The sequence below is a fragment of the Paracholeplasma morum genome, from assembly GCF_016907055.1.
GTDB lineage: Bacteria > Bacillota_I > Bacilli_A > Acholeplasmatales > UBA5453 > Paracholeplasma > Paracholeplasma morum.
On the sequence record NZ_JAFBBG010000006.1, the window covers coordinates 1 to 57,671 of the forward strand.

Here is a 57,671-nt window from a genome sequence, read left to right on the forward strand (position 1 = left end):
GTTTTCATTGTAGGGCAAGTACTCATTTGTTTTAATGAAATGTTGTCTCACATTATAAAGGGCTTGATTATAAAGACTTCTTGAAGCACGCATTAAAGATAACAAAAACTGGTGTTGATTTGGATTTAGAGTGAGTCTTGTTTTAAGGGCTTTATAAGGCATAAATGGGGTTCTCCTTTCCTACTCAAATTATACCATAAACAGCCTATAAAATATATATTTTATATAAATATTTAATTATATAAAAAGTGATGAAAAGAGGTGATTAAAATGGGGTTACATCAAAATTTTTATCGAAAAAACTGTGTGGTTGTTAGATGATAGAACAATAAAAGATGAACTTTCCTAGTCAATAAAAAAAGGTTCCAAAAGAATCTTTATCCAAATGGATAAGTCGATATGGAACCTATATCGTTAAGTAAAATTAATTACTTTTTGTCAATAACTGACTGATTAATGTATTCGATGAAGGCTTCTAAAGACAGATTCGTTTGTGACTCACTGCCATATTGACGGTAAGTGACAGATTTATTAGCAACTTCATTGTCTCCAATAACAAGTTGATAAGGAATCTTCTTGGTTTGAGCTTCTCTAATCTTATAACCCAGTTTTTCATTTCTTAAATCAAGTTCTACACGGATGCCCATCTTTTGTAAGTGGTTTTTCACTTCTACTGCATAGTCTTGATGATAGTTTAAGTTAACTGGAATGACTTTAATTTGGGTTGGTGCAAGCCAAAGTGGGAATGCGCCTTTATATTCTTCAGTTAAGTAAGCGACAAAACGTTCCATAGTTGATACGATACCTCTGTGGATTACAACTGGTACTTGGTCATTCTTACCATCTTCGCCTACATAAGTAAGTTCAAATCTTCTTGGCAATAAGAAGTCAATTTGGATAGTAGATAAGGTTTCTTCATTGCCTAGTGCAGTTTTGACTTGAACGTCTAGTTTTGGTCCGTAGAATGCAGCTTCACCGATTGCTTCAAAGTATGGCATACCGAAGTCGTCCATAACGTCTTTAAGCGCCTGTTGAGCTTCATTCCACATTTGATCATCGTCAAAGTATTTTTCTTTATTTTCTGGATCACGGTAAGAAAGTCTTAGTTTGTAATCGGTAATGTTAAAATCTTTATATACATCAAATAGTAAGTCTAAAGTACGTTTGAACTCATCTTTGATTTGGTCTTGTCTGACAAAGATATGTGCATCGTTTAGAGTCATTTCTCTTACGCGTTGTAAACCAGAAAGTGCTCCGGATTTTTCATATCTGTGCATCATGCCAAGTTCGGCAATTCGGATTGGAAGTTCTTTATATGAGTGAATTTCATTTTTGAATATTAACATGTGGTGTGGGCAGTTCATCGGTCTAAGTACTAGAGATTCACCATCCCCCATGTCCATAGGTGGGAACATTGAATCTTGATAGTGATCCCAGTGACCACTTGTTTTATATAAATCAACGTTAGCCATAATTGGTGTGTAGACATGTTCATACCCTAAACTGATTTCTTTATCTGTAATGTATCTTTCGATGATTCTTCTTAGGGTTGCACCATTCTTTAACCAGAACGCCAATCCTGAACCAGCTTCTTTGGTTAACATGAATAATCCAAGTTCTTTTCCAAGTTTGCGGTGGTCTCTTTGTTTACGTTCTTCTAAGATTTGAAGGTGGCTATCTAAGGCTTCCTTGGAGAAGAATGAGACCCCATAAACACGTTGGAGCATTTTATTGTCTGAGTTACCTCTCCAATAGGCACCTGCTAAGCTTAATAGCTTGAAATGTTTAATTTCTTTGGTGTTAGATACATGTCCACCACGGCATAAATCGATGAAATCACCTTGTTGATAAACACTGATTTTTTCATCTTTTAGGCCTTCAATTAATTCGAGTTTATATGGGTCATGCGCAAAGATTTTCTTAGCTTCTTCATAAGAAACTTCTCTGCCTTTAATGTCGTCACCATGTTTAGATAATTCAACCATTTTTTGTTCAATCATCGGTAACATCTCATCCGTAAATTTAACATCCCCTAAATCAATGTCATAGTAAAACCCTTCTTCAATCGATGGGCCAACACCAAAACATGCTTGTGGGTAAATGGATTTAACCGCTTGTGCGAGTAAATGTGCCGTTGAATGGTTCAAAATTGAGAAGGCTTCAGCATCTTCTTTTGTGATAAGTTTAAAAGATCCATCTTCAAAAATAGGCGTATCAAGCTCAATGATTCTGCCTTCATACATCGCAGCAATCGCCTTTTTCATTAAACTAATTGAAATGTCTTTAGCAATTTCTCTTGGAGATTTGCCTTTTTCCACTTCTAATACTTTTAAATCTGGTAATGTCAATTTCATATAAATCCTCCTAAATGATAAAAAAAAGTCCATAGCTAATATAAGCTAAGGACGACATAATCGCGGTACCACCTTAGTTCTAGGTTGCCCTAGCACTCAATCACTTTAACGCAGTGTATACGGCATCTGTTTTCACAGGCAGCTTCTAGGGAGTAACTTCTATTGTTTGTAGCTTTCACCATCCTACATCGCTTTTTTGATAGAAATCTTGGCCTATTCTTCGCTTTTCATTCTTTATTATAACACTATAAACTAAACTGTCAAGTTAATTTCTATCGTAACGTTCTTGTGATAATTCAATTTCTTGAGTCAGTTCTTTAATTCTTGTTAAAATACGCATTGACTTCACTTTATCGACATCATCCTTAGTGTCTGATAAGAGCGTATGTAAGGCGGATAACTTATAGTTGGATGAGACTAATAATGGTAAGCCCATTTGCAGTCTATACTGTAAGATTGGTCCAAACACTTCATCTCTAAACCAAGCAGTCATATACTCCCCACCGACATCGTCTAATACAAGTAGGTCACACGTTTTTAAATGCTTAATTTTTTCTTCTAACGTACGGTCACCAATGGCAGCTTTCATACTTCTAACCAAATCAGGGAAATAAGTGAATACAATTTGTGCATCTTTGTCAATCAATTGATTACAGATGGCAGATAGTAAGAAGGTTTTTCCAGTTCTGTATTTTCCATATAAGTAAAGTCCTTTGATGAACACGCCTTTTTGGAATGTTTCACAAAAGGTTTTGGCAACCTCATAGACTTTCTTGCGTTCGTCGTTATAAGTCATAAAATCCTCTAACTTCGCATCAATTAAGTAATCATTATGATAGAATGTATCAATTTGATTCAATTTATCTTTCTTGATTTGATAGTTTCTATAGGCCTCAGACACACGATACGTAATGTGAATATAAGGTTCTTTTTCAAGATACGGTTCAAACTTCTCATTGAAATCTTTTGGATCAAATGCTTTTTTCAATTCGATATACTGAAGCACAGTTAAAAGTTCATGGTCTTCAACAACCAAGTCTTTTGTTTCAGGAAATGCTTTAATTTCGTCACGCATGCTTTTATAATTAGGCATAAACTTACTCCTCTAATAACGCTTCAAACTCATCCATCCATTCAGGCACAAATCGTTCAACTATTTGTTTAGAATAGGTAGGTTTGCGTTTAGGTTCTTCTTTCATGATATACTCATACGCTAAGGTTTCTGTAGTGATGCCTTTTTGTAAGAGGGTGTTTAATACTTTTTCCAAATAGGTTAGATTTGGCAAGTCTTCTTTAATGCGTAAACAAATGATAATGACTGCGTTAATTACACCAATATCTACAGCATTTCTCTCAACAAACTGTCTTATTGTTTGTAAAGCGAACGATAAATTAGTCATTTTCGGTGCGTAGGTTTGAATGATTTCTTGTGGTGTAAACTCACTTAAAATTGGACGGTCTAGTGACTCTTGTTTAATCTCAATCTCAAGAGCGCTTTGATTTTTCTCAAAATATTGTGTCGCATATAACCCAATACGTTCATAGAATAAACTTGCGTGTGATTCGTCATAAGCTTCTGATAACACATCAATGAGTTGATCACTATTCAGCCCATAGACAAAATGAATGGATGCGATTTGTGAGATGATTCGTTTAGTAAACAAACGCTTCTTTTGAAGTCTAACCGGTAATAGTTTATAAAAACTTTCAAAGTCAAAATCTGTATTTATGATGACGCCTTTCCCATTTTTTCGATCTAGGATAAAGGCATTGGTATCTAATTTAGATGGGAAATTAACTTGATATACTTGGTCAAATGTCTTCGTGACATTCGTGTAACCTTCACGACTTACTTCTTTAAAAGCGTAGCGGTTAAAAAGAATCTTAAAGTTTTCGTTTCCGATTTCGCTTCTTAGAAAACTGCCCAAAATGCCATCTAGAAAAAACTGTCTAGGACTTAAAGGCAATGATAACCGATACATGTATAAATCATCTTTGATGTATGTACTTAGTAGGCCTATCGCTTCTAATTTATTGATTGCTTCAATAAGTTCTTTTTCTTTAAGGTTTAATAAGTCCATTAAAAAGCGTACTTGATAAATATCGGATTGATAGGTCTTACAATCCAAGAAATGAATGAATGTTTGGTATATACCATACGCATCCGAACCTATGATCGGTTGATAAAGTAATGTAACAGTAGAAAGGTCATCCATAGATAGTGCGCCACTACCGATGACCCAAAATGATTTAGATTTCATGTGTGCACCCCATTCTTATATAAAACTTTTTTCCGATAGTGATTTTTCTAGGCGTTGATAAAGCTCATAAATGACGCTTTTACCTCTACCAAAATCAAACATGTTCTTGATATTTAAAGTAAAATCGATCGCGGTTTGCTTGCGTTGTAAAGATACAATTTTTACATCTAAAACACTATCTTTCTTAATGAAGACGAACTCTCCATAAGTATCATCTTGATGAGTGAGTTCAAACCCAAAGTTTCTAACAATCGTTACTATGGCGTTAGAAGCTTCTTTGTAGTCATTTTGATACCAACGTGTTTGAAGTTTAGGATCTTTATGACTGTCTTGTGTACGATAAATTGGCATAATTACACTTCCTTTAGTATGATTTTCAGTATGTCATTCACTTGGTTATACGTATCTGTAATCGTGTAGCGGTTGTCTACAACAAAAGTTGCTTTCTTAACTTTTTCTTCTAAAGAACTTTGAGATAGAATACGGTTTTTGGCTTCTTGTTTTGTGTATTGGTTTCTACTCATAAGTCTATTTAGCTGTGTTTCATAATCGACATAAACCAATAAAACATAATCAAAGAGGTCTTGTTTATTGGTTTCATACACCAATGGAACATCAATGACTACAATCTGTTCATGCTTATGTTTTTTAAGTTCTGTAAAAATGGCCTCGTAAACCTTTTGGTGCATAATATCATCAAGGTGCTTTTTAGCCTCTTTGTCAGAAAATATGATGTCAGCAAGCTTTTTTTTATCTAATGAACCTGCCACAAAAGCGCTTGGAAAAAAAGCATTAATCTCTTTTAAAACCGCTTCTTTTAGTAAAAGTTCATGGGTAATCACATCTGAATCAATCAGTGTATATCCTAAACTTTTTAGGTACTGACTGACAAGGGATTTCCCGCTGGCAATCCCACCTGTAATACAAAGTGTTTTCATAGTATCACCTTAATTTTGACATGTTTCACAATAAAAACTTGATCGGCCATTCACAACCATCTTTTTAATGACATCTCCACAAATATAGCACTGTTCATTTTTACGTTGATGAACCATTAGTGTTTGTTGAAATCTGCCAGTTACCCCTAAGGATGATACATAAGTACGAATGGTCGTTCCACCCGCTTCGATGGCGGTTTGTAAAATACCAATGCCACGTTCAATCATCCAGTGGGCTTCATGTTTCAAGACTTGATTGGCTAATCGGTCCGGTCTAACATGTGCACTGAATAATATTTCATCTGCATAGATGTTTCCAATACCTGCAATGATTTTTTGATCAAGTAAGACAGATTTAATCGGTCTATTTATCTTTTGTAGGGTTAAGTAAAATGCATTCGGATCCATTTGGAAAGGTTCTTTACCAAGCCCATTTAGGGGTTTGGTTGTGAAGGTTTCCGATGTTTCTCTTAAGTCAAATGTCCCAAACTTACGTGTGTCGTGGTATCTTAAGGTTTGTTTGTTAGACAGATGAAAAATAATGTGTTCATGTTTTGAGATTGGCTCATCGTATTTAAGGAAATAGCGACCTTCCATACGGAGGTGACTAATTAAATCCACGTCTTCAAAGTTGAATATTAGATACTTACCTAATCGGTCAATATCCAAAAACGTTTGTCCAATGAGCTTACTCGCTACTTCAGGTGTCATCATTTTGTCATAGAAAATGTCTATTTTCTCAATTGTCAGTCCCAGTAATTGTCTTTTTAGGGTTTCTTTGACCGTTTCGACTTCAGGAAGTTCTGGCATATTACTTTAACATAAACCAGTTTTCGCCTGTATCACAAGACGTCTCTAGTTTAACTTTCAGTTTAACTGCTTTACTCATAACCTCTGGGACCATTTGATTCATGAGTGTCATTTCTGTTTCAGGTACTTCAAGAATGAGTTCGTCATGGACTTGAAGTAATAATCTTGATTTAAGTTTGTTGGTTTCGATATAACGATGTAAATCTATCATCGCAATCTTGATAATATCGGCCGCTGAACCTTGAATAGGGGCGTTCATCGCGGTACGTTTGCCAAATTCTCTAACGGCATAAATTGGACTCTTAATCTCTTCGATGTAACGTCTTCGGTTGAATAAGGTTTTCACATAGCCTAAAGAACTTGCTTCTGTGATGACTGAATCCATATAAGTTTTGATTTCAGGATAGAAATCTAAGTACTTGTCGATGTAAGCTTGAGCTTCTCTTGGGGTAACCCCAATGTCTTCTGACAGACTCCAAGCGCCAATCCCATAAATGATTCCAAAGTTTACAGCTTTGGCTTTACGTCTGTCTTCTTTTGAGGCAGACCCAAATACTTCTAGTGCGGTTTGACTATGAACGTCTTTATTCGAATTAAAGTTTTCAATGAGGTTTTTGACTTCTCCCATATGGGCTAGTACTCTTAATTCAATTTGTGAGTAGTCGGCACCCAGTAACTGGTAGTCATTTTTAGAAGGAACAAACAGTTTTCTGATTTCTCTGCCTTCTTCTGTTCTAATTGGGATATTTTGTAAGTTAGGTTCAATTGAGCTCAATCTTCCGGTTGCAGTTAAGGCTTGAGCATAAATGGTATGAACTTTAGAGTCAGAGAATATAGATTTCTCTAAGCCTTCAATGTAAGTTGAATATAGTTTAGAGAGTTGACGGTACTCCAAAATAAGTTCAACGACTGGGTGTTTATCTTTTAATGTGTTAAGGACTTCAACATTGGTCGATAAACTCTTTGTTTTGGTCTTTTTAGACGGTTCTAGGTTCAAATCGACAAACAATACCTCCGCTAGTTGTTTAGGGCTAGAAATGTTGAATTCTTTGCCTGATGATTCATAGATTTTTTTCTCTAGTTCGGTTATACGACTCTTAAGTGATTCTTTTTGACGGTTAAGTTCTTCTTGATCGACTTTAACGCCTGTATATTCCATATCAGCTAAAACAATCGATAAAGGCATTTCAATATCATAAAATAGTGATAATTGATCGTATGCTTTTAGTTCATCTAATAAAGATGCTCTTAAGTCAAAGATGGCTTTCGCTTTTTTTGCGATATGTGTTTGATAGATGTCTTCACTAGGAATGCCTTTTTTAGCACCTCTGCCATAAATATTGTCATCATAGTCAATTTGATTATAGTTAAATGCCATACAAATGACTTTGAAATCATCTTTGGCGATTTTTTGATTAATTAAATACGCCGCTAACAGTAGGTCAAACTTAACGCCTCTTAAGTCATAACCTAACCATTTCAATGCGACTCTAAATGCTTTTGAGTCATAGGTATATTTTTCAGTGAATGGATCAGATAAGTAAAGTTGGAAATCAATTGAAGCCAAAGCATCATCTTTATGAATATAATAATGATTGGTTCCATCTGATAAACCGAATCCTAATATGTCTGAATTATGATAGTTATAATCGCTAAACTCAATATGGATGGCCAAATTAGGTTTGAGTATGTTAGAGATTTCATCGTGGTCTTTTAACACTTTATAGGTAAACGTGTCTACCGCTGTGTCTTTTTTATCAATACGTTTAATGAATTGGTGGAGATCCATTTCGTTATAAAAACCGATAAGGTCTTCTGTTCTAACTGGTTTTTTAATGGTGTCTTCTAATGTGAAACCAAGAGGGACATATAAATCAATCGTCGCAAGTTCTTTAGACATTATCGCGAGTTGTTCATGTTCAATAAGGCGTTCGCCTAGTTTACCCTTAATTTCTGTTTTATGTGCCAATAGGTTTTCAAGTGTTTCATACTCTTTAAGTAGTTTAATGGCCGTCTTCTCACCTACGCCAGGAACACCTGGAATATTGTCAGATGGATCGCCCATTAAAGCTTTTAAATCAATCATTTGGGTATGATGAAGTTCATATTTGTCATAGAATGTTTTTGGATTCATCGATTCAATATCCGTAACGCCTTTTTTAAGAAGGTGTACGGTGACTTTATCGTTGATGAGTTGAAGTAAGTCTTTATCGGATGAATAGATTGAAACTTCATACCCATTCTCAGAGGCAAGTCTTGAAAGGGTTCCAATGATGTCATCGGCTTCATAACCTGCTAAGGATTCATCTTTAAGATTTAAATATTTTAAATAAGAATGAATGAGTGGGATTTGTTGTGCCATTTCTTCTGGCATTGGGGGTCTTCCTGCCTTATAGGCATCGTAAGAAAGGTGACGTTTAGTCTTTTCTTTCGTATCAAAAGCGATTAAAGCGTGTGTATAAGGTTGATCGATAATTTTATCTATCATATTTACAAAGCCAAAAAGTGCGTTTGTGTATACGCCTTGGCTATTTTTCATTAAGTTAGCAGTTCCTAGATAGGCTGTTGCATAATAGGCTCTAAAAAACAAAGAGTTCCCATCAATTAAAATGAGTTTTTCCATAAAATTACACTCCTTCACATGTATTTTAACACACAAAACTGCAATAGTTTTCCACCATATTTGTGGATAACTAAGGAAAAAGGCCAGTTAACCTTAGAATCTGAACTGGCCTTTATTTTTACCTTTACCTTTTTTTACTTTTTGTTGAGGCATAAGTTTATTTGGGTTTGATTGAATGCTAGATAAATCTTTTTCATTCATCTTGCTCATTTGTTTAGCCATGGCTTTTTGTTGATCAAGCGCTTGTCTTAAACGGTTTAGATCTGAGACTTCCATCCCAGCACCTTTCGCGATTCGTGAACGTCTTCTGCTTGAATCGTCCACCAGTTTCGGATTACGTCTTTCTTCTTCGGTCATTGAATGAATTAAGACGCTCATTTTTTCAAACTGTTTGTCATCGACATTATTGATGGCTTCTTTATATTTGCCCATTCCTGGGATAAATCCTAAGATTTTAGAAATGCTACCCATGCGTTTAATCATCTTAAACTGTTTGAGTAAATCGTTATAGTTGTAAGTACCACTCATGAGTTTTTCCATCATTCCCATGGCTTCATCTTCATCGATGTTTTGGGTTGCGGATTCAATTAAGGTAAGCATATCTCCCATACCCAAAATACGGCTTGCCATACGTTCAGGGTGGAAGACTTCAAAGGCATCCATCTTTTCACCGTTTGAGGCAAACTTAATCGGAATTTGTGAGATTTCTCTAATGGATAAGGCGGCACCCCCACGGGTATCCCCATCCAGTTTGGTTATGATGGCACCGGTTGTATTTAGCTGTTCATGGAAGCTTTGAGCAACACTCGCTGCGACTTGGCCAGTCATCGCATCCACAGTTAGTAAGATTTCATCTGGTTTGGCAATTTCTTTGACATCGATGAGTTCTTGCATCATTTCTTTATCGATATTGAGTCTACCTGCAGTATCGATAATAACGACATCGAACTGATTGGCTTGAGCATGTTTTAACCCGTTTTTAACAATAGTTTGAGCCTTGATTAAACCTTCTTCATAAACAAATATATCCAATTGTTTACCTAGTGTTACCAATTGGTCAATCGCGGCTGGACGGTATATGTCAGCAGCAATAAACATCACTTTTTTCTTCTCAGTTTTACGAATGAAAGCACCCATTTTACCAATGGCAGTGGTTTTCCCTGACCCTTGTAACCCAACGGTCATAATAACGGTCATTCCATTGACTTTATATGAAATACCTTCTGTTTCATCTCCCATAATACGTTTGAGTTCGTCAAATACGATTTTAACGACTTGTTGCCCAGGATTTAACCCAGATAGTATTTTTTGACCCAGTGCTTTTTCTTTAACATTGTTGGTAAATTGTCTAATTACTTTTAAGTTAACATCGGCTTCTAATAAGGAGAGTCTAACTTCTCTCATCATCTCATCGATGTCTGTTTCATTAAGTTTTCCTTTGCCTGTGATACGGCGCATAGCCATCTGCAGGCGACTGCTTAAGCTGTCAAATGCCATTAATTATCATCCATTTCTCTAAGTTTAAGTATCCATGATTCATCGTGTGATTCTAGATAGTTCTCAATCAGTTTCATTCTGAGTTGTTTTTTCTCTAATAGTTTTAAGGTTATTTCATAGTTTTCTAAGTGTTCGCTTGCTTTCTTCAGTTGATCAAACACTGCATTTCTACTGACTTGATAGTCTTCTGCAATTTCAGCAAAAGAGTAGTCATTCACATAGTATGCGACAAAGTAATCTCTTTGTTTTTCGGTTAGGAGGCACCCATATAGTTGGAACAATTGGTTTAATCGTTCATTCTTATCAAGTGTATCCATGTTAGTCTCCGAAGAAATCTCTGAATAACCCATATATGTAATCTTCGATATCAAAGAGTACTAAGTCTTCTATTTTTTCACCTAAACCAACGTATTTGATTGGTAGTTTATATAAATGTCTAATCGCTAGTACAATTCCACCTTTAGCAGACCCGTCAAGCTTAGTTAAAATAACCCCAGTAACCTGAGTAGATTCATTAAATACTTCTGCTTGTTTTAATCCGTTTTGACCTGTGGTTGCATCAATAACTAGTAATGTTTCTTTTGGTCCACCAGAAACTTCTCTTTCAATGACTCTTCGCATTTTTGAAAGTTCAGCCATTAAGTTGGTTTTGTTTTGAAGGCGTCCTGCTGTATCACATAACACCACATCATAGTGTTCCTTTTTAGCTTTAACCAGTGCATCATATATAACACTAGAAGGATCTGTTCCTGGGGCTTTACCAAAAAAATCCACCCCTGCACGTTTTGCCCAAACATTAAGTTGTTCAATCGCACCAGCTCTAAAGGTGTCACCGGCAACAACCAATACTTTCTTCTTATCGTTTTTGAGTTGATAAGCCAATTTACCAATGGAAGTTGTCTTACCTACCCCATTAACCCCAACAAATAAATAAACGTTTAGTTCGCCTGGTTCATAGTTTAAATCAGCGATCACAATTTCATCTTGTAAGTAAACATTAAAAAGCTCGTCTACGATAGTTTCTTCAAGATCCTTAGGTTCAACGATTTGTTTGGTTTTAATAACTTTTCTTAAGGTATCCATAAAGTCTAAGACGGTTTCTACCCCAATATCAGCTTGGATAAATATTTCTTCCAACTCCATGAAAAAATCTTCATCTATGGTTGGGTTAGATTGTAATAGTTTTCTTAGGCTACCAAGGGTTTCTCTAGACTTGTGTAGACCTAAAGTGTATTTTTCGTTTTTCTTTTTAGAAAATAAATTTTTAAAAAATCCCATACGCTCAACTCCTAAAAAATATTATAACATAAAGGGGCTATTTTAATACTACTGAAGTCAAAAAAAGGGCAAATCCTATTGCCCTGTTTCATTTTACTTCAAATTGTTTAAGAAATTGAAAAGATTCTCATAATTTGGATGTTCACTCATTTCGTCTAGATACTCTAAGTAAACAATTTCTCTTTTCTCATTTAGTACGAATACACTTCTTGCAAGCAATCTTAGTTCTTCGATTAATACCCCATATTTCATCGCGAAATCTAGGTTTCTGTGGTCAGATAATGTGATGATATTGTCTAACCCTTCTGCCCCACACCATCTCTTTTGAGCAAATGGTAAGTCGTTTGAAATGGTTAGGACAACCATATCTTTATATGAAGCAAGTTGTTCATTAATGGTTCTCGTTTGAAGTGAACATACCCCAGTATCCAAAGATGGTACCACGTTTAAAACAACGTATTTTTGTTTGAATGAATCTAAAGAAACCATTTCTAAGTTTGTGTTTAGTGCGCTAAAGTTCGGTGCAACTTCGTGTGTTTTTTTAACTGTACCTAATACAGTAATTGGTGAGTGTTTAAATGTTTTCATGAAAAGCCTCCTATATAACTTAATTATAGTTTTACACGTATGAAAAATCAAAAGATACGTCTTATCTACACAATTAGGTATTGTCTAGATAGAAAAAACACCGACTATTATTCTAGTTCGGTGCCTTTAACTTCAATATTTTCTGTGTGTTTACATTTAGGGAAATTAGAACATCCAATGAATTCGCCTTTTTTCCATTGACGAATTACAAGCGGTGCCCCGCAAAGTGGACAGTCTTTACCGGCAAGGGTAGGTTGTGCTTTGATCATTTCTGAATCGGCTTTATCAACCATCTTAATGAATTTGTGATAAAACTCTTGTAAGAACTCATCGCTCTTGTATTCTCCCATGGATATTTCATCCAATACTTCTTCCATCTTCTTAGTATAACTTGTATTAATTACACTAGAGAAGAATAAATCCAATTGTTCTGAGGTTAGTTTGCCTTGGTCGGTTGGAACAAGTGCTTTTTGTTTTTTCTCAACATATTTTCTTGCTAATAATGTACGGTTGGTTTCAGCATACGTGGAAGGTCTACCAATACCAAACTCTTCTAAATCTTTAATAAGGGTCGCTTCTGTGTATCTGGCTTTTGGCTTAGTATAAAGAAGTTCATGATCAAGAGATACTGCGGTAATCTCTGTATTAGGTTCAATTTCAATGAACGTATCTAGTTTTTCTTTGTAGTCAGGGGTTGCTTTATGATATCCAAGGAAATGGAGTTTAGATCCACCATAAGTGAAAGTCTCACCATGGTTAGATAGAACAATTTGTTGTTCATCATAAATGGCATCGGCCATCAATGATTGAATCGTACGCTTGTAGATTAATTCATAGACTTTATATTGCGCATCTGACAAGTATGATTTAAGTGATTCAGGTGTTCTTTCTATGGATGTTGGTCTAATGGCTTCATGCGCGTCTTGAGCGTTTTCTTTTTGTTTAAATTTGACTTTACCGACGTATTCTTTGCCATATTCTTTCTCAATAAACTTCATTGTATCATTGACAAATTGCACGTTTAAACGGTTTGAGTCGGTTCTCATATAGGTGATTAACCCTGTGATCTCTTTATTGATTTCGATACCTTCATATAAGTCTTGAGCGTGTTTCATCACTTGTGAGGCGGACATTCCAAGGCGGTTAATGCCATCTTGTTGGAAAGTTGAAGTTACATATGGTAGCCCTGCTGGACGTGTTCTCTTACGATAAATCACTTCATCGACAGTAAAAGGCCCATCGATGTGGGATAAGATTTCATTAAGTTTTGCCTCACTTGAAATGCCTTTATTCTTATTTAATGAGTGTTCTGCAATAAATTTAGGAAACACAGCCTTTAATAAATAATAAGGTTCCGGAATAAAAGCTTCTATTTCTTTTTCTAAATCTACAATCATTTTGAGTGCAACACTTTGAACTCTACCTGCAGATTTGGACTTTATTTTTCTTTGAAGCAGTGGCGATAACTTAAAGCCAATGATACGGTCCAAAATACGTCTTGTTTCTTGTGATTTCACAAGGTTCATATTGATGGTAGTTGGGTTCTGAATTGCCTCAGTAACCGCTTGTTTGGTAACTTCATTAAAAGTGATTCGGTTTTTATCTTCTAAATCCAGTCCTAATACATCTGCTAAGTGCCATGCAATAGCTTCCCCTTCTCTATCCGGGTCGGTTGCAAGCAATACTTTGTTGCCTTTGGTCTTTTTGATTAATTCCTTAACGATTGTTTGGTGTTTTTTGTCTACTTTATAGGTAGCTTTAAATCCGTTTTCTACATCTACCCCTAAACCACCTTTACCTTGCTTACTAAGTTCTCTAATGTGACCTACTGAAGCATCGACAATATAAGAGTCTCCTAAATATTGTTGGATGGTACGTGTTTTAGCTGGTGATTCTACAATGATAACAGTTTTCATTTAATCCACTTCTTTCACTTTCTATAATTATATATATCGAGTTTTCGCATGTCAAGTTAAAAGTCACGAAGGCTTTTAATATATATTCTTATATAATATATATGTTTTTTTCCCCATTTTTCCTTTATTTATATAAGGCGTATTTTCACAATAAAAAACCTCTTGAATTCAGGTTATGATGCCTAAATGATTTCAAGAGGTTTTTTTATTTTGTGAGTTTGTTATTTAGTAATAGTGATTTAATCGGTTCGTAACTCTTACGATGAATTGGCGTAATGCCGTGTTTATGAATAGCTTCAATGTGTGATTTGGTCGGATACCCCATGTGTTTTTTAAACCCATACTGAGGGTAGTATTCGTCCATCATAATCATGTAATCATCTCGGGTCACTTTCGCGATGATGGATGCGGCTGCAATCGAAGCACTCTTTTGATCGCCTTTTATGATAGATAAGGTAGGAATCATTAACTCTTCTTCAAGCATCATTGCATCTGCAAGAATGTAGTCTGGTTTGATTTCAAGACTTTTAATTGCTGATATCATTGCTTCTTTTGAAGCCCTATATATATTAATAAGATCAATTTCTTGAGGAGAGACAACGGCAATCCCAATTGCTAAGGATTTTTTCTTAATCTCAGGAATTAACGCACGTCTTTTTTTATCGGTTAATTTCTTAGAATCGTCAACACCAATAATTCGTTCACCTTTTTTTAAGATGACTGCACAGGCGACTACTGGACCAGCCAGTGGGCCCCTGCCAGCTTCATCGGTACCAGCAATATAAGTAACCCCTTGTTGATAAAGGGATTCTTCATACTCATATAGATTGAAATCTGTCAAAAGTAACCCCTCCAAATTGACCTTCTCTCAAATCTTTAAGCAATAGATCATAGACTAAATCGTAGTTAACCTCGTTGCCTTTCATTAAGGCCCCACGTTTTCTACCGATTGCATCCAGTGTTTGAACGAAATCATCCACATCTGTTAAATTGTATCTTGCTTTATAAGCTTCAAGGTAATAAGTCTTTAAGAAATTGTGAGCGTATAAACAAACCGCATCTGAAGGTAAAATCGTATCTTTAATTGCACCACTTAATGCTAAGTGATAGCCTGTTTTTTCATCATCAAATTTAGGCCACAATACCCCTGGGGTATCTAGTAGTTCAAAGTCATTGCTGATTTTAACCCACTGTTGAGATTTGGTAACGCCAGGTAGGTTGCCCGTCTTAGTTGCTTTACGTTTGGATAATGTATTAATTAAAGTGGATTTCCCCACATTAGGAATTCCAATAATCATCGTCCTAATCGCTCGAGGTAAAATGCCTTTACTGCGCTCTTTTTCGATTTTATCTTTCAGAATCAAATCGGTAGTTTGGCGAAGTTTTTGAATGTTTTTCCCCGTAATCGCGTCAATCTTTAATCCAACCAATCCTTTGTTTGCATAAAAGCTCAACCATTTATCCAGTTCTTTTTGATCTGCTAAACTTGACTTATTAAATAGGATTAGAGCTGGTTTCTTTTCGATAATTTCTAGAATTTTAGGATTCATTGACGATTCTGGAAGTCTTGCATCAACTAAAATGAATACGATATCAACTAGTTTTAAATTGGCCTTAATTTCTCTTAAGGCTTTGACCATGTGTCCTGGAAACCACTGTACTTGTTTCATTTGACACCTCCGAAATCTGGATAGAACCTAAAAATTACTTTTGCCAATATGTCTTCTTCATGGATAAACCCAATGGTTCTTGAATCATGTGAGTTAGCAGTGTTATCTCCTAGTACAAAGTAATACCCTTCAGGGATAATTTGTTCTTCCATCGATGTAATGATTTCTAATAATGCAGTCGCATAGTTGTTAGGAACATTTTGAACGACTGTGCCATTGATAATTAAGTCATTTGCCCCGTTAATTGTGATGGTGTCACCAGGTAGCCCAACAACTCGCTTAACATAATGGGTGTTATCCCCGCCTTCATAATTTTCCTCGTTCATATAAATTACGGCGATGTCATTGCGATGTGGGGTATAGTCAAACTGAAATACGATTAAGCGGTCGCTATCATTCAGGGTTGGATGCATAGAAGATTGATTGACTTCTGCTGTGACAAAATAATAGGTGGTGACGTGAAAAATAATTAGGACACTAATAGCGATAAAAGTAAATAAATCAGCAAACTTAAAACGGCTATATGAGGTCTTTAAATTGGCTTTTTCTTTATCTAGTAACGTAACACAAGTTATGGATGCTAAAAGTAATAGTCCACTTAGAATCACCAATAAAATCTTTTGATTTTGTGAGGAGAAGGTTCTTTCACCTCTTACAAGATATACTAAACTAAGGCCAGTGACGATTGCGCTAACAATCGCTAAAGATAACCACTTAAAAAGCCTTTTTTGTTTTAGGCTTTTAAGTGCTAATTCTTGATTTTCTCCTGTTTCTAATGCGGTAATAATATCTTTTATTTTCATAACATATTTTCCAATTCTGCCATTGTCACTAACACCTGGCGAGGTTTTGTTCCCTCATTCTTAGAGACAACATTCATTTCTTCTAATAATTCTACAATACGTTGTGCACGATTAAAACCAATTGAGAATTCTTTTTGAATACTGTTAATCGATGCACTGTTTTCTCTTACGACATACTGTGCGACTGGATATAATAAATCATCCGAAGCTTGTGTGTCTTTCTTAACACTATACGTTCTTAATGATTCATGATCAAATAAGTAATCAGGTCCCATTTGAGCGCGAATAAAATCTGTAATCTTTTCGATTTCAGAATCTCTTACAAAAGCGCCTTGAAGACGCACAGGTCTTTCTGTTTCTTTTAGAAGCATATCCCCTTTACCGAGAAGTGTTTCTGCACCGGCACCATCTAAAATAACGTTGGAATCCACGAATGAAGCCACTCTAAAGGCGATTCTGGTTGGGATATTCGCTTTAATGGTCCCTTTGACAACGTCGGTTGTTGGTCTTTGGGTTGCTACTAATACGTGAATACCAGCAGCTCTTGCTTTTTGAGTCAGACGTTGGATAGCTTCTTCAACATCATTAGCAGAAACCATCATTAAGTCAGCTAATTCATCAATCACAATAATGATGAAAGGCATCTTTGTCAGTTCAGGATCTAGCTTGGCTTTCTCATTGAATCCATTGATGTCTTTTACACGATTGGTAGAAAAAGTCATGAAACGTCTGTCCATTTCTTCTACTGCCCAAGAGAGGGCTGTAGAAGCCATTTTAGGATCGTTGATGACTGGCGTCACTAGGTGAGGCAAGTCGTTATAAAGAGTTAGTTCAACCATCTTAGGATCAATTAAGATGAACTTAACGTCATCAGGACTATTCTTCATAAGTAGAGAGACGATGATTGTATTAACACAGACGCTCTTACCACTGTTGGTTGCACCGGCGATTAATCCGTGAGGCATCTTGGCGATATCAGCGTAAATGTTTTTACCATCAATATCCACACCTAAAGCAATCTTAAGTGGATGGGATTTGTCTTCCAAAAATTCCTTATCATCAATTACATTACCAAAAGCAACCATTTCAGGGACAACGTTAGGAATTTCTAATCCCACATATGGTTTACCTGGAATTGGTGCTTCAATACGTAAAGATTTAGCTGCAAGGTTCATCATAAGATTATCTTTGATTCTACCCACTTCTTTAACGTTTACCCCTGGTTCGAGTTCAATCTCATGACGGGTTACGGTAGGCCCTTTGGTAATGTTTTTAACTTTACCTGGAACATTAAACTGCATTAAGGTTTCATTGACAACCTCTTCTTGTTTAATCAACCATTCTGGTCTGGCATTTTGATCACGATTGACTTTAGAGAACATCGATACAGATGGGTATATATAAGGTTTTTCTTTCTTGAATACAATCGTTGGTTTACTAGGTTCTTTGATGAACTCTTTTTTAACTGTTTCAATTTCAGCTTGAGGTTTTGGTCTTTCAAATACAAACTCATCATCCGTAAATGGGTTAGGTTCTTTTTCAAAACGATTAAAGAGATTATCTGTTTTCCTAAACGTTTCGACTTTAGGTTGCTCAACCACTTCAGTTACAGGTTCTTCAAAATTAAAATCGGAAACAACCACTTTCTCAGGTCTAAAAGTTTCCACAGATTTAGGTAAGTCTTGGAAGGACTCAACCGCTTTCTTTTTAACAAACGGTACTTCAAGTTCAACTTCTTTAGTTCTTGGATCTTCGTATTTACGTTTGGTTTCAACAATCGCATCTTCACCAAAGATTCGTTTGCGATCTTGGTTCTTAACGATAATAGACTTAAACTCAGCGTATTCACCCAAATTAGTCATTGGGTTATTTCTAAACGCATCATAACGTTTACGAATGTCTCCTGTGTTGCGAGCAATAAATGGTGCTACAGTCTCGTCTTTAACAGATAGACCAAAAATAGGCGAGATAAATTCAGTCGTTTTGAATTTCTTTAACCCGTCTTTTTTCAAGCCTTCTATCTTAACAAATTGTGGAATTTGAAAGTCTGTTTGATCTTTTCTTTGAATAATTTCAATTGGTTTTCGATTAAATAGACTCATGGTCTTCACCCTCTACTATTGATGATTCTTCACGAATCTCATCATATATGCTCTCAACGCCAGCGTCGATTGTTTTTTCGACTGCAAAGACGTTCTTGCTGTAAATCTTATATGTTTCCTCTCCAACAATCCCAATAATCGCTAAACAAATGCGGTTGATGAATTGTTGAGTGATTTGGTCTACTGTAATTTTTTTAATCCAATAGGCTGGTCTTGCAAAGTTAATGACATTAAATATATCGCTAATACGTTTTCTAATTTTATATTTTTTCTCTGTTTGAACAATGGCAGATTCCTCAACCGTTGCCTTAACAGAATAGATTTGCATTAAGTTTGCGAGCGTTCTTCTTCTTAAGAGTTTCAAGATTCTTGAATCATTCATAATCTTATCTACTCTATCAGTAATATAATGTCCAAGCAATAAAGTCTCATCGATTGTAAGTTCCAATAATGGGTATTTACTATTCGGATAGAACTTGGTTGCAATGTCTTTTGCTAGGTCAGTTGAAATCATTTTTAGGTGTAAAAACAACCCATTTTCATCGCGTGCCTTTTTGTCTTTAAATAAGGATTGGGCATCTTTTATTAAGAGTTTAATCTCTTCTTCGTCTATATCTGGTTCAACCGCTTTACGGTAAAAGCGTTTGGATTGCATTGTCTTTAATAGTGTATATAAGTACAAAAGAACGAGTACCAGAAATCCAAATACTATTCCTGATAAGAACACAAATAAATAACCAATGTCAAACTTAAATTCAAAGAAACTATTTATGTTCAAACAATCGCCACCTTTCTTTGTTCATTATACCATTAAATGAAATTAAATATAAAGGCTTATCTTTGATAACAACAGCGTTCTATTTCATTTTTATAATAATTATGCGATAATAGATTTGGTGATTAAATGAAAAAGTACTTAATTGCGTGCGACTTAGACGGCACGTTACTCAATGAAAAAAGTGAGTTATCAAAAGAAACCATTGCTTACATGAAAGAGTTAAAAGCTTTAGGTCATAAGATAGTGATTGCAACCGGGAGACCTTTTAGAGGGTGCTATAACTATTACACTGAACTTGGATTAGATACCCCAATTATTACTGATAATGGTGGTGCCATTGAAAATCCAGTGGATCCTTCCTTCAAGAAGATTGCGGTGAGAATTCCAAAGCGCATTGTCGATAAACTGTTTTCATACGCTTTAGAACATATCGTGACAGCTTTCTACAGTGTTGATAATGGCTTATATGTGTATAAACCTACTGAACGTTTAAATTGGTTGTACCATCAAAATGAAGATACTTTCTTCGTTGAAGGTGAGTTTACGAAACCAGGGTTACCTGAACCTTCAGGGATGATGTTTATCGTCAGTGCGAAGTTCAAAGAAGCCTTTCAAACATTTATTGAAAACAACACAGAAGGCTTATTGATGTACCGCGATTGGGGTTCAGATGCCAAAAATGCAATATTTGAAGTTTACCAAAAACGAACCTCAAAATCTGAAGCACTAGAACTGGTAAGACAACACTTTGGTATCGATCCAGAGTCAGTGATTGCTTTTGGTGATGGCGCGAATGACATTGATATGTTAGAACTGGTTAACCACGGGGTTGCAATGAAAAACGGTCAAGAGGAAGTAAAAAGAATCGCGGACGATATTACCCCTTTAACCAATGCAGAAAACGGCGTTATCGAATACTTAAAAACATTCTTAAAGAGCGAATAATCGCTCTTTTTTGTAAGAAAAAACACCTTGAAATAAGTTCAAAGTGTCTTTAATGTAATTATTTGATTTTTTCTAAGTGCCAGATGTCTCTGTTGTATTCTTCCATCGTTCTATCGGTTGAGAAGAATCCGGATTTAGCTGTGTTAATGATGGATTTCTTCAACCACTCAGAACGGTTTTGATACATCTTATTCGCCTTAGCTTGTGCCATAACGTATGAACGGAAATCTTTTAATACGAAATACGTATCGCGTTCTAATAGATTTCTTCTGATTTCTTCAAACTCGTGGTTAGGTACATTGTCGAAGAAACCGTTTGTTAATTGGTCTAAAATGCGTTTGATGTGCGGATCTTTTTCGTATAAATCATATGGGTTATACGAATGTGATGCCATTAATGAAGTGACTTCTTCTGCATTCATACCGAAAATGACGATGTTATCATTGCCTACTAATTCAGCAATTTCTACGTTCGCTCCATCTAGGGTACCAATGGTGATTGCACCATTCATCATGAACTTCATGTTACCTGTTCCTGATGCTTCTTTTGAAGCAGTTGAGATTTGTTCAGATAAGTCAGCAGCTGGCATAATTGTTTCTGCATAAGTAACATTATAATCTTCAACGAAGACAACTTTTAAGAACTTATTCGTATCTGGATCATTATTTACTTTATCAGCAATTGTATTAATTAGTTTGATAACTTTCTTCGCAAAATAATACGTCGGAGCGGCTTTAGCACCAAAGATAAAACTATGTGGGTGGAAGTGGTTTCTAACTTCTGGATTTGTTTTGAGTTCATTATAGATATGCATGATATGTAATGCATTCATTAATTGACGTTTGTATTCATGTAGACGCTTAACTTGGATATCAAAGATCGAAGTTGGGTCTAGTTCAACGCCTTGTTCTTTGAAAATCTTCTTAGCCAAAGCTTGTTTTCTAGCTAGTTTCATTTCATCATAACGTTTTTGAATACTCTTGTCATCTACAAACTTCAATAAACCCTCAAGTTTTGTAGTATCTTTAATCCAACCTTCTCCGATTGTGTCCTTTAAGATAGAAACAAGCTCTGGATTGGATTGTAATACCCATCTACGATGTGTAATACCGTTTGTTTTGTTGTTAAACTTGTTTGGATAGTAATCGTTAAATGTCTTCATTTCGATACCTTTTAAGATATCTGTGTGAAGTTGAGCAACCCCGTTAACTGAGAATGACCCAACAATCGCTAGATTGGCCATATGAATCATTCCATTTTTAATGATGCACATTTCTTCTACTTGTTTAGCGTAATCACCAAACTTAGCTTTCAACTCTAGTTCAAAACGACGGTTAATTTCTTCCGTAATGGTGTAAATTCTTGGTAATAAAGGTTGTAATAAGCGAATTGGCCATTTTTCAAGGGCTTCAGATAAAATGGTATGGTTAGTATAGGCAACACAATGTCTAGTGATTTCCCATGCTTTTTCCCATTCCATGTTTTCTTCATCCACTAAAATACGCATTAATTCAGGAATGATTAAGGTTGGGTGAGTATCGTTAATGTGGAATACTGCCTTTTCACTTAAGTTTTCTAGTGTTCCGTATAACTTCTTATGTTTTCTAATAATCGCATTAACCCCAGCGGATGAGAATAAGTATTGTTGTTTAAGACGTAAGATTTTTCCTTCGTCTGTTTCATCGTTTGGATAAAGCATTTCTGAGATTTGTCTTAATTTCTTATGGTATTCGAATGTCCCACCTTGGTTTTCATAACGATCACTAGGTTCAGCACTCCATAGTCTTAATGTGTTAACAACTTCATTCTTATAACCGATGATAGGCACATCATATGGAACTGCCTTAACGTATTCAGCATTTTTATGATAAACCGTTAGCTTGCCTTTTTCATCGACATGAAGTTCGATATGTCCATAAAATGGAATATCTATCGCTTCTTCATCTCTTCTAACTTCCCACACGTGAATGTCTTTTAACCATCTGTCTGGGTATTCAACTTGGTAGCCATTTTCAATCTTTTGTTTAAAGAACCCATAACGGTATCGGATACAGTTTCCATGTACTGGTAGTGCAAGTGCAGCCACACTGTCCATGAAACATGCGGCTAGACGGCCTAAACCACCATTTCCTAATCCGGCATCGGTTTCTTTATGTTCAATTTCATTAATGTCTAATCCTAAATTGGTGAATGCCTCTTTAACAACATCATAAACGCCAGCGTTCATTAAGTTATTTGTGATCATTCTTCCCATTAAGAATTCCATCGAAAAGTAATATACTTGACGCTTGTCAGCCTCAATTTTATTGGTATTTTTCCAATCTGTGGAAATATGTTCTTTTAATAATGTTCCTAACGCAAGATATTGTTGATAAGCATTAGAATCTTTAAAATCAATGGCATACGTATTTTCGAGTTGTGTCACGAATGCTTGTTCAAATGTTTTAGCATTTGTAAAAATATTTGTCATTGGTATTCTCCTTCATGTTTGTTCATACAAATTATAACATAAAGGCACCCGTTAATTGGGCGCCTTATGATTGCAAACGATTACATTTTATCTCTTGAATTTCAAAATAACAGCGGTTAATGGCCCCAGTGTGATTTTAATGTGATGTGGCCTGTTGTGTCTAGGTTCATCAAACGCTTCTAATAAAAGTCCATTATATTGGTCAGAACCGCCATATTTGACAAAGTCACTGTTCATGATTTCTACATATGATCCCTTTTCTGGGACCCCTATTTCAAAGTTGTGATAAACAACTGGTGTCATGTTTAAAACCACGACAAGATGTTCATGTTTGTCTTTGGAATACCTTATAAAACTATAGATGCTTTGTTCGGCATTGGTTGAATCAATCCATTCGAATCCTTCTTTATCGTGATCGGTTTCGTATAGTGCACGTTCTGTTTTATAAAGGCCAAATAGATCTCTAACGAAGTGATTGGCTTTATCATGTGATTGGAATTCAAATAAATTCCAGTCTAATTGGCGATGAACGCTCCACTCTTGAAAATGTGCAAATTCTTGACCCATAAATAAGAGTTTCTTACCTGGATGTGTAATGTATAATCCCATTAATAAGCGGTAGTTAGCGAACTTCTGCCAATAATCACCAGGCATTCTAGTTAATAGTGTGCCTTTTCCATGTACGACTTCATCATGTGAAAAAGGTAAGACAAACTGTTCTGAGAATGCATAAGTCAAACCAAACGTAATATCATGGTGATGCCATTTACGATGGATTGGTTCACGTTTAAAATACCTTAATACGTCATTCATGAACCCCATGTTCCATTTATAATTAAAGCCGATTCCACCCATATCCACAGGTCTGGTGACCCCTTCAAATGCAGTTGAATCCTCTGCCATGAATAACACGCGGTCATCTTTCTTAAATAATACTTCTGAGGCTAGTCTTAAGAAGCCTTTGGCGCCTTCATCGACGCCGTTTCTTGAATCTCCTAAGAAATAGAGTAAGTTAGACACGGCATCTACTCTAAAGCCATCTACATGGAAATACTCCATCCAATATAGCGCGTTCGATAATAAGAAACTTCTTGTATGGCCTTTAGCCAAGTCTAAGTTCGCTGTGCCCCAAACCTCATTCTCACGTTTCCAGGTTTCATTGTGTTCATATAGTGGTGTACCATCAAAGAAGTATAATCCATGAGGGTCTTTACAAATATGACCTGGAACCCAGTCCATAATGACACCAAATCCTGCTTGGTGAAGACGATCAATCATGTACATTAAATCTTTAGGAACGCCATAGCGTGAGGTTGCAGCATAATAGCCAGTGCCTTGATACCCCCATGAATCATCTAGTGGATGTTCATAAATTGGCATCAATTCTACATGGGTGAAGTTTTGTTCAGTTAAGTGTTTGATCAATTGGTCAACAATCTCGTTATACTTAATAAACTGCCCATATCTTGTACGCCATGATCCCATATGTAGTTCATAAATTAAGAGTGGTTTTTCATACACCTTTTCTTTTGTAAACATCCATACGTCATCATGCCATTCATACCCTTCCAAGTCATATACTTTGGAGGCAGTTCCTGGTCTGTTTTCTGCAAATCTTGCATAAGGGTCTGCTTTATAAAGCTTACCTTGTGGGGTATAGATCACATATTTGTATTTTGCCCATTCTAGATTCCATGGAATTTCGATAGACCAAATACCCATTTCATCAATCTTGGATAATACATGTGCTTCTTCTTGCCAGTTGTTAAAATCACCAACCACGGAAACCATTCTCGCGTTTGGTGCGTAAACTGTAAATCTTGTTTTAGTAACGAAGCCTTTATCATCTTTGACTAAAAAAGACCCGAAAATACGATAAGCATCATAGAGCTTACCTTCATTGTAAAAATACGCATCTTCTGGTGTAATCTTAAACATCCATATTCCCCATTTCTATAAAGTATTGATCAATCTGCTCTATATCAAAGCCTTGTCGATATAAGGCTTGTTTGATTTTATCTTTTTGAACTTTTAGTGGTTCATCTTCATATTTCTTATAAAGCTTTAAGAATGCCTTCTTAATATGATTTTCTTGAATAAATATTTTAGTTTTTAAATACTTATCGATCAAAGGGTTGATCTCTTCATAAGTGTATCCCTTTGTGAGAAATTGTCTTGAAAGGGTTTCTTTTGCCTTCGAATAGTTCGGTTTCTTTGACAGCAAAACCGCCTTCTTAATCTTTTCTTCGAGTGAGGCATCGGAGGTTTTAGGCAGAGATTCAATGATTGCTAAAGGGATACCCTTTTGCCGTAATATGTCTTTGATACGGCTATATCCGTACCTGTTTTGGTATGTATCTATAATCATTTTAGCATATTCACGGTCATCTAGGTATTTCATTTTAGTAAAACTACTAATCAGTTCATGAATCAAAGCCTCATCAGCCATTAACCCTTCTAGGTAAGTCTTAAACGTTTTGACTGACTTAGGTCTTTTTAAATACAGTAGTGCTTTTCGTTTTATGATTGCTTTATCATTAAATTCTAAGATTTTAGATAAATCCTTATCGTTAATCTCTTTACCTTTATTAATATGAAACTCAAGTAGCGTTTCATCTTCGAGTTTGTATTTATGATCACCTAAAGTGATTTCATACCCATATCGTATGCGTTTAACTTGATCAACTTTCATAATTCACCATATAAGATAAAGCGTATTGTAGCTGTAGATCATAAAGGTAATTTTGCTCTAACAATTGATACTGATCAATCAGATTTAAGATGGTTTGATAATCGAGTTTTCCTGTTACTAATAGGTCATTTTGCTCCTGATATGCTCTAACTTTTACCTCAAATGCTTCATCAAAGGTTGATAGGGTAAATGAAGGTAAACTGGTTTCTAAAAGGTTGATTAAGGAAACTAAGGCTTCTTCTGATTCAAGACTCATTCCTAATTCTATAGGTTTTACATACATTGGATAGTTAAATAAGAAGAGTTCATGTTTTGCTACTTCATAATCAGGCAAAATCCCACCACTGACTGAATTCAGTTTTGGTGATAACCAGTACCCTTGTGTCATATTCAGGAGCTTATTCTCTCCAGATTTTTCAACAGAATAGGATACTTGATAAACGTCTTTACCAAAGCTCTTATTTCCAATTAGAGGATATGAGCCATTTTCTTTCATTGCAATAGCTAAAACTTCACTGGCTGAAGCACTATTTTCATTCATTAATACCACAATTGGATAAGTTTTAGGCACAGCATTTTCTATTGGAAAATACCTGTCATAATGATCATCATACACGCGGTGCATGGACAAGAATGCATCTTCACCAATCATAAAGTTGTTTAAAATACTCACTACCGAGTCCAAATACCCACCGCCATTATCTCTTACGTCAATAATCAATCCTTCGATTGCTTCAGACTCCAGTGCGGCTAAATAAGTGTTAAATAAATCATCTGCATTGCCAGAAAAGCGGTTAATATCTATCAATCCGATGCCATCATAATTCTTATATGATACCGAGTTTAGTGGGATTTCTTTAATGGTCACTGTCGTTACAATGGTTTGGTCTCCCCTTAGGATTGAAAGGGTAAAAAGGTCATTAAGTGACCCTATTAATAAGTTTTGTTTATCGTTAAATGACAATCCTTCTAAAGGTTGATCATTCACTTTTGTAATAATGTCGAATGGGTAAACGGTCTTTAAATTGGCTAAAGGGTTTATTTCAGTGACTAGTAACCCTGATTCAGTATCAATGATTGTAACACCAATCCCATGATAGAACTCACCAAATTCAATAGAACGAGTATTTGCCTCATAAATATAGGTATAAGGATCATTAAGACGTTCAATCATATCTTTTGTAGAGGTGACGTCCGAGAGTTTGAAATCTAAGTCTTTGTAATAATACCTATCTAAAATTGAATAAATCTCATATTCTGCTGGTCTTTTAATGAAGTCAGGGGTAATCTCACTACACCCACTTAAAAAACCTATCAATAGGCTAATAACCAACAATAAGGTTTTCTTAGTCTTTACTAAAACCACGACCTACCGCCTCTTTCGTGTCTGTCATAAATGTAAATGCTTCTGGGGCTACGATGTCAAATTCACTTCGCATACGGTAGACTTCTCTTTGATTCATTGTACAAATAATCAACTTACTCTTGTTGCCTGAGTATCCACCCTCTGAATCGATTAGGGTACATCCTCTGTCTACGGTATCATATATTGCCTTTTTAACAAGGTCAGGCTTATGGGTTATGATGAACATCGTCTGACTTGCTCTACCTTTGATGGAAACATTATCCACAATCAATGAGGTCAAAAAGACAGATGCGACCGCATAAATGAACAATTCCACATTCTTAAATACAATAAAAGATAATACAACAATCAATCCATCTGTGAAATAAAATATCATTTGATACGGAAAATGAAATTTCTTGTGGAAAATATTTTGAACAATATCCATTCCACCAGTGGTTCCACCATTTCTAAATACAATCCCTAGTCCGAATCCGACTAGTATTGACCCAGATAGTGCAGCGATGATTAACTTCGAGTCAGTGACCTGATTCATAATCAATGTTTCTTCGATTTTAAACAATTGAATTATTGATAATATCACTGGTGAAGCTACCGAACCAAACACTGTTCTAATAAAGAATTTTTTACCTAAAATGATTAACCCAAGCATTAATAAACTCAAGTTTAGAATATAGATGATTATGGTTGGGTTAATATGGGTTTGAAATATAACAGCTAATCCCATAACCCCTCCGATAACTAAGTCTTCTGGAAGTAAGAAAAAGTAAAACCCAAGTGTCATTAAAATCACACCTAAGACGATGTTTAAGAATTCAGATACTAGTTTTTTATTCATAAGATTATCCTTTCTTTAAATATGCATTAATGAATGCATCAATATCGCCATCCATTACTTGAGTGGTTTGACTAGATTCATACTGAGTTCGATGATCTTTAACCATTTGATACGGATGGAAAACATAGGATCTAATTTGAGAACCCCATCCTATATCTTTTTGTTCACCTTTGATGTCCGAAAGCAGTTGCATCTGTTTTTGGATTTCTAAAGCTGCAAGTTTTGAGGTTAAAAGCTGCATAGCAGTCTCTTTATTCTTCAACTGACTGCGTTCATTTTGACAGGTAACCACTGTATTAGTAGGTAGATGAGTAATTCTCACTGCACTGTCTGTGGTATTGACGCTTTGTCCACCAGCACCACTGCTTCTATATACATCGATTTTCAAGTCTTCATCATTTATTTTAACATCGATTCGTTGATCAATTTCTGGAATGACTTCACAAGAAACAAACGATGTATGTCTTCTAGCGTTTGAATCAAACGGAGAAATTCTCACTAAGCGATGTACCCCGTGCTCACTCTTTAAATAGCCGTAAGCATGTCTACCTTTAATTTTCATCGTTACACTTTTGATTCCAGCTTCTTCACCGGATTGATAATCCAGCACTTCTACTTTAAAGTTCTTTCTTACCGCATAACGCTGATACATTCTAAATAGCATTTCGCACCAATCCTGTGACTCTGTACCACCTGCACCGGGATGCAATTCAATTATCGCTGGTAAGTCATCGTACGGGCCGTCTAATAAGATTAAAGTCTCAAATTCTTTCAGTTCTTTATCTAATAAGTGAACTTCTTCAGAGATCATTAACCAGTCTTCGGTTTGTTCATCTGTTACAGAAGCTAATTCTTTTAGTGTTTCTTGTTGTTCAAGCAAACGTAGATAGGTATCTAGTTCTTCTTTCTGATTGTTCGTTTTTTGAATAATGCTTTGAGCTTTTTTTACATCATCCCAAAAATCAGGTTCACTCATTTGTTTGGTTTGCTCAATGAGTGATTCTTTTAATGATTCTATGTCTAAGGCTTTTTCTAAGTCCTCCAAACGCGTTTCAAATGATGCGATGTGTTTGTTTAATTCGTATCTTTCCATGATGCCTCCATAATACAATCCATAAACTTTATTCTAGTCTATCGGTATAAATAACCTTAAAAAAGGTGAGTTTCTATAACTCTATTTCCTTATAAAAAGTATATCATAAAAGACACTTCAAAAAAATAAAAGCATGCCATAAGGCATACTTTTTTTTCTTATCTCTTCCAATTAGGCATATTGCGTTGGTATTTATTCATTTTAACCTTCGCTGGCTTCTTTCTAAGTTCTCCACCTTCATTGGTTTTCGCATTTTTTACGACTTCTTCGCGTTCATTGTTTTGACGGATTTGGGCTCTTAAGACAAAGGTTGCAATGTCTTTTTGAATCGCATTCGTCATCTCTGTAAACTTTCTAAAGCCTTCGTTTTGATAGATTTGAAGTGGGTTACCTTGACCATAGGATTGTAACGATACAGCCTGTCTTAACTCACTCATTTCATCAATGTGTTTAGTCCAGTGAGTATCAATCACACGTAAGGCTACGACCTTCAAGAACTCTTTAAAGATTTCTTCAGGGAACATGGATTTCTTACGGTTAATTTCATCCATTGCAAGCGACTTAACATAAGGAATTAAAGTAGTTTCATCTAACTTCTCTAGTTGTTCTTTTTGTAAGGTTCCTCTATTGAATGTTTGACCATCTAGTTGTGAAATGATGGCTTCATCGTCTATATCATATTTATTTCTACCCACATTGACGATGTGTGAATTTAGGACAGATTCTAAGTGTCCATCAATGGCTTTAAGTACAAATGGCTCAATGTCATCATTAGTTAAAACGAATGTACGTTCAGCATACATGATTTCTCTTTGTTTACGTAATACGTCATCGTATTTCAAGACATTTTTACGAGCATCATAGTTCTGACCTTCAATACGTTTTTGTGCACTGCTTACGAACTTGCTAAACATTTTACTTTCAAGTGGTTGAGTTTCACCAGTTTTCTTGTCCATGTTTAATTTCGAAATCATTTGAATTCTTTGTTTAAAAGTCTCGCCACCGAAACGCATTAACAGTTCATCTTCAGCAGACAAATAGAATCTTGAGTACCCTGGGTCACCTTGGCGTCCAGAGCGTCCTCTTAACTGATTGTCAATACGTCTAGATTCATGTCTTTCAGATCCAATTACGGCTAAACCACCTAGTTCTACGACGCCTTCACCAAGTTTAATGTCGGTACCACGACCGGCCATATTTGTCGCAATCGTAACAGAGTATTTTTGACCAGCTCTGGCGATGATATCTGCTTCTCTTTCGTGTTGTTTAGCATTAAGAACGTCATGTTTAATACCTCTTTTTGTCAAGAGTCTCGATAATAATTCAGACGTTTCTACGGCAATCGTACCAAGAAGGATTGGTTGTCCCTTCTTATGTCTTTCTTCAACATCTTTGATCAATGCTTCGTATTTTTCTTCTAAAGTGACAAATAAATAGTCTGGCGCGTCGTTTCTGACAACCGGTTCATTGGTTGGGACTTCAACGACGTACATGTTATAAATTTCTCTAAATTCTTCTTCTTCGGTTTTAGCTGTCCCAGTCATCCCTGATAGTTTCTTATACATTCTAAAGAAGTTTTGGTAAGTAATAGTTGCTACTGTAATCGTTTCTTTTTTGATTTCAACATTTTCTTTGGCTTCTAATGCTTGGTGAAGTCCTTCCGAAAACTGTCTACCTGGTAATACACGACCTGTAAACTGGTCAATGATCAATACTGCATCCTCTACAACCATGTAATCCTTATCTCTGAACATGATGTAGTTTGCTCTTAAGGCATTGTTAATATGATGCAATAAAGCAACATTATCTAAGTCGTATAGGTTTGCGATTCTAAAGCTTTGTTCAGCCTTAGAAATACCTGATTCTGAAAGTTCAATCGATTTAGATTCGATATCAATATAGTAATCTTCATCTTTTAATGACTTAGTGAATCGGTCTGCAGCTTGATATAAGTTATGATTTTGTTTGGCGCCACCAGAAATGATTAAAGGGGTTCTCGCTTCATCAATTAAAATGGAGTCAACTTCGTCAATGATTGCGTAATTTAAACCACGTTTTTGTGTCATATCTTTTTCATATAACACCATGTGGTCTCTTAAGTAGTCAAACCCTAATTCTGAGTTTGTTGAATAAAGAATGTCACACGCATAAGCTTCCTTCTTTTGATCGGAAGTCAATTCACGTATGTTTAAGCCTACCGTAAGTCCTAAAAAGCGGTAAATCTCACCGATTGGCCCATCTGATTCACGTCTGGCTAAGTATTCGTTGACTGTAACAATATGAACGCCTTCTCCTGACAAAGCATTTAAGTAAGCAGGCATGACAGCGGTAAGGGTTTTACCTTCACCAGTTTTCATTTCTGCGATATTACCACCATGGATTGCAATTGCCCCTAGTAGCTGAACATAATATGGGTATAAGCCCGTAACACGTCTAGAAGCTTCTCTAACAACGGCATAAGCTTCAACTAATAAGCTATCTAGTGACTCGCCATTTTTTACGCGATTTTTGAACTCTTCAGTCTTACCTCTTAACTCATCATCGCTTAAAGCTGCCATATTTGATGCTAGTGCATCAATTTTATCCGCTAAAGGTCTTGCTTTTTTAAGTTCTTTTAGACCTGAATCAAACCATTTTTTAAACATTAGATCACATCTTTCTTTTTATATTATCTCTATTAAATAATACAACATTAAGGGCTTCAATACAAGAAAAGCCCATGATTTAACATAAAATATAAATCAAAGTTCATTTAAATGTCATTATTAATAGTGTAACTGTCTCAATTTATGTTCGGTAAAGCTATTCTTCATACTTATCCAATAGCACGTCAAGAGAAAAATAAAAGGGACTAAATGTTATTAAGCACTTTAGTCCTCTATTATAAACCTCTTATTATAAATTAAATTCTACATCTTTACGTTTAGATGGCTCTGCTTCAAAAAAATCTCTCTTTGTATATTTCTTCCAATTCGCAATTACCGAATTAGGAAATACAACTAATTTTTGATTATAGGTTGAGACATTCGCATTATAAACGCGTCTAGCAGCTTGAAGGTTATCTTCAACTTCAACACTAGCTTCTTGTAACTTCAAATAGTTTTGACTTGCTTTTAAATCTGGGTATTGTTCCAAAACGATATTCAGTTTATTTAAAGCAGATGACAAGTCATTTGAATAAGATTGTTTTTCGGAAATTGGTGCGTTTTGCACAGGTTTTCTTAAAGAAACAATCGATTCAAGTGTGCTCGCTTCATATTTTGCATAGCCTTTTGTTACATCCAAAAGCTTTACAAGAACATCATATCTTTGTTCTAAAGCAACATCAACACCAGATTCAGCTTCCTCAACTTTGACGATGAGTTTGTTGAATAAGTTAGTGGTTGCAATTACCCAAAGAAAACAAATTAAAGCTAATCCTAACAGTGAACCTAATACTGTTAGGATAATCATTTCACTAGTCATATAATCCTCCAGTGCTGATTGAAATAAATAAGAAACGAAATCAATCAACTTTTACTTTCTTTATTTTATAATAATTCTTTAAAGAAAGCAACTTTATCTAGTCTTTCCCATGGTAAGTCAATATCGCTTCTACCCATGTGTCCATAGTTGGCAGTTTGTTCGTAGATCGGACGTTTCAAATCAAGAGACTCAATAATGCCTTTGGGCGTCAATCTAAAGTGTTTTCTAACTGTTTCAATGATTAGGTCATCACTAACCTTTGCAGTATTGAAGGTATCAATTCGAATAGACACTGGTTGTGCAACGCCAATTGCGTATGCTAATTGAACTTCACATTTGGATGCAACCCCACTTGCAACAATATTTTTAGCAATGTATCTTGCCATGTACGAAGCACTTCTATCCACTTTAGATGGGTCTTTTCCTGAAAAGGCGCCCCCACCATGTCTAGAATAACCACCATATGTATCCACAATGATTTTACGACCTGTTAGTCCTGAGTCTCCTTTTGGACCACCCACGACAAATTTACCAGTAGGGTTAATATAGTATTTAGTGTTTTCATCGACTAAATGTCTAGGGATTACAGCATCGATGACATGTTTTTTGATTGCATCTCTTACCGTCTCAATGGGAATATCAGCGTGTTGTGAAGACACAACAACTGAATCCACTCTTAAAGGTCTATCGAACTCATCGTATTCAACAGATACTTGGGATTTACCATCTGGTCTTAAGAAGTCGACTAAATTAGAGTTTCTAACATCATCTAATCTTCTAACAAGTTGATGCGCCAATTCAATTGGTAGTGGCATGAAGTTTTCAGTTTCATCACATGCAAAACCAAACATCAAGCCTTGGTCGCCAGCACCTTGTTCATGCCCATCATATTCATCTACCCCCATGGCAATATCTGGAGATTGCGAATTGATTGAGACCAATACTGCTAGATTTTCTGCATCAAAGCCGAATTTTCCACGGTTATAGCCGATTTTAGCAACCGTATTTCTGACAATCTCTTGGATGTCAACATAGGTTGTGGTGGTAATTTCACCCATGACCAGTACTAAGCCGGTCGTTACTGTCGTTTCGCAAGCTACTCTTGCGTCTTTATCATGTGTTAGAATCGCGTCTAGAATCGCATCCGATAAACGGTCGCAAATCTTATCAGGATGTCCTGATGTTACGGATTCTGATGTAAATAATTTCTTTTCCATATTTCCTCCTTAATATATAAAAAAACTCTTTCCAACGAAAAGAGTTTATTGATCTCTCATTGTTGGGATGTCCCCTCGTCGTTAGCACCTTGCTTTGCAGGTTGCTGCTACATCATAGGTCACTGGCCTCCGTAGCTCTGAATAAGATAGTATTCATTTTTTATTTGCATATTCATTATAACAAAATATCTAGCTAAAGCAAGTAAAAAGACTAGTAATCATTAAAGATTTTTTCAAATTCTGATTTAAATTTTAAAAACCTTTCGACCAAGCTATATTCGAAATAGTGTAAGAAACTTTTTTCAAAGAGGCTGATAACGGCTTGGTTAGGATAAGGTCTTTTATAGGATTTACTGCTTCTCATTGTTACATACAAATCACAAAGCAATATCACTTGAGACTGAACGGATGGTTGGATTAAATTCATTCGTTTAACAAATGCCTGGTCTGCTACCCCTTCAACATGAGCTCTTGAAATATCCTCTGCCTTTTGAGCCAATTGAAGCCTTTTAGCAATCTTAGTTCCCAACAGGGTCGATTCATTTAGCGCTTCATATTGTTGTTCATTAGATAGATTATAGACAATGTCTTCCACTTCATGGTACCTCAAATGAATGGTTGAGTACTGTCTAATTTGATCAACTTCCTCTAAAGGTAATCCATAATAAATCGCCAGTTTTTCACTCATTCTAAAAACTAAATCTACATGTTGACGGTCCAAAAATGCATTTTTAGAAGAAAGAACCACTTTGAATAAATCACTAACGATAGAGGTAAAATTCTCTTGAACCTCTCTACGCTTAATTAGTTCTTTCTTACGTTCTTCTTGCATATAGGACCCCATTCCTACAATGGCATAGATAACAATCATGAAGATTGAAAACATAATGATTCTTAAAAAGAAATCTTGAGAAGCTTTTGTTGGTAAGAATACATCTAAGAACTCTAAGATTGTTAACCCTTTGTAGGTTGAAGTAATGTTGTAAGTTAAAACAAAATGAATGAACGTAATTCCGGCCAACATGCCTTGAAATGTCCACATGATGAGTTTCTTACTTTGATAAAGTGAAATAACCACGACAGAGTAATAAATCAATATATAAGCTACGGTCTCAAAGTTATCGAATAACCTTGCGTATATCAGTATTGATGAAACAAACATATATAGTGCTTCGACATACATCGCGACTTCTTGCTTGGTTTTATCGTGTCTCTCACCGTATATCAGTCTTTTGATCACATTATTCAGAAAGAATGTGAATGGGAACGATATAAGTGGAAAAAGCCAATCACTTGGCTGTTTATTTACGCTTGCTATAAATAATAATATGATTGAATAAACGATGTTAGAAAGAAAGATAATGTTTTTAATAACTATATTTCTTCGATGTAACACCATGACATCATCTGTAATATCGATACCTGATTCGAATCCAAACAAGCTAGCAAAAAAGTTTTTAGTAAATTTAGTTAAATTGTCTTTCTTTTTCACGCTTGTCCTCCAAAATTCTTTTAGTCAAACAATGAAATGGCTTTATGAGGCTCCTCGTGGGCAATATCTTCATTGATTACTTGAGCAACGCGTGTTGAAGCTGCCGCTGCTATTGCGCCAACAATATCATCAAGGAATGTATGAACGATTCCCTCTTTTTTACCATCTTCGTTTAATCTAGAAACGATACCGTGCTTATTAACATCAATATCACCAAAGTTTGTCATGCCGATAACACCATAAAGTCTAGCAACATCAAGGCCTAAAACTTCATCGACTCCAAATAACCCTAGGTCTTGTTCAATGATGTCTTGAATTGGACCTCTAAATAGTTTTTGTTCAGCCATTCTATCAAGTTCAACAGCTAGTAAAACATGGTGGAAAATATCTCTTAAAGATAAAATCTTCAAGACCGACTCCCTACAAGTTTCAAAACGAATATTGGACGTATAACGCGCTTGTTGTTGGTATGCAATTTTCGCAATCTCATCAATTTCAACGCCTCTACTCTTTAATGCTTCGACACAAAGACGTGCCATTTCTTCTCTACTGAAAAGTACTTTTTTCTTCATTGGTTAAATATATCTCCCTTTTTTAAAATTTTTTGTCCATTTAAAAAGTCAGTTGTTGCCATAATTTTTTTGTTTTCTGGTTGAATCTTTGTAATAGATACAGCCCCATCAGCGGTGCAGACAATTAGTTCTTTTCTGTCGCTAATGATTTCGCCCGGCTTTCCAGTTACAATTATATCACTTTTTTTCATTTCATACACCTTAATCCGTACATTATTAATGAAAATTGAGCCTGCCGGTTGAGGTAAAAGTGATCTTAAATGGTTGATTATGCTATCTGAATTCATGTTAAAATCTAAAGTTTCTTCTTCTGGTTTAATATTGTATGCAAAAGAAACCAGTGATTCATCTTGCTTAATACGATTATTTGTCCCTTTGATTACACTATCTAGTTCTTCTTCTAGAAGTTCTTTTGCAAGCATACTCAGTTTATTCATTAAGGTTTCTGTAGTATCTTCGGGGAAAATTTCCGTTTCTTTTTTAGCAATCATATCGCCAGCATCCATTTTTTGAGCCATGTACATTAAAGTAACGCCAGTCACAGTATCTCCGTTTTTGATGGCATATTGTACTGGTGCGCCTCCACGGTACTTAGGCAGTAGACTTCCATGTAGATTTAATGAGATTGCTGAATCCAAAATAACATTTGGAATCATTTGCCCATATGCTGCAGTAATGATTAAATCAGGTTTAACATCCAATATGGTTTGATAATCCTGTCTCATTTTAATCGGTTGAAAAACAGGAATATTGTGCTCGAGAGCATACTTTTTAACTGGACTGTGTTCAATCTCACCTTTACGTCCAATCTTTTTATCAGGTTGTGTCACAACCAGTTTTACCCCGTAGGTTACGTGCAAATAAGCCAAAGACGGCACTGCATAACTTGGGGTTCCCATGAATACTATGTTCATAGCATTACCTCCTCTATAAGAAATCCTCGTAAGGATTGATGTCAATAAATAAGTGTTTATATTTTAGTTTAAGATTTCTTAATACTGGCGTTAAATCTAAACGCTTCGGTGCTTTAATCGTTAAGTTAGAATAAAATAAGCCATTTGCATAATGGATGAATGAATCACTTGGACCTAAGACTGTATACTGTGAATGTGTCTTAATGATATCCCTTTTTATTCTGTTTAGGGTTTCGTCTAGTTCATCTTCATTCTTATGTCCAAACCTAATTTGAACCATGTTCGTAAAAGGGGGGAAATGCCCCAGACGTCTGTTTTCAAGTTCCTGAGTATAAAACACTTCGTAAGGCTCACTTAGGGATTCAAATACAAAATGATTCGGACTATACGTCTGTATTAGGCTAAGGCCATCCTGATAGCGTCCACTTCTGCCAATCATTTGTTTCAAGAGGTTATAGGTGTGTTCATTTGCCAAATAACTTGGTAGTTTAAGCCCAAGTTCAGCTAACATCACTGCACTTAGTGATACATCAAAATCATGCCCTTTGGCAATGAGTTGTGTCCCAATCAAAACATCATACTCTTTTTCTTTAAATAGGAAGAGCATCTCTTCTGCCTTCGTTTTATTAGCGACATCACTATCCAAACGAATGACTTTCTTTTGATTGAATGTTTCTTTAAATGACTGTTCTACTTGTTCAATGCCAGTTCCAACCGGTTTGATTTTATTGGAATTACAGGAAGGACAAGTGTTTCTGACTGGATAGTTTTTTCCACAGTGATGACATATTAGTTTGTTTTTTTGCTTGTGATAGACTAGGTTTGTCAAGCATGTATCACAGATTGGTACAAACCCACATTCTCTACACATCATAAAATTCGCATAGCCTCGTCTATTAACAAGAATCATCGCTTGTTCTTTAGGTTTAAGCCCGTTGATTCCTTTTTTTAGATCATTAGAAAACATCGATAAATTACCATTTAATAGTTCTTGTTTCATGTCAACAATTCGGATAGTTCTCAATGTGTTTCTGATTGATTTTTCTAATCCAAGATAAGTCATTTTCCCCATCTGTGAATCATAGTATTGAACAATTGTTGGGGTAGCAGTTGATAAAATTAGGGGTAAATTCATTTGTCTAGATAACACTTGGGCAATTTCATTTGAATCATATCTTGGTTGATTAGCTTCGATATAATTTGAATCATGACATTCATCGATTATGATTGCTCCAAGCTCTTTAAACGGCAAGAATAGTGCTTGTTTTGTCCCGATGATTACATTCGCATCGTTCTCTTTGATTGCACGCCAAGTGTCATATCGCTCTTGCGATGAGAGCTTAGAATGAATGATATAAACATCCTCAAATGATAACTCAAAGTAAGCGGCCATTTGGAACACTTGGGTTACTTCTGGAACAATGATTAAAATAGGTTTATTCCCTAGTTTCTTCTTAACTTCAACAAATACTTCAGTTTTACCAGAACTTACCACTCCATGTAGTAAGAAGCGCTTATATTCTCCGATACTTTTACTTATTTCACTAATTGCATTCGTTTGTTCTTGTGTCAGTATGATGGACTCAGTTTTCTTTTGATACAATAAGCGACTCTTTCGCTTTTTTTCAACAAGATGATATGAAAGTACACCTTGTTCTAAAAGCGTATTTATTATACTTTTAGATATGCCTTCTTCTAGCAAACTAGATTCTTTATCGATACCACTTTTGATTAGCTGAATGATTTGTTGTCTTTTTTCAGTCAATACTTTCGGATGATTCTTGACACTATATTGTTTTTCATATTGGATGCTTTTTCGGTCTTTATAAGTGTCTACTAAAAGAAGCATACCTTCTTCAACTTGAGACTTAACTTTTTTCAATAATGACGGTGAGAGCTCATCTAGATAGACTGTCTTATTGGCAATCATTTCTGTCCAAAATGCATTACTCTTATCGGTTAGTAAGAGCTGTTTGCGATAATCCAGATGAAGTCCTAAAGGCACAATTAGGGAAAAAGCCATCGCTTTACTTACGAAAGATCTCGATTCAATATAGTCTATAAGTTTAAGCTGGGAATCGTTCACGATTGGTGCCATATCTAGAACTGTTAATATCTCTTTGTTTGCATCAATAGAAGTCTTTGTAAGTTCAATGACTAACCCAAGTCTTTTTTGATAACCAAAAGGTACATAAACACGCATGCCAACTTTTAAAATCCCTACCATACTGGAAGGGACTATGTAGTCATAGGTAGATTCAATTTCTTGAGTTTTTAAATCAATAATGACTTTTGCAAACATGCGATCACCACGTTAAAATTATATCATAAACCTCTATGGATAGAGGATTATTTTGTCTAGTAGGTATAAATGTTAATCCTTTAGAAAAGATACCTAAATGAAAATGAACCCCTTCATCGATATTGACGAAGGGGTTCAAGTTGCTTATGATTACTTTTTATCTTGAGTTGGTGAATCAGAGAATACTTCTTTACCAGCTGCTACCATACTTGCTAAACCTTGTAGTTCTGAAGGAATAATCAACTTAGTTGCTTGACCTTTAGATACTTCAACCATTGCTTCATAACCTTTCATGGTTAATACAGCATGATCTGCTTTAGCATCTTTTATCATTGCGATACCTTTTGCAGTAGCTTCTTGAACTCGTAAAATCGCTTCAGCTTCCCCAGTTGCACGAAGAATTGCAGATTCCTTTTGAGCTTCAGCTTCAAGAATTTGTGATAACTTGAACCCTTCGGCTTTTAGAATCGCACTTTGCTTTTCCCCTTCAGCAATCAGAATGCTTTGTCGTTTTTCACGTTCTGCACGCATTTGCTTTTCCATGGCTTCTCTAATGTCTTTTGGTGGAATAATGTTCTTTAACTCGACACGGATAACTTTTATCCCCCATGGATCGGTTGCTTCATCCAAAATAATACGCATTTTACCATTGATTAACTCACGGCTAGTAAGTGCTTGGTCTAAATCAATCGCCCCAATGATATTACGTAACGTTGTTGCAGATAATGTTTCAAGTGCTCTATTAGGGTTATCTACACCATAAGCAAATGCTTTTGGATCGGTAATTTGATAATAGACAACTGTATCGATTTGAATCGTAACATTATCTTTAGTAATAACCGGTTGTGGTGCATAATCGTTAACGATTTCTTTTAGCACTACTACTTTTGAAACGCGGTCTAAGAATGGGACTAACCAGTGAATACCGGTATTCCAAGTCGTGTAATAACGACCTAGTCTTTCAATAACCATCGATTGAGTTTGTCTAACAATTCTGACACTTGATAATGCAACCAAAAGTGCGACAACTAATAAAATCAACAAAATAACTAATACGACTGTACCTGGATTTGTTGCTAATACATTAAACATGTTTATCTCTCCTTTTTTTTATATTTCTTCTTTTAAGACATCGACAAGAAGTTTATTTCCTACGATGTCGAGAATGACGACTCTTGTGCCTTGAATAATTGGCGTTTTTGAAGTTGAGAATGCAGTCCAAACTTGAGAATTAACTTTAACTTCACCTTTGCCATCAAAAGGTATTTCTGTGGTTACAATCCCGTGCATGCCAATCATACGGTCTGCATTGGTCCTAATAACCTCTTTATCCATGAACCGTTTACTAAGTGGTCTAGTGGCAAATAACAATACAAGTGAAACAACAATGAAGATTGCAAATTGATAGACAATCCATACACCAAGCGCAGCAGCAACCAGTGCAGCTACAGCCCCAATAGTAAACCAAATCGTTACAAGATCAGATGTTTCAAGTTCCACTACAATCGTGCCAACTAGAACCACAGACCAAATAATTATCATTAATACTTCATTTGGACTCATGCCTTAACCTCCTCATCTAAATCAACTATTAATAGTTTCTCGGTCCCAGACCATTTAGCGCGAAACTTATAGTTGTTATTGTTTAAAAAATCAAAATTAGTCAACACGCTTATATCGCTTATGACTTTTTTACTGCTAATTCTGCCGTAACTCTTTTTAATCGCTACATCCAGTAAGTGGTTCTTATTAACATCCCCACGCATTGCTTCTTCTTTGTTTAGATTTTTAATGACAACGCGTCTTTTTTCTTTATCTATACCCACAATTACTTTATAGGCATCCACGAAATAGGATGCAGCTACTTTATTCAAAGTGATGTTTGAATCATAAAACGTCACTGTTCCCAAAGTGTCCTTGGGCATAATCCATTCTATAGCCATATGTTTCCCTCCTACACTCTTATTATACACTATTTTTGGATTTTTCAATACACTTTTTGAATTTATTTGAATTTATTAAAACAGAATTGATTTTGAAAAAACCACCAAATTATTGGTGGTTAATCTATATTATTGAACACTCTTTAAGAGTTTATCGATCTTGTTACCATAGGCTAGAGCTTCATCGTATTTAAAGATAAGTTCTGGCATTTTTCTTAAGTTATTCACTTTAATCGCAAGTTCTTTACGAATTTGCTTATTAATCTTATCGAGATTGGCTTGTGCCTTATTGATGACTTCAGGGTCATCATTAAGGATTGTATAGTATACAGTCGCATAAGATAAGTCTCTTGTGATTTTAACTTCTGTGATGTTATAGTAATTAATTTCTTGGCTCTTATTTTCTTTATTGACAATGATTGCCAGTTCACGTTGAACAAGTGAATTTAATCTTTCAATAGATAGACTTGACATACTTAAACACGCTCCACTTCTTTTTCGATTGATGCTTCGATAATGTCTGCTTCCTTAATGTCGTTATACCCTTCAATAGAAATACCACATTCATAGCCGGCTTTAACTTCTTTAACTTCGTCTTTAAAACGTTTTAAAGTGTCCATTTTGCCTTCATAAACTACAATACCTTCTCTAATTACTCTAACTAAGGAGTTTCTTTCGATAACGCCATCTGTTACATAACAACCGGCAACTGTACCGACTTTAGAAATCTTGAATATGTTTCTTACAACAGCTTGACCTGTTACAACTTCTTCAAATTCTGGTGCTAACATACCTGTTAAAGCAGCTTCAATGTCTTCAATTGCCTTATAAATAATATTATAAAGTCTAATTTCAACACCTTGTTGTTTTGCTGTTTCGCGTACACTTGAGGTTGGTCTTACGTTGAATCCGATAATGATTGCATTTGAGGCGTTTGCTAACGATACGTCTGATTCAGTGATTGCACCAACAGATGAACGGATCACGTTAACGTGTAATCCCTCAATGTTAATCTTTTCTAAAGAGCCCTTCAATGCTTCGATTGAGCCTTGAGTGTCTCCTTTAATAATTAGAATGAGTTCTTTTTGTTCAGCTTCTGCTTGTTCCATCATGGACATTAGTGAAGCTTTCTTTTGTTTTTGAAGTTCGCCTTCTCTGGTTCTTGCTAATCTTTCTTCAGCAATTTGACGCGCTTGACGTTCATCTTCAATCGCAACAAAGATATCCCCAGCAAGAGGCATATCATAAAGACCAGTGATTTCTACTGGTTGAGAAGGAATAGCTCCATCAAAACGACGTTTTGTGTCATCATTCATGGTTCTAACCTTACCATAAGTATTACCCGCAACGATGTTGTCTCCAACTTTTAATGTTCCGTTTGTAACGATTACGGTTGCTACGACACCTCTACCTTTATCTAGTCTAGCTTCAATGACAGTACCACTGGCTAAACGATTAGGATTGGCTTTATACTCTTCAATTTCTGAAACCAGTTGAATGACTTCAAGTAATGTATCTATGCCTTTGTTCTTTAACGCTGATACTTCAACATACGGTGTATCGCCACCCCATGCTTCTGGTACTAATCCAAGTTTAGATAGTTCAGTCATAACAAACTCAGGATTGGCAGACGGTTTATCCATCTTATTAACTGCAACAATAATCTTTACGCCTGCTGCTTGAGCATGTTGTAAAGCTTCTACTGTTTGAGGCATCACGCCGTCATCTGCAGCTACTACTAATACGCAAAGGTCTGTAACTTTAGCACCACGTGCTCTCATTTCTGTGAAAGCGGCGTGACCTGGAGTATCAATGAATGTAATTAATTCACCATTTTTTTCTACTTGGTAAGCCCCGATGTGTTGGGTAATTCCACCTGCTTCACCTTGGACAACTCTTGAGTGTCTAATGGTGTCTAGGAGGGTTGTTTTACCGTGGTCTACGTGACCCATTACGGTTACGATTGGTGCACGTTTTACTAAATCTTCTTCTTTATCTTCAAATTTCATTTCATCAAATCTAGTTACGTCTGTAATGACTTCATCTTGAATTTTGAAGCCCATATCATCCGCAATTAGTTCAATGGTATCTCTATCAATCGATTGATTGACTGAAGTCATCACACCAAGCATCATTAATTTCTTTATGATTTCAGCGTTTGAGATGCCTAATGACTCAGCAACCTCCGATACTTTCATATTTGGTTTGTAAATCACCGTCTTACCCTTGGATGTATTAACATCTTTTCTAGGGATATTGGACGTTCTAACGTCTTTTTTTGTTGTAGGACGTTTCTTCATAGTATCACTTCCTTTTATTTTTTAAACATATTACTAAACCCCTGATCTGTGATAGCAAGTGCTTTTATGTTTGATTTCCCGACTGCTTTGGATAAGGTGGCAGTGTCGAATATCTCTAGGACTTCGACCCCATAGAACTTAGCCTTATCGCGAACTTTCTTCTTTGTATTGTCTGCCGCATCGTTGGCAAGAAATACAAGTTTTGCAGATTTATTACGAATTGCTTCAATAGCAAATTCTGTCCCTAATTTAGCCTTTCCTGCAACTAAGGCTAAACCAATACGGCTAGGCATTTGGGATTAGCGCCATAAGCGCTTCATATACTTCATCTGGCACTGTTACTTCTAGTTTTTTATCCAGTGCTTTTGTCTTTTTAGCTTTTTCAATTACTTCTTTAGAAAGGATTAGGTATGCCCCTCTTCCGGGTGCTTTACCTTTCAAATCCACGCTTACTATGCCCTCTTTGGTTGCAGCCACACGAATCAGTTCCTTCTTTGGACGTAGTTCTTTAGTGACCACACAAGTACGCATTGGAATTTTCTTTTCTTTCATTGGAATTCCTCCTTAAAAAATGATACCTTCGGCATCAGCCATTGAGGCGCTCTTAATGTCAATCTTCCAGTTAATAGCTTGAACGGCAAGTTTAACGTTTTGGCCTGCTTTACCAATTGCTAGAGACAATTTATCATCCGCAACAACTGCCAATGCAGTACGTTTAATTGGGTTAATTTGGGTAACCGCAAGCACTTCTGCTGGTTGTAGGGAGTTGGCAATTAAGTCTCTTTCGTTAGTGCTCCATAAGAATAAGTCCACTTTTTCTCCAGATAATGCTCTAACGATTTCTTTAATACGAGATGAGTTTTCACCGATACATGCCCCGATTGCATCTACGTTTTTGTCATTTGACATTACGCCGACTTTTGTGCGGTCACCTGCATCTCTGGCAATACCCATAATCTCAACAGTACCATCTTTGATTTCCGGAATAAGGTTTTCAAATAAACGTTTGACTAGGCTCTTATCAAGTCTAGTAACCAATACTTTAGGCCCTTTAGTCTTCATTTCAACACTTGCGATAAATACTTTGATAGACTCACCGACTACAAACTTATCAGTTGGTAGTGCTTCTCTTTTTGGAAGTAAAGTCGTGAGTTCTTTACCTAAGTCAAGACGGTAATAATCATCATCTTCGCCAATGACTTTCGCAATAACCATTTCTTTTTCTCTTTCTTTGAAATAGTTATAGACATTGTCTTTTTCAATACTCTTTAAGTGTTGATTTAAGACATTCTTTAAGTTTACAACCGCTGTTTGAGAAAACTCTTTAGGGTTAATCGACTCTTCTAAGATATCGCCTACTTTAATTCTTGATTTGATCTTCTTAGCATCTGAAAGCTTCATTTGTTTTAATGTTGGATCTGCTTCTAAATCAAACCCCTCATCAGATACAACTAAGTGTTGTTCATATACCATGATTTCATTCTTTTCAGGGTTTAATTCTACTCTACAAGATGCATGCCCCCTGCTTTTCTTAAATGCGACGACCATGCCTTTAACAAAAGCATCGGTAATCATTTCTACTGGAATATTTCTTTCATCTGCGATTACTTCTAACAATCTAAAAAACTCTTTACTTACCATTTATTTAATCCTCCTAAAACTTAATGGCTAGACGAATTGATTTCACGTCATTGTATGAAATGTATAATTTTTTCAAGCGCCCTTTGATGTTCACTTGAAACTCTAAGACTTCATCTGTGATGCTTAACAAATACCCATCTGAATCAATATCGTTTGCAACAATGTGCACATAGGCACCTATATGCTTGGATACTTCTTCTAGATTTCTAAGTGGACGCTCTGCCCCAGGCGAAGAAACTTCCAAATAGTAATTAGGGTCAAATATATCCTCGGATAGTTTTTCACTAATGGTTTCATTTACGACCCCAAGATGATCGCTAGATAAATCTTTTCCATCCACGATGACTTCTAAAATGTTTTCACCAAATTCCTTTTTAGTTCTTAAGCTAAACAGGGATAACTCGTGAGCGTCCAAAACGCCTTTTATAATCTCTTCGATGTGTTTTAAGTTCATAAAATCCTCCTTAGTTTTAACTAATAAAATGAGTGGAAATTAATCCACTCAGCTTTTACGTTAGATATTATATCATAATATAGTCTTCTTTACAACTTAAAAACCACAGTTTTCATGATTGCAAATGCAAATCGTTTGCAATTAGAATAAAGGGGTGTATAATGATAAGTACGTAAGGAGTTTTAAAGCATGAGAAAAGCATTAGCAGTATTAACCACGATGGTATCTGTAGTGATACTATCCGCATGTAACAATCAAAAATACGACATTGTTACATCCCTTTACCCACAATATGACATGGTGAGAACCATCGTGGGTGACAAAGATTTAACCTACACACTTCTACTTCCACCTGGGGTCGAAGCACATGGATTTGAACCAACCCCTAAACAAACAGGGTTAATTCAATCCTCAAAACTATTTATCTATACCTCAAAAGAGTTAGAGTTATGGGCAATCAATACCACCAACAAAGGTAAGGTAGTTGATTTAGAAGTTCTAACCGAAGAAACCCATGAAGCAGCTCATGGTACTGAAGAACATGACCACGAGGATGAACACGATCATGACCACGCGGAAACGCATGATGTTCACTATTGGGTGTCATTACATAAACAAATTCATATGGTAGAAGCGATTTTACCCCTAATCATTGAATTAGACAGTAAAAACGAAGCTTACTACACAGAAAATGCTAACCAGTTAATTTCTGACATCCAAGCACTTAGGGCATCGTTTATCACACTTGAAAACAAAGAAAGACCAATTTACTTTATCGGTCACAATGTCTTCTCCTCATTAAATGAAGAATACGGGCTCAATATTCAAAGTCTAACCGACTCATTCAGCCCGGACAGCGATCCAACGATTGAGCAAATCGGATCCATGATTGATGCGATTAAGGCTTCTGAATCGAGTTTTGTTTACTTTGATCCGTTCGAAAACGATGCCTTAGCTAAAACCATCAAGTCAGATTTAAAATCAAAATATGGTATCGATATTGAATTAAGACCACTAGAGAGTATGCATAATGTATCTAAAGAGCAATATAAAGCTAAAACATCTTTATTAGAACTTTGGCAAATCAATTATAATAATATTGTTCTTGAACTCCACAAGGAGGCATAATATGCTAATTGAAGCCAAAAACATCTCTGTGCAATATGGTCATCAAGTCGTTTTAAACAACTTAACATTCCATGTAAACAAGGGAGATTACCTAAACATTATCGGGCCAAACGGGTCAGGTAAGACTACTTTAATCAAGATATTAACAGGGTTACAAAAACCGACATCAGGAGAAATCACACACGCAAGTGTGGTTTTTGGCTATCTGCCACAACACTTACGTGATGCAAATAAACTCCCTGTTACCGTTTATGAAGTATTAAGACATTCTAACTTAAAAAAATCTAGTGAACAAGAAATCGATTCTCTACTATCCATGATGTCCATTGAGAAACTGAAACACCAAAAAATGAGTAAACTCTCCGGTGGTGAGCAACAAAGGGTATACATTATCAGAGCACTTTTATCCAAGCCTGAATGTCTAATTCTAGATGAACCCACTTCTGCTTTAGATCCTAAATTTAGAAAATCCTTTTACGATTATATAGAAAAACTTAATGATGAAGGATTGACCATCATCCACGTTACTCATGATTTAAGCGATGGTTTAAGACATGGATCCAAAATCTTAGAACTTGATCAAAGTTTAAAGTTCTTTGGAACCTTTGAGCAATATCAGCTCCAAGAACACAGGAAAGGGGCACACATTCATCATGTTTGAGTTTCTACTTTGGCCTTTTGTAATAAGGGCACTTATCATTGGAATCATTTTAGCCTTATCAACAGCGATGATTTCGAATTTTCTTGTTAGTAACAATCAAAGCTTAATCGGCGATGGGTTAGCTCACATTAGTTTTACAGGAATAATCATTGGTGTTTTATTATCCAGTGAACCCACTGTATTCGCTTTACCTTTCGCAATTTTATCTGCGATACTCATCAAAACACTTATGAGAAATAAACTCATAGAGGGCGATACCGCGATTGGATTAGTCTCGTCCTCTGCGTTTGCAGTTGGTTTGATACTAATCTCCAAAAGCGATGGATTCAACCGCAGTGTTGAATCGATGCTAGTAGGATCAATGTTTTCTACCACTTGGACAGATATTATTTTAGCTCTAGCGGTGTTAGTGTTGGTGATTGGGTTTATTGTAAAGAGTTATTCAAAACTCATTTCGATAACTTTAGATGATCAATATGCAAAATTCACAGGGATTAAGATTGCGATATACGACTATGCTCTAGCCATCTTAACCGCTACTGTAATCGTGATTGGGGTTAAAACCATTGGTACACTGTTAATTAGCGCATTCATTATCTTTCCTGCTGTTTCTTCAAACATGTTAGCCAAGAGTTTTAAGCAAATGTTTTTATATTCAATAATCATAAATATTACAATTACCGTGCTAGGCATCATTGGATCATACTTCCTAGAATTCCCAGCTGGTTCTACTATTATTGTTTTCCATGCCATTTTATTCTTAATATTATATGTATTTACAAAACTGAAAGGACGTGAGTAATCGTGTTAAAAATGACTAAACAACGCAAACAATTATTAAGTTTCTTACAATCTCAAAAAACGCCTTTATCAGCAGAAATGATTTATGCTAATATTCCGATGGGTTCTATGAATCTTTCTACCGTGTATAGAACATTAGATTCATTTAAAGAACACGGGTTAGTAGATAAAACATTTTTAGATAATGTTGCCTATTATAAACTTGCAAGTAAAGACCATAAGCACTATATGGTTTGTATCGATTGTCATAAGATGTATGAAATGGATTGTCATTTTCATGGTTTAGCTGAAGAAGACGCTATAAAACATCATTTCACAGTGACTTCTCACGACTTAACCGTTTATGGCTACTGTGAATCTTGTGTGAGTGCACACGTTCACTTTTAGAACCATATCAAAATAAAGCTCAAGGCGGAATGCCTTGAGCTCTTTTTATAGCGTTTGTGAGATTTTTCTTAAGATTTCTCTTAAAGTGATTCTTTCTTCAGTTGTTAAGACACTTAAGAGTTTATCCATCTCCATTTTATTAGTTTCTTTGAGTTCTTGGGCAATGATTGCCCCCTCTTTTGATAACTCTAAAATCTGTTGTTTGGATTCATCTGTTGTTCTCAACACAAGGTTTCTTTTGAGCAACTCATTTAATGCACGCGAAGTGTTTGCTTTATCAACGCCTAAATGGTCCGAAAGTTCTTTGGCATTTAAGTTTTGATGACAGCCATGTAAAAACACCAAATAATGAACATGTATTCTAGATAGTCCATATTTTTCTAAAACAGGGTCAGCGAAACTGTGAAGTTTCTTCATAAGTTTACCTAGATTTACAGGTACCATTGCTGCATCATTATGATTCGGTTGCATATTGGTTTTTCCTTTCGAATTGCGATTGATATAGATTCGCATAGAATCCATTTTGATCCATTAAGGCGATATGATTGCCTGATTCAATCACATCTCCATCTTTCATTACTAAGATGGTATCAGCATTCTTAATCGTTGAAAGTCTATGGGCAATCACAAAAGATGTTCTGCCTTTCATTAATCTATCCATTGCTTCTTGAATTAAGACTTCTGTACGTGTATCTACGCTTGAAGTCGCTTCATCAAGAATAAGCATTGGTGCATCAGTAACCATGGCGCGGGCGATGGTCAAAAGTTGTCTTTGTCCTTGTGAAATACCAGATTCATCTGTGATTACATGATCATATCCGCCAGGCAATGATTGAATAAAGTGGTCAATATTCGCTAGTTTAGCCTTTTCTTGTACTTCTTCTTTAGTCGCCTTAGGATTACCATAACGTAAGTTATCGTAAATGGTTCCACTGAATAACCAAGCGTCTTGAAGAACCATACCAAATTGTTGATGGACCGCTTCACGTTTTAAATCGTGAATAGACATACCATCAATGATGATATCTCCATTATCAATTTCATAGAACTTCATTAAAAGGTTCACCAGTGTAGTCTTACCTGCGCCAGTTGGACCAACAATCGCAATCTTTTGACCGGCTTTAGCATCTAAACTAAAGTTTTTGATGATTACTTGGTCTTTTACATATCCAAATTGAACATTTTTAAATGTGACATTACCGGAGGCATTTTCTACATCATTAGCTAGATTAGATTCATCAGCCATCTCGGATTCACTTAAGAAATCAAAGACACGTTCAGAAGCTGCTGCAGCACTTTGAAGTTGCGTTAACGCTTGAGCTATTTGGCTCATCGGTTGAGTAAAACGTCTGTTATATTGAATCATCGCAATAATATCCCCAATTTTAAGGGTTTTTTTTGCGGCTAATAAGCCACCAATAACGGATACTGCGATATAGGAAATATTTCCTACAAATCCCATTAGAGGCATCATTAACCCTGATAGGAACTGGCTCTTATAAGCACTGGATTCAAGGGCGTCATTGTTCTCGTTAAATGGTTTATCGATGGTATCTTTAGCCCCAAATACCTTAATTAATTGGTGTCCACTATAAACTTCTTCAATGTGTCCGTTTAGTGCACCCAATGTTTGTTGTTGAGCTCTAAAGTATTTACGTGAGTTTTTCATTATAATGCTAATAACTAAGAATGATAGTGGTAATGTGACAAATGCCACCAAAGTTAACAATGGTGAAATGGTAAGCATCATAATCGCAATCCCAATCATCGATGTGACTGCAGTAATTAACTGGGTGATAGATTGGTTTAAAGCACTTGAAATGGTATCAACGTCATTCGTAACGATCGATAAGACGTCCCCATAACTTCTCTTATCAAAGAAAGATAATGGCATACGGTTTATCTTTAATGAGATATCTTTACGTATTTTCTGACTAAAGCGTTGAGTCACCTTAGTTAAGATAAAGGATGTAACAATGTTAAACAAATAGCTTAATATGTATAAAACCAATAGAAGGATTGCAATACGGTTGAACCAATTCCAATTGATTGCAGCAATCAAGGAACCGCCCTCAGGTCTAATCGAATCTTGAATATGGTTGGTCATTTCTCCAACCAGTTTTGGTCCAAGAATGTTGAATACCGTTGAAAATGCGGCGAACACCAATGCAATCACGATACCTTTATAGAACGGTTTCAACTCTTTGGTTAGTCTCTTTAGTGACTTTTTAAAGTTTTTTGGTTTTGCTTGTGCGCCACCATGTCCACCAGGTCTATACATTTTGGAGTTCCTCCTTCGACAATTGTGAATATGCCATTTCTTGGTATACTTTGTTATTTTGTAATAATTCTTTATGCGTACCAATTCCTACAGCTCTACCATTGTCTAAAACAACGATTTTATCTGCATTTAGGATGGTTCCGATTCTTTGCGCAACAATTAGATTGATTGCGGATTTAGTCTTTTCTTTTAGGGCACTTCTTAATGCACGGTCAGTGTTATAGTCAAGTGCAGAGAATGAGTCATCAAAAATATATATTTTCGGATTTTTAACAATCGCTCTTGCAATCGATAGTCTTTGTCTTTGTCCCCCAGAGAAGTTTTTTCCCCCTTGAGACACTGAAGCATAAATACCATCTTCAAGACGGTTTACGAAATTACGTGCTTGAGCTATTTCTAATGCTTCAAGGATTTCTTCTTCTGTCGCATCTTTCTTACCTAGCGATAAGTTAGAACGAATGGTACCTGAGAACAACAATCCTTGTTGTGGAACATACCCAATCAAATCAAGCAAGTCTTTTTGCTTAACGTCTTTAATATTAATGCCATTGATTTTGATTTCCCCATTGGTTGTGTCAAAAAATCTTGGAATCAAGTTAATGATTGTTGATTTACCACTTCCAGTAGATCCAACAAATGCTACCGTTTCGCCTGCTTTAACTTCAAATGAAATGTGTTCTAGTACACATTCACTTGCCCCGGGATACTTAAAACAAACATTATCGAATTCAAGCGTAATTCTGTCATCTTTATTAATTGTCTTAGGATTAACAGGGTCTTTAATTTTTGGTTCTGTACTTAACACTTCCATAATACGTCTACCAGATACCGCCCCTCTTGGGACCATAATGAATAACATTGTAAGCATCATAAATGACATTAAGATTTGAAAACTGTAAATCGAGAATTGAGATTGAATCCCGATACCTTCATAAGGGTTTGCACCGAGTGCACCATCAAAGATTAATGAGGCACCAATCCATGTGATGGCTAATGAAACGCCATTCATCACCAATTGCATACCTGGCATCATTAATTGCATCCCACGGTTAACAAATAAGTTAACCCCAGTTAATTTCTTGTTTGCTTTTTCGAACTTAGAATGTTCATAACCTTCTGCATTATGGGCTCTAACCACTCTTAACCCCGTTAGATTCTCTCGGGTTACTAAGTTTAGTGAGTCATTTAAATCTTGTAAAACCTTGAATTTAGGGGTTACAAAGATGAATATTACACTGATCATTAGTACGACCCCAACCACCCCAGCAATTACCGGAAGGGTTAATGACAAATTGATATCTGTAATTTTCATGATTGCACGAATCGCAGTGATTGGCGCAGTAATTGCCAATCTAAGCATCACAATCGTAACCATTTGTACTTGAGTAATATCGTTAGTCGATCTAGTGATTAATGAACTGGTTGAAAACTGATTGATCTCTTCAAGTGAGAACGAGTCAATTTTATCAAATAGACGTTTTCTTAAGTCCTTAACAAAATTCGCACCTATACGCGCCGAAATAAAATATACAACAATAAGTGAGGCAATTGAGATCAATGAGTATCCTAACATTTCTAATCCATTTTGGAGGATTAACGATGTTTGTGCTTCTCCTGTACTGTTTGCTCTTCCTACTAATTCCACAATCACTCTCATATAATCCACGAGTTTTAAATCAAACTCTACTTGAATGTATACAAGTCCAATGATTGCAACTATAAGTGGATAATACCACCATTTAAAATACTTAATTAGTTTAATCATACATGCGCTCCTTACCTAGTTGATTAGTCAACTCGACATATTATAACCCTAGACGAGTTGATTAGTCAACTACAATGCGTAAAAAAAGATCACATTCTAAATTGTGACCCATTTTTCTCTAGATTATGGTTTTTTTTACTTATTTTTTTGAAGGGTTCCAACACCAAGATAAACGCCAAACAACCCCGACAACGAGATTAACACACCGGTTGCAATCTCAAGATATTGCTTTAGATTTGCATCTAATTGTAACCCAGAAATCAATATGCTAATGATTAGTGCTGCAGATACAGAATACAAGCTCAATTTGATTTGTTTAATCTCTTTATCTGTAACAACCACTAATAAATCTTTAGGAGTTTTATAATAGAAAAATAGACCAATTCCTAAAATGACTAATAATAGAACTAACTCAACGATTGAATAAACCAAACTACTATCAATAAGTGATTTAATGATGGTATCTAGTCCATAAAAAAAGAAAAATCCAAATACACCTAGTTGCAAAACCACACTTCTTTTATACGTTTGCATGAAACTCACCTCTTGAAAATAATTTTAACATATTTTTCCCAATTATCTATGAATAATGAAAATTATGTTATACTTTAAGTAAAGGTAGTGATGAAATGAGTAAAGCCGTTTATGCAGGTTCTTTTGACCCAATTACATTGGGACATCTAGACATTATGACTCGTGCAGCAAAGCAATTTGAGATTTTATACGTTTTAGTAACTGAAAACGTGGAAAAGTATCCTATTTTTTCTGCTGATGATCGTGTAAGAATGATTAAGAAGGTAACTGCTCAAATTCCAAACATATTTGTATCCAAGACAAATGATTTAGTTGTTAGATTCGCAGAAAAACATGGGGCTACGACATTAATTCGTGGTCTAAGAAATGTGAAAGACTTCGAAAATGAAATTGCACTCTATCATTTCAACAGAAATTTAAACCAGAATATCGAAACCATTATATTATTCCCATCCTACAAACATACTTATGTTTCCAGTTCAGCAATTAAGGAACTGGTAACCTATAATGCAGACATATCTATGTATGTGCCACATGAAATCCACGATGAGATTCTTCTAGGCATAAAAAACTTTGTTCAATCATCAAAATAAGCTGTGATCCTTTTGGATAAACAACTTTTTTTGTATAACTGCGGAAAGTCCTTCTAAAACATTAATGACTTGACACAATGATCAAATTAAATGAGAAAAAAAACAACAGTGGCGCTGTTGTTATTTTTATAGTAAGTTTAGTTTTAAAGCTGCTTCGTATAACCCATCTTCTGCGATGTGTTTTGTTACAAACGTAGCTTTAGATTTTAATGTTTGGCTTTTTGAGTTCCCCATCGCAACGCCAATATCAGCCATTTCAATCATTTCAACATCATTCTCACCATCACCAAAGACGATGACTTTATCTGCGCCAATTAATGACTTAATTTGCGAAATCGCCTCACCTTTTGAGACGTTTTTAGAAACTAAATCTGCACCATCTTTATGCCAAGGGAAAAGCTTAATCTCTGGGAATTTAGATTTAAATTGATCAAACAAAGCCTGAGATTTACCGAATATCCATATTTGATAGACATCGTTGTTCAAATAAAACAAAGGATCAATCATTGGAATTGGCATTTGATAGTCTTTCAATGAGCGTCTAACAACGTCATCCAGCTTCGTAATAACATGTCTATCTTTGCCGATAAAACCAATGCCTAAATCTATTCGATTGGCAAACTCTAGTACACGCTCGCATGCATCTTTAGGAAGAGGATTACCATAGACAAAAAGATCATCTTGATAGGCAACGGCCCCGTTGATGAGAATTCTAACCTTAAATAAATCCTTTATGTCTGAAATAGCATCTAGTTGTTCTCCACTACGTCCTGTAGCTAGCCCTAAGATGTATCTGTCGTCTTTTGCTAGGTTTTGAATCATTTTTATCGTATTTTTTGGTATGGATTGAGACTCATTATCGAATAGAGTACCATCCACATCAAAGAATAATGCTGTTTTCATAATATCACCTGTTGTATTTTACCATTTATTTATGCAATACTCTATGAATTTGTGTCGTTTTAATGTAAAATAGATTTAAAGTTACCGCGATATCCTGACTGAGGAGGATTACAATATGAGTAAGAACGCGCTTTTAAATGATGGCGACATCGGTATTTTTGCGCTTGGCGGATTAGGCGAAGTCGGCAAAAATACATACGTATATGAAATTGAAGATAAGATTTTTTTAGTGGATGCAGGTATTTTATTCCCTGACAATTCACTTTTAGGGATAGATTATGTTATTCCTGACTACACATACCTAGTCGAAAACCAAGATAGAATTGTTGGGTTATTCATTACCCATGGTCATGAGGATCACATTGGGGGCATTCCCTATCTTTTAAAACAGGTTAAAATACCTAAGATTTATGCTGCAGGAATCGCGGTTGATTTTATTGAGCATAAACTATTAGAAACCAAAGACATTAAAAAACCTAGAATTATCGAGTATAAGAGCCACCATACATACACATTCGGGACGACAGAAATATCTTTCGTTAGATTGAACCATTCAATTCCTGATATGTTTGGGATTGCTTTTAGAACTAAACAAGGAGTTTTATTCCATACTGGTGACTTTAAGATTGACTATACACCAGTAGGTCCAGCTGCTGAATATGAAAAACTAGCTAGTCTTGGTAACGAAGGTGTATTATGCTTATTATCAGATTCTACCAATGCTGAACGTGATGGATTAACCCCATCAGAACGTACAGTAGGTACAGCAATCAGCGAAATATTCTCAAAACTAAGTGGACGAATCATTATTGCTACTTTCGCATCCAATATGTATCGTATGCAACAAATCGTTGAAGCCTCTTATAAAAATGGTCGAAAACTTGCAGTGTTTGGTCGTTCAATGGAACGCGCAATGGAAATTGGTCAACAAACTGGTTATATCCGAGCGCCAAAAGGAACGATTGTCAGTGGCGATGAAATCAATCAATACAAAGCGGATGAAGTCACGATATTATGTACTGGTTCTCAAGGGGAACCCCTTGCTGCGCTAAGTAGAATTGCAAATGGTACCCACCGTCAAATTAAAACCCAATCTGGTGATACAGTTATCTTCTCAAGTTCTCCAATTCCTGGAAACCAAGAATCCGTTAACCGTACCATTGATCAACTCTATAGACGTGACGTCAACGTCATTGTTAACGGTCCTGTTGCAGACACACATACTTCTGGTCACGGAAATAAACCCGACTTACAGTTGATGTTATCATTAATTAGGCCTAAGTTCTTCATCCCAATTCATGGTGAACACCGTATGTTAAAACACCACAAAGAAATCGCAGTCGAACTTGGTGTTGAAAGAGACAACGTGTTAATCATGGATAATGGCGATGTAGCAGCCGTTAATGCAACAGAAATCAGATTAGCAGGTAGAGTCCAAGCCGGAGACATCTATATTGATGGTACCGGTATTGGTGATATTGGCAGCGCAATCATCAAAGAACGTAAGATGCTTTCAGAAGATGGTTTATTATCCATTATTCTTACCATTGATCCAGTCAACCGTAAATTGCTTACTGAACCAACTGTGATATCCCGTGGATTTATTTATATGAAAGGCAATGAAGCCATCACAAATGGCATTGGTCAAAAAGCGAAAGAAATACTACTTTACGAGTTTGAAAAGAAACTATTCAGTGAACATCAGTTTAAACAACTTCTAACGGATCAAATCACTGATTATGTAAAACAGATTACACAGAGAAAACCAATGGTCATTCCTGTGTTGATGTCCCTAACTCAAAAACCCGTTGAATAACTCACTAATCGTTTGGAAATCCAAACGATTTTTTTATGCCATAATAACAAAAAAAAGTGATTCTCAGGAATCACTTTTATCATATTTTAGTTATTTTTTTGCAGTTACGACATAGGTAATGTCTTCTTTTAAATCGAATGAGTTGTGAGAGAATCCCCCAACCGTATTCACTTCACTGAACCCTACTTTTTGTAAGAATCCAATTAAGGTTTGGTGTTTTAGAGGCAATAAAAGCGTCTCATCCACAAATACTCTTAAACCGTCTGTTAATCTTGTTTTAAAGTGGATTTTACTGCCATCATACTCATAATTACGATAAAAAGAGTATTGTTCATTGGTTACAGTAGATAACCCAGGAAGTTTCTTCTCCAAAATAAGGTCATAGTTAATTACTTGAATGACAACCGTTCCACCTTTTTTAAGAGCACGGTACATTTTCATAACTGCTTCTAGGACTTCTACTTCTGTATTCAAGTGAACCAACGAGTTTCCAATGCATATAATGCCTTCATAGGTATCATATGAAGAAAGGTTTAGCATATCATCTACTTGAAAGTCAACTTTGACCGATTCTCTAAAGGCTTTATCTTTGGCATATTCAATCATCGAAGTTGAAATATCGATGCCGGTTACTTCATACCCTAAATGCGCTAGAGAAACAGAATACTCACCAGAACCACAGGCCAAATCAAGGATTTTACCTTTTTTGAACTGGTTTTCTAAGAACTCAATAATCTTAGGGTTTCTTGGAAATATTTTATCGTAGTATGCTGCGAAATTATTATATAGACTCATTTTACATGACCTCTTTCATTTGTAGAATTAGCGCATCGAAAACATATTTTGTAACCATGGCATCATCTAAAGCATCATGGCTTTGATCATAAGCTTTGTTGTAGTAAAGTTCATAGGCTTTGAATAACCCTAAATCATCTGATAGGTTGTAGTAGTTCTTGTGAATTTGCAATAAGTTTATAAACATATCGTCAAATGTGATCGGATCAACCCCATTAATTTTATACGACGCTTTTAAGGCAATCATATCATTTTTTCCCCAGACAACGATCTTTGGATTATACATATCTATAATACCACGTAATCTCGTATAAAAGTGCACATAATCTAAAGCTTTTTCATAATAGGAGTCCGTGATTTGTAAGAACTTAACCGTCCTTGGGCTAATCTTAGGATACTTAGTTGGTTTGATGAATATCGAATCCTGTTCAATGATTTGTCCACTTCTATCTCTCAAAATAAAGCCTGCTTGAATGACCTCCGCTTCAAAAGGACCTTTAAAATACGGTGGCATCGTCATTTCCAAATCTAAAAACAGTAAGTAATCAAATCCATCAAGTACTTTATGCATCTGTTTTCTAATGTCTTTTAAGTCGTATAATATTTGATTCTTTCGATAAGAAGGTTTCTCAATCAAGCTAAAGTAAGCGACTTGCCAAGCATATCTATTGTCAATAATCTTTCG

54 protein-coding genes and 1 riboswitch (1 of these 55 running past the window's edge) are annotated in these 57,671 nt (G+C 35.7%); of the genes, 7 read left to right on the plus strand and 47 right to left on the minus strand.

The window, feature by feature from the left end:
• The 18 genes from JN09_RS07715 to JN09_RS04030 form a co-directional block, all read right to left on the minus strand.
• Positions 1-162, minus strand: a 162-nt coding sequence (locus tag JN09_RS07715; RefSeq protein WP_204433091.1) for a helix-turn-helix domain-containing protein, incomplete at its 3' end; no start/stop codon positions are given.
• A gap of 266 nt (positions 163-428) precedes the next feature.
• The gene (thrS, locus tag JN09_RS03950; RefSeq protein WP_204432910.1) at positions 429-2,354 is read right to left on the minus strand and encodes a threonine--tRNA ligase; all 1,926 of its coding nucleotides are present in this window, start codon (positions 2,352-2,354) and stop codon (positions 429-431) included.
• A 265-nt stretch (positions 2,355-2,619) separates the two neighbouring features.
• Positions 2,620-3,447 (minus strand): ATP-binding protein, encoded by an 828-nt coding sequence (locus tag JN09_RS03955; RefSeq protein WP_204432916.1) that lies wholly within the window; start codon positions 3,445-3,447, stop codon positions 2,620-2,622.
• 4 nt (positions 3,448-3,451) lie between these two features.
• Positions 3,452-4,615, minus strand: a complete 1,164-nt coding sequence (locus JN09_RS03960; RefSeq protein ID WP_204432920.1) for a DnaD domain protein — start codon at positions 4,613-4,615, stop codon at positions 3,452-3,454.
• A 15-nt stretch (positions 4,616-4,630) separates the two neighbouring features.
• A complete protein-coding gene (locus tag JN09_RS03965) occupies positions 4,631-4,966 on the minus strand; it encodes a hypothetical protein (protein WP_204432921.1) in 336 nt (111 codons plus the stop codon).
• Between the two features lie 2 nt (positions 4,967-4,968).
• Positions 4,969-5,553: a dephospho-CoA kinase gene (coaE, locus tag JN09_RS03970; RefSeq protein ID WP_204432922.1), complete on the minus strand. Its 585-nt coding sequence runs from the start codon at positions 5,551-5,553 to the stop codon at positions 4,969-4,971.
• Between the two features lie 9 nt (positions 5,554-5,562).
• Positions 5,563-6,363: a DNA-formamidopyrimidine glycosylase gene (gene mutM, locus JN09_RS03975; RefSeq protein ID WP_204432924.1), complete on the minus strand. Its 801-nt coding sequence runs from the start codon at positions 6,361-6,363 to the stop codon at positions 5,563-5,565.
• Between the two features lies 1 nt (position 6,364).
• On the minus strand, positions 6,365-8,986 hold the full coding sequence (gene polA, locus JN09_RS03980; protein WP_204432926.1) for a DNA polymerase I: 2,622 nt from the start codon (positions 8,984-8,986) through the stop codon (positions 6,365-6,367).
• 93 nt (positions 8,987-9,079) lie between these two features.
• Positions 9,080-10,483: a signal recognition particle protein gene (gene ffh, locus JN09_RS03985; protein WP_204432928.1), complete on the minus strand. Its 1,404-nt coding sequence runs from the start codon at positions 10,481-10,483 to the stop codon at positions 9,080-9,082.
• Positions 10,483-10,800, minus strand: a complete 318-nt coding sequence (gene ylxM / locus JN09_RS03990) for a YlxM family DNA-binding protein (protein WP_204432929.1) — start codon at positions 10,798-10,800, stop codon at positions 10,483-10,485. The genes ffh and ylxM overlap by 1 nt, the downstream gene beginning before the upstream one ends.
• A 1-nt stretch (position 10,801) precedes the next feature.
• Positions 10,802-11,761, minus strand: a complete 960-nt coding sequence (gene ftsY, locus JN09_RS03995) for a signal recognition particle-docking protein FtsY (RefSeq protein WP_204432931.1) — start codon at positions 11,759-11,761, stop codon at positions 10,802-10,804.
• Positions 11,762-11,854: 93 nt separating this feature from the next.
• On the minus strand, positions 11,855-12,349 hold the full coding sequence (tpx, locus tag JN09_RS04000; RefSeq protein ID WP_204432932.1) for a thiol peroxidase: 495 nt from the start codon (positions 12,347-12,349) through the stop codon (positions 11,855-11,857).
• A gap of 107 nt (positions 12,350-12,456) precedes the next feature.
• Positions 12,457-14,265 carry a type I DNA topoisomerase gene (gene topA / locus JN09_RS04005; RefSeq protein WP_204432934.1) on the minus strand — a complete coding sequence of 603 codons (1,809 nt, stop codon included), beginning with the start codon at positions 14,263-14,265 and terminating at the stop codon, positions 12,457-12,459.
• A 205-nt stretch (positions 14,266-14,470) separates the two neighbouring features.
• Positions 14,471-15,106 (minus strand): ribonuclease HII, encoded by a 636-nt coding sequence (gene rnhB / locus JN09_RS04010; protein WP_204432936.1) that lies wholly within the window; start codon positions 15,104-15,106, stop codon positions 14,471-14,473.
• On the minus strand, positions 15,084-15,935 hold the full coding sequence (ylqF, locus tag JN09_RS04015) for a ribosome biogenesis GTPase YlqF (RefSeq protein WP_204432945.1): 852 nt from the start codon (positions 15,933-15,935) through the stop codon (positions 15,084-15,086). Before ylqF ends, rnhB begins: the two co-directional genes overlap by 23 nt.
• Positions 15,932-16,738, minus strand: coding sequence for a signal peptidase I (lepB, locus tag JN09_RS04020; protein ID WP_204432946.1), 807 nt, complete (start codon positions 16,736-16,738; stop codon positions 15,932-15,934). Before lepB ends, ylqF begins: the two co-directional genes overlap by 4 nt.
• Positions 16,735-18,840, minus strand: a complete 2,106-nt coding sequence (locus JN09_RS04025; protein WP_204432948.1) for a DNA translocase FtsK — start codon at positions 18,838-18,840, stop codon at positions 16,735-16,737. Before JN09_RS04025 ends, lepB begins: the two co-directional genes overlap by 4 nt.
• On the minus strand, positions 18,827-19,618 hold the full coding sequence (locus JN09_RS04030) for a hypothetical protein (protein ID WP_204432949.1): 792 nt from the start codon (positions 19,616-19,618) through the stop codon (positions 18,827-18,829). The genes JN09_RS04025 and JN09_RS04030 overlap by 14 nt, the downstream gene beginning before the upstream one ends.
• 126 nt (positions 19,619-19,744) lie before the next feature.
• Here JN09_RS04030 and JN09_RS04035 point away from each other — a divergent pair, with 126 nt between their 5' ends.
• Positions 19,745-20,563, plus strand: a complete 819-nt coding sequence (locus tag JN09_RS04035) for a Cof-type HAD-IIB family hydrolase (protein ID WP_204432951.1) — start codon at positions 19,745-19,747, stop codon at positions 20,561-20,563.
• 58 nt (positions 20,564-20,621) lie between these two features.
• Here the strand turns inward: JN09_RS04035 and JN09_RS04040 are convergent, their stop codons facing one another.
• The 22 genes from JN09_RS04040 to rimP form a co-directional block, all read right to left on the minus strand.
• The gene (locus JN09_RS04040) at positions 20,622-23,033 is read right to left on the minus strand and encodes a glycogen/starch/alpha-glucan phosphorylase (RefSeq protein ID WP_235985185.1); all 2,412 of its coding nucleotides are present in this window, start codon (positions 23,031-23,033) and stop codon (positions 20,622-20,624) included.
• Between the two features lie 87 nt (positions 23,034-23,120).
• A complete protein-coding gene (gene glgB, locus JN09_RS04045) occupies positions 23,121-24,971 on the minus strand; it encodes a 1,4-alpha-glucan branching protein GlgB (protein ID WP_204432958.1) in 1,851 nt (616 codons plus the stop codon).
• A complete protein-coding gene (locus JN09_RS04050) occupies positions 24,964-25,725 on the minus strand; it encodes a RecX family transcriptional regulator (protein ID WP_204432960.1) in 762 nt (253 codons plus the stop codon). The genes glgB and JN09_RS04050 overlap by 8 nt, the downstream gene beginning before the upstream one ends.
• The gene (locus JN09_RS04055; protein WP_204432965.1) at positions 25,715-27,091 is read right to left on the minus strand and encodes a S41 family peptidase; all 1,377 of its coding nucleotides are present in this window, start codon (positions 27,089-27,091) and stop codon (positions 25,715-25,717) included. Before JN09_RS04055 ends, JN09_RS04050 begins: the two co-directional genes overlap by 11 nt.
• Entirely contained in the window at positions 27,072-27,929 is an 858-nt protein-coding gene (locus tag JN09_RS04060; protein ID WP_204432966.1) for a YitT family protein, read from the minus strand. The genes JN09_RS04055 and JN09_RS04060 overlap by 20 nt, the downstream gene beginning before the upstream one ends.
• 4 nt (positions 27,930-27,933) lie before the next feature.
• Positions 27,934-29,022 carry a peptide chain release factor 2 gene (gene prfB / locus JN09_RS04065; protein ID WP_204432967.1) on the minus strand — a complete coding sequence of 363 codons (1,089 nt, stop codon included), beginning with the start codon at positions 29,020-29,022 and terminating at the stop codon, positions 27,934-27,936.
• Between the two features lie 158 nt (positions 29,023-29,180).
• A complete protein-coding gene (gene secA, locus JN09_RS04070; protein ID WP_204432968.1) occupies positions 29,181-31,667 on the minus strand; it encodes a preprotein translocase subunit SecA in 2,487 nt (828 codons plus the stop codon).
• A gap of 250 nt (positions 31,668-31,917) precedes the next feature.
• The gene (locus JN09_RS04075) at positions 31,918-32,487 is read right to left on the minus strand and encodes a LemA family protein (RefSeq protein ID WP_204432969.1); all 570 of its coding nucleotides are present in this window, start codon (positions 32,485-32,487) and stop codon (positions 31,918-31,920) included.
• 65 nt (positions 32,488-32,552) lie between these two features.
• Positions 32,553-33,704 carry a methionine adenosyltransferase gene (gene metK, locus JN09_RS04080; RefSeq protein WP_204432970.1) on the minus strand — a complete coding sequence of 384 codons (1,152 nt, stop codon included), beginning with the start codon at positions 33,702-33,704 and terminating at the stop codon, positions 32,553-32,555.
• Positions 33,705-33,757: 53 nt separating this feature from the next.
• Positions 33,758-33,852, minus strand: a riboswitch (SAM riboswitch).
• Positions 33,853-33,915: 63 nt separating this feature from the next.
• Positions 33,916-35,196 (minus strand): HD-GYP domain-containing protein, encoded by a 1,281-nt coding sequence (locus JN09_RS04085; protein WP_204432972.1) that lies wholly within the window; start codon positions 35,194-35,196, stop codon positions 33,916-33,918.
• A 20-nt stretch (positions 35,197-35,216) separates the two neighbouring features.
• The gene (locus tag JN09_RS04090; RefSeq protein ID WP_204432973.1) at positions 35,217-35,768 is read right to left on the minus strand and encodes a phosphatidylglycerophosphatase A family protein; all 552 of its coding nucleotides are present in this window, start codon (positions 35,766-35,768) and stop codon (positions 35,217-35,219) included.
• Positions 35,765-36,682, minus strand: coding sequence for a methionyl-tRNA formyltransferase (fmt, locus tag JN09_RS04095; protein ID WP_204432975.1), 918 nt, complete (start codon positions 36,680-36,682; stop codon positions 35,765-35,767). The genes JN09_RS04090 and fmt overlap by 4 nt, the downstream gene beginning before the upstream one ends.
• Positions 36,683-36,695: 13 nt before the next feature.
• Positions 36,696-38,984, minus strand: coding sequence for a replication restart helicase PriA (priA, locus tag JN09_RS04100; RefSeq protein WP_204432976.1), 2,289 nt, complete (start codon positions 38,982-38,984; stop codon positions 36,696-36,698).
• Between the two features lie 150 nt (positions 38,985-39,134).
• Entirely contained in the window at positions 39,135-40,076 is a 942-nt protein-coding gene (locus JN09_RS04105; RefSeq protein ID WP_204432977.1) for an SPFH domain-containing protein, read from the minus strand.
• Between the two features lie 18 nt (positions 40,077-40,094).
• A complete protein-coding gene (locus JN09_RS04110) occupies positions 40,095-40,547 on the minus strand; it encodes an NfeD family protein (RefSeq protein WP_204432978.1) in 453 nt (150 codons plus the stop codon).
• The gene (locus JN09_RS04115; RefSeq protein WP_204432979.1) at positions 40,544-40,927 is read right to left on the minus strand and encodes a hypothetical protein; all 384 of its coding nucleotides are present in this window, start codon (positions 40,925-40,927) and stop codon (positions 40,544-40,546) included. Before JN09_RS04115 ends, JN09_RS04110 begins: the two co-directional genes overlap by 4 nt.
• A gap of 129 nt (positions 40,928-41,056) precedes the next feature.
• Positions 41,057-41,401, minus strand: a complete 345-nt coding sequence (gene rbfA, locus JN09_RS04120; RefSeq protein WP_204432980.1) for a 30S ribosome-binding factor RbfA — start codon at positions 41,399-41,401, stop codon at positions 41,057-41,059.
• Between the two features lie 2 nt (positions 41,402-41,403).
• Complete coding sequence (infB, locus tag JN09_RS04125) at positions 41,404-43,227, minus strand: translation initiation factor IF-2 (RefSeq protein ID WP_204432981.1); 1,824 nt, start codon at positions 43,225-43,227, stop codon at positions 41,404-41,406.
• Between the two features lie 14 nt (positions 43,228-43,241).
• Positions 43,242-43,520, minus strand: coding sequence for a L7Ae/L30e/S12e/Gadd45 family ribosomal protein (locus JN09_RS04130; protein ID WP_204432986.1), 279 nt, complete (start codon positions 43,518-43,520; stop codon positions 43,242-43,244).
• On the minus strand, positions 43,513-43,779 hold the full coding sequence (gene rnpM, locus JN09_RS04135) for an RNase P modulator RnpM (RefSeq protein ID WP_204432988.1): 267 nt from the start codon (positions 43,777-43,779) through the stop codon (positions 43,513-43,515). The genes JN09_RS04130 and rnpM overlap by 8 nt, the downstream gene beginning before the upstream one ends.
• A gap of 12 nt (positions 43,780-43,791) precedes the next feature.
• Positions 43,792-44,868: a transcription termination factor NusA gene (nusA, locus tag JN09_RS04140; RefSeq protein WP_204432990.1), complete on the minus strand. Its 1,077-nt coding sequence runs from the start codon at positions 44,866-44,868 to the stop codon at positions 43,792-43,794.
• 13 nt (positions 44,869-44,881) lie between these two features.
• The gene (gene rimP / locus JN09_RS04145) at positions 44,882-45,322 is read right to left on the minus strand and encodes a ribosome maturation factor RimP (RefSeq protein WP_204432992.1); all 441 of its coding nucleotides are present in this window, start codon (positions 45,320-45,322) and stop codon (positions 44,882-44,884) included.
• A gap of 189 nt (positions 45,323-45,511) precedes the next feature.
• On the opposite strand from rimP, the gene JN09_RS04150 reads away from it, so the two are divergent.
• From JN09_RS04150 to JN09_RS04165, 4 genes are read left to right on the plus strand one after another with little or no spacing between them, the layout of a single operon-like run.
• Entirely contained in the window at positions 45,512-46,450 is a 939-nt protein-coding gene (locus JN09_RS04150; RefSeq protein ID WP_204432993.1) for a metal ABC transporter substrate-binding protein, read from the plus strand.
• A 1-nt stretch (position 46,451) separates the two neighbouring features.
• Entirely contained in the window at positions 46,452-47,111 is a 660-nt protein-coding gene (locus tag JN09_RS04155) for a metal ABC transporter ATP-binding protein (RefSeq protein WP_204432996.1), read from the plus strand.
• Entirely contained in the window at positions 47,104-47,913 is an 810-nt protein-coding gene (locus tag JN09_RS04160; RefSeq protein WP_204432997.1) for a metal ABC transporter permease, read from the plus strand. Before JN09_RS04155 ends, JN09_RS04160 begins: the two co-directional genes overlap by 8 nt.
• A gap of 11 nt (positions 47,914-47,924) precedes the next feature.
• A complete protein-coding gene (locus JN09_RS04165) occupies positions 47,925-48,299 on the plus strand; it encodes a Fur family transcriptional regulator (protein ID WP_235985189.1) in 375 nt (124 codons plus the stop codon).
• A gap of 45 nt (positions 48,300-48,344) precedes the next feature.
• Here JN09_RS04165 and JN09_RS04170 read toward each other — a convergent pair whose 3' ends face one another.
• The 4 genes from JN09_RS04170 to JN09_RS04185 all read right to left on the minus strand — a co-directional run bounded on the left by JN09_RS04170 (position 48,345) and on the right by JN09_RS04185 (position 52,879).
• The gene (locus JN09_RS04170) at positions 48,345-48,770 is read right to left on the minus strand and encodes a MarR family winged helix-turn-helix transcriptional regulator (protein WP_204433005.1); all 426 of its coding nucleotides are present in this window, start codon (positions 48,768-48,770) and stop codon (positions 48,345-48,347) included.
• Entirely contained in the window at positions 48,754-50,610 is a 1,857-nt protein-coding gene (locus JN09_RS04175; RefSeq protein ID WP_373422797.1) for an ABC transporter ATP-binding protein, read from the minus strand. Before JN09_RS04175 ends, JN09_RS04170 begins: the two co-directional genes overlap by 17 nt.
• Positions 50,573-52,345, minus strand: a complete 1,773-nt coding sequence (locus JN09_RS04180; RefSeq protein ID WP_204433008.1) for an ABC transporter ATP-binding protein — start codon at positions 52,343-52,345, stop codon at positions 50,573-50,575. The genes JN09_RS04175 and JN09_RS04180 overlap by 38 nt, the downstream gene beginning before the upstream one ends.
• A 135-nt stretch (positions 52,346-52,480) precedes the next feature.
• Complete coding sequence (locus JN09_RS04185; RefSeq protein WP_204433010.1) at positions 52,481-52,879, minus strand: hypothetical protein; 399 nt, start codon at positions 52,877-52,879, stop codon at positions 52,481-52,483.
• A gap of 95 nt (positions 52,880-52,974) precedes the next feature.
• Here JN09_RS04185 and coaD point away from each other — a divergent pair, with 95 nt between their 5' ends.
• A complete protein-coding gene (gene coaD, locus JN09_RS04190; RefSeq protein WP_204433017.1) occupies positions 52,975-53,472 on the plus strand; it encodes a pantetheine-phosphate adenylyltransferase in 498 nt (165 codons plus the stop codon).
• A 126-nt stretch (positions 53,473-53,598) separates the two neighbouring features.
• Here coaD and JN09_RS04195 read toward each other — a convergent pair whose 3' ends face one another.
• Entirely contained in the window at positions 53,599-54,375 is a 777-nt protein-coding gene (locus JN09_RS04195; protein WP_204433018.1) for a Cof-type HAD-IIB family hydrolase, read from the minus strand.
• Positions 54,376-54,490: 115 nt separating this feature from the next.
• Here JN09_RS04195 and JN09_RS04200 point away from each other — a divergent pair, with 115 nt between their 5' ends.
• Positions 54,491-56,191: a ribonuclease J gene (locus tag JN09_RS04200; protein ID WP_204433020.1), complete on the plus strand. Its 1,701-nt coding sequence runs from the start codon at positions 54,491-54,493 to the stop codon at positions 56,189-56,191.
• Positions 56,192-56,281: 90 nt separating this feature from the next.
• On the opposite strand, the gene JN09_RS04205 is transcribed toward JN09_RS04200, so the two are convergent.
• Positions 56,282-56,986: a class I SAM-dependent methyltransferase gene (locus tag JN09_RS04205; RefSeq protein ID WP_204433022.1), complete on the minus strand. Its 705-nt coding sequence runs from the start codon at positions 56,984-56,986 to the stop codon at positions 56,282-56,284.
• A 1-nt stretch (position 56,987) separates the two neighbouring features.
• On the minus strand, positions 56,988-57,671 hold the 3' portion of the coding sequence (locus tag JN09_RS04210; protein WP_204433023.1) for a 3'-5' exonuclease. Its footprint extends 159 nt past the window's final position; only the last 684 of its 843 coding nucleotides appear in the window; its start codon lies beyond the right edge, outside the window; its stop codon occupies positions 56,988-56,990.

Bases quoted from the DNA above. Each gene is read 5' to 3' on its own strand.
- JN09_RS04200 (WP_204433020.1), top strand. From the start codon at position 54,491: ATGAGTAAGAACGCGCTTTTAAATGATGGCGACATCGGTATTTTTGCG.
- ffh (WP_204432928.1), bottom strand. From the start codon at position 10,483: ATGGCATTTGACAGCTTAAGCAGTCGCCTGCAGATGGCTATGCGCCGT.
- topA (WP_204432934.1), bottom strand. From the start codon at position 14,265: ATGAAAACTGTTATCATTGTAGAATCACCAGCTAAAACACGTACCATC.
- JN09_RS04205 (WP_204433022.1), bottom strand. From the start codon at position 56,986: ATGAGTCTATATAATAATTTCGCAGCATACTACGATAAAATATTTCCA.
- JN09_RS03960 (WP_204432920.1), bottom strand. From the start codon at position 4,615: ATGAAATCTAAATCATTTTGGGTCATCGGTAGTGGCGCACTATCTATG.
- ylxM (WP_204432929.1), bottom strand. From the start codon at position 10,800: ATGGATACACTTGATAAGAATGAACGATTAAACCAATTGTTCCAACTA.
- JN09_RS04040 (WP_235985185.1), bottom strand. From the start codon at position 23,033: ATGACAAATATTTTTACAAATGCTAAAACATTTGAACAAGCATTCGTG.
- JN09_RS04025 (WP_204432948.1), bottom strand. From the start codon at position 18,840: ATGAGTCTATTTAATCGAAAACCAATTGAAATTATTCAAAGAAAAGAT.
- priA (WP_204432976.1), bottom strand. From the start codon at position 38,984: ATGTTTGCAAAAGTCATTATTGATTTAAAAACTCAAGAAATTGAATCT.
- rbfA (WP_204432980.1), bottom strand. From the start codon at position 41,401: ATGTCAAGTCTATCTATTGAAAGATTAAATTCACTTGTTCAACGTGAA.
- polA (WP_204432926.1), bottom strand. From the start codon at position 8,986: ATGGAAAAACTCATTTTAATTGATGGGAACTCTTTGTTTTTTAGAGCC.
- JN09_RS04155 (WP_204432996.1), top strand. From the start codon at position 46,452: ATGCTAATTGAAGCCAAAAACATCTCTGTGCAATATGGTCATCAAGTC.
- glgB (WP_204432958.1), bottom strand. From the start codon at position 24,971: ATGTTTAAGATTACACCAGAAGATGCGTATTTTTACAATGAAGGTAAG.
- rnpM (WP_204432988.1), bottom strand. From the start codon at position 43,779: ATGAAAGAAAAGAAAATTCCAATGCGTACTTGTGTGGTCACTAAAGAA.
- secA (WP_204432968.1), bottom strand. From the start codon at position 31,667: ATGTTTAAAAAATGGTTTGATTCAGGTCTAAAAGAACTTAAAAAAGCA.
- JN09_RS04150 (WP_204432993.1), top strand. From the start codon at position 45,512: ATGAGAAAAGCATTAGCAGTATTAACCACGATGGTATCTGTAGTGATA.
- JN09_RS04060 (WP_204432966.1), bottom strand. From the start codon at position 27,929: ATGAATAAAAAACTAGTATCTGAATTCTTAAACATCGTCTTAGGTGTG.
- JN09_RS04130 (WP_204432986.1), bottom strand. From the start codon at position 43,520: ATGCCTAGCCGTATTGGTTTAGCCTTAGTTGCAGGAAAGGCTAAATTA.
- JN09_RS04035 (WP_204432951.1), top strand. From the start codon at position 19,745: ATGAAAAAGTACTTAATTGCGTGCGACTTAGACGGCACGTTACTCAAT.
- ftsY (WP_204432931.1), bottom strand. From the start codon at position 11,761: ATGGGATTTTTTAAAAATTTATTTTCTAAAAAGAAAAACGAAAAATAC.
- JN09_RS04180 (WP_204433008.1), bottom strand. From the start codon at position 52,345: ATGATTAAACTAATTAAGTATTTTAAATGGTGGTATTATCCACTTATA.
- mutM (WP_204432924.1), bottom strand. From the start codon at position 6,363: ATGCCAGAACTTCCTGAAGTCGAAACGGTCAAAGAAACCCTAAAAAGA.
- nusA (WP_204432990.1), bottom strand. From the start codon at position 44,868: ATGGTAAGTAAAGAGTTTTTTAGATTGTTAGAAGTAATCGCAGATGAA.
- tpx (WP_204432932.1), bottom strand. From the start codon at position 12,349: ATGAAAACATTTAAACACTCACCAATTACTGTATTAGGTACAGTTAAA.
- JN09_RS04050 (WP_204432960.1), bottom strand. From the start codon at position 25,725: ATGAAAGTTGATCAAGTTAAACGCATACGATATGGGTATGAAATCACT.
- JN09_RS03965 (WP_204432921.1), bottom strand. From the start codon at position 4,966: ATGCCAATTTATCGTACACAAGACAGTCATAAAGATCCTAAACTTCAA.
- JN09_RS04165 (WP_235985189.1), top strand. From the start codon at position 47,925: ATGACTAAACAACGCAAACAATTATTAAGTTTCTTACAATCTCAAAAA.
- coaD (WP_204433017.1), top strand. From the start codon at position 52,975: ATGAGTAAAGCCGTTTATGCAGGTTCTTTTGACCCAATTACATTGGGA.
- JN09_RS04105 (WP_204432977.1), bottom strand. From the start codon at position 40,076: ATGTTTAATGTATTAGCAACAAATCCAGGTACAGTCGTATTAGTTATT.
- coaE (WP_204432922.1), bottom strand. From the start codon at position 5,553: ATGAAAACACTTTGTATTACAGGTGGGATTGCCAGCGGGAAATCCCTT.
- JN09_RS03955 (WP_204432916.1), bottom strand. From the start codon at position 3,447: ATGCCTAATTATAAAAGCATGCGTGACGAAATTAAAGCATTTCCTGAA.
- infB (WP_204432981.1), bottom strand. From the start codon at position 43,227: ATGAAGAAACGTCCTACAACAAAAAAAGACGTTAGAACGTCCAATATC.
- JN09_RS04160 (WP_204432997.1), top strand. From the start codon at position 47,104: ATGTTTGAGTTTCTACTTTGGCCTTTTGTAATAAGGGCACTTATCATT.
- JN09_RS04090 (WP_204432973.1), bottom strand. From the start codon at position 35,768: ATGAAGAAAAAAGTACTTTTCAGTAGAGAAGAAATGGCACGTCTTTGT.
- lepB (WP_204432946.1), bottom strand. From the start codon at position 16,738: ATGAAAATAAAAGATATTATTACCGCATTAGAAACAGGAGAAAATCAA.
- JN09_RS04170 (WP_204433005.1), bottom strand. From the start codon at position 48,770: ATGCAACCGAATCATAATGATGCAGCAATGGTACCTGTAAATCTAGGT.
- fmt (WP_204432975.1), bottom strand. From the start codon at position 36,682: ATGAACATAGTATTCATGGGAACCCCAAGTTATGCAGTGCCGTCTTTG.
- prfB (WP_204432967.1), bottom strand. From the start codon at position 29,022: ATGGAAAGATACGAATTAAACAAACACATCGCATCATTTGAAACGCGT.
- ylqF (WP_204432945.1), bottom strand. From the start codon at position 15,935: ATGAAACAAGTACAGTGGTTTCCAGGACACATGGTCAAAGCCTTAAGA.
- JN09_RS04115 (WP_204432979.1), bottom strand. From the start codon at position 40,927: ATGGCTATAGAATGGATTATGCCCAAGGACACTTTGGGAACAGTGACG.
- JN09_RS04075 (WP_204432969.1), bottom strand. From the start codon at position 32,487: ATGACTAGTGAAATGATTATCCTAACAGTATTAGGTTCACTGTTAGGA.
- JN09_RS04195 (WP_204433018.1), bottom strand. From the start codon at position 54,375: ATGAAAACAGCATTATTCTTTGATGTGGATGGTACTCTATTCGATAAT.
- JN09_RS04185 (WP_204433010.1), bottom strand. From the start codon at position 52,879: ATGCAAACGTATAAAAGAAGTGTGGTTTTGCAACTAGGTGTATTTGGA.
- metK (WP_204432970.1), bottom strand. From the start codon at position 33,704: ATGGAAAAGAAATTATTTACATCAGAATCCGTAACATCAGGACATCCT.
- rimP (WP_204432992.1), bottom strand. From the start codon at position 45,322: ATGAACTTAAAACACATCGAAGAGATTATAAAAGGCGTTTTGGACGCT.
- thrS (WP_204432910.1), bottom strand. From the start codon at position 2,354: ATGAAATTGACATTACCAGATTTAAAAGTATTAGAAGTGGAAAAAGGC.
- JN09_RS04110 (WP_204432978.1), bottom strand. From the start codon at position 40,547: ATGAGTCCAAATGAAGTATTAATGATAATTATTTGGTCTGTGGTTCTA.